44 protein-coding genes, 1 pseudogene and 1 riboswitch (1 of these 46 cut by a window edge) are annotated in these 57,671 nt (G+C 70.7%); of the genes and pseudogenes, 20 read left to right on the top strand and 25 right to left on the bottom strand.

From position 1 onward, the window contains the following. Window positions 1-17 carry the 3' end of a TIGR03618 family F420-dependent PPOX class oxidoreductase gene (locus I4J89_RS02555; RefSeq protein WP_196412137.1) on the top strand. It extends 421 nt beyond the left edge of the window, so only the last 17 of its 438 coding nucleotides appear in the window; its start codon lies beyond the left edge, outside the window; its stop codon occupies window positions 15-17. 328 nt (window positions 18-345) lie between these two features. Here the strand turns inward: I4J89_RS02555 and I4J89_RS02550 are convergent, their stop codons facing one another. The 6 genes from I4J89_RS02550 to I4J89_RS02525 form a co-directional block, all read right to left on the bottom strand. After that, a complete protein-coding gene (locus I4J89_RS02550) occupies window positions 346-3,069 on the bottom strand; it encodes a putative bifunctional diguanylate cyclase/phosphodiesterase (RefSeq protein ID WP_196412136.1) in 2,724 nt (907 codons plus the stop codon). Between the two features lie 64 nt (window positions 3,070-3,133). After that, window positions 3,134-3,787: a response regulator gene (locus I4J89_RS02545; protein WP_196412135.1), complete on the bottom strand. Its 654-nt coding sequence runs from the start codon at window positions 3,785-3,787 to the stop codon at window positions 3,134-3,136. Between the two features lie 2 nt (window positions 3,788-3,789). Further along, complete coding sequence (locus tag I4J89_RS02540) at window positions 3,790-4,887, bottom strand: sensor histidine kinase (protein ID WP_230858182.1); 1,098 nt, start codon at window positions 4,885-4,887, stop codon at window positions 3,790-3,792. A 99-nt stretch (window positions 4,888-4,986) separates the two neighbouring features. Beyond that, window positions 4,987-5,937 (bottom strand): DNA polymerase domain-containing protein, encoded by a 951-nt coding sequence (locus I4J89_RS02535; protein ID WP_196412133.1) that lies wholly within the window; start codon window positions 5,935-5,937, stop codon window positions 4,987-4,989. Window positions 5,938-5,956: 19 nt separating this feature from the next. Continuing rightward, a complete protein-coding gene (locus I4J89_RS02530; RefSeq protein ID WP_196412132.1) occupies window positions 5,957-7,222 on the bottom strand; it encodes an ABC transporter substrate-binding protein in 1,266 nt (421 codons plus the stop codon). 111 nt (window positions 7,223-7,333) lie between these two features. Then, window positions 7,334-7,582 (bottom strand): SCO4226 family nickel-binding protein, encoded by a 249-nt coding sequence (locus I4J89_RS02525; RefSeq protein WP_196412131.1) that lies wholly within the window; start codon window positions 7,580-7,582, stop codon window positions 7,334-7,336. Between the two features lie 103 nt (window positions 7,583-7,685). On the opposite strand from I4J89_RS02525, the gene I4J89_RS02520 reads away from it, so the two are divergent. The 3 genes from I4J89_RS02520 to I4J89_RS02510 all read left to right on the top strand — a co-directional run bounded on the left by I4J89_RS02520 (window position 7,686) and on the right by I4J89_RS02510 (window position 11,570). Next, complete coding sequence (locus tag I4J89_RS02520; protein ID WP_196412130.1) at window positions 7,686-10,445, top strand: ATP-binding protein; 2,760 nt, start codon at window positions 7,686-7,688, stop codon at window positions 10,443-10,445. 95 nt (window positions 10,446-10,540) lie between these two features. After that, window positions 10,541-11,185: a hypothetical protein gene (locus I4J89_RS02515; protein ID WP_196412129.1), complete on the top strand. Its 645-nt coding sequence runs from the start codon at window positions 10,541-10,543 to the stop codon at window positions 11,183-11,185. Between the two features lie 31 nt (window positions 11,186-11,216). Further along, complete coding sequence (locus tag I4J89_RS02510; RefSeq protein WP_196412128.1) at window positions 11,217-11,570, top strand: MmcQ/YjbR family DNA-binding protein; 354 nt, start codon at window positions 11,217-11,219, stop codon at window positions 11,568-11,570. On the opposite strand, the gene rnhA is transcribed toward I4J89_RS02510, so the two are convergent. Then, complete coding sequence (gene rnhA, locus I4J89_RS02505) at window positions 11,557-12,015, bottom strand: ribonuclease HI (RefSeq protein ID WP_196412127.1); 459 nt, start codon at window positions 12,013-12,015, stop codon at window positions 11,557-11,559. The two genes, I4J89_RS02510 and rnhA, sit on opposite strands and share 14 nt — an antisense overlap. A 194-nt stretch (window positions 12,016-12,209) precedes the next feature. Between rnhA and I4J89_RS02500 the strand changes: the two genes are divergently transcribed. The 7 genes and pseudogenes from I4J89_RS02500 to I4J89_RS49205 form a co-directional block, all read left to right on the top strand. Further along, on the top strand, window positions 12,210-13,124 hold the full coding sequence (locus tag I4J89_RS02500; RefSeq protein ID WP_309238157.1) for an ABC transporter ATP-binding protein: 915 nt from the start codon (window positions 12,210-12,212) through the stop codon (window positions 13,122-13,124). Then, entirely contained in the window at window positions 13,121-13,882 is a 762-nt protein-coding gene (locus I4J89_RS02495) for an ABC transporter permease (RefSeq protein WP_309238156.1), read from the top strand. The genes I4J89_RS02500 and I4J89_RS02495 overlap by 4 nt, the downstream gene beginning before the upstream one ends. Before the next feature lie 82 nt (window positions 13,883-13,964). Then, window positions 13,965-14,801: an ABC transporter ATP-binding protein gene (locus tag I4J89_RS02490; RefSeq protein WP_196412126.1), complete on the top strand. Its 837-nt coding sequence runs from the start codon at window positions 13,965-13,967 to the stop codon at window positions 14,799-14,801. After that, a complete protein-coding gene (locus tag I4J89_RS02485; protein ID WP_196412125.1) occupies window positions 14,798-15,583 on the top strand; it encodes an ABC transporter permease in 786 nt (261 codons plus the stop codon). Before I4J89_RS02490 ends, I4J89_RS02485 begins: the two co-directional genes overlap by 4 nt. Further along, window positions 15,580-16,710 carry a sensor histidine kinase gene (locus tag I4J89_RS02480; protein WP_196412124.1) on the top strand — a complete coding sequence of 377 codons (1,131 nt, stop codon included), beginning with the start codon at window positions 15,580-15,582 and terminating at the stop codon, window positions 16,708-16,710. Before I4J89_RS02485 ends, I4J89_RS02480 begins: the two co-directional genes overlap by 4 nt. After that, window positions 16,707-17,324, top strand: coding sequence for a response regulator (locus I4J89_RS02475; protein WP_196412123.1), 618 nt, complete (start codon window positions 16,707-16,709; stop codon window positions 17,322-17,324). Before I4J89_RS02480 ends, I4J89_RS02475 begins: the two co-directional genes overlap by 4 nt. Window positions 17,325-17,547: 223 nt before the next feature. After that, a riboswitch (cyclic di-GMP riboswitch) is annotated at window positions 17,548-17,627 on the top strand. A 14-nt stretch (window positions 17,628-17,641) separates the two neighbouring features. Further along, window positions 17,642-19,198, top strand: a pseudogene (locus I4J89_RS49205) (Calx-beta domain-containing protein); the annotation flags it as partial. A 1,408-nt stretch (window positions 19,199-20,606) separates the two neighbouring features. Here the strand turns inward: I4J89_RS49205 and I4J89_RS49200 are convergent. Genes I4J89_RS49200 through I4J89_RS02460 form a run of 3 tightly spaced genes read right to left on the bottom strand, consistent with a single transcriptional unit; the run spans window position 20,607 to window position 24,918 of the window. Next, complete coding sequence (locus I4J89_RS49200; protein ID WP_304519220.1) at window positions 20,607-22,562, bottom strand: ABC transporter ATP-binding protein; 1,956 nt, start codon at window positions 22,560-22,562, stop codon at window positions 20,607-20,609. Beyond that, window positions 22,559-24,313 (bottom strand): ABC transporter ATP-binding protein, encoded by a 1,755-nt coding sequence (locus I4J89_RS02465; RefSeq protein WP_196412121.1) that lies wholly within the window; start codon window positions 24,311-24,313, stop codon window positions 22,559-22,561. The genes I4J89_RS49200 and I4J89_RS02465 overlap by 4 nt, the downstream gene beginning before the upstream one ends. Next, on the bottom strand, window positions 24,307-24,918 hold the full coding sequence (locus I4J89_RS02460; protein ID WP_196412120.1) for a TetR/AcrR family transcriptional regulator: 612 nt from the start codon (window positions 24,916-24,918) through the stop codon (window positions 24,307-24,309). The genes I4J89_RS02465 and I4J89_RS02460 overlap by 7 nt, the downstream gene beginning before the upstream one ends. 88 nt (window positions 24,919-25,006) lie before the next feature. Between I4J89_RS02460 and I4J89_RS02455 the strand changes: the two genes are divergently transcribed. After that, window positions 25,007-26,662 (top strand): sulfatase-like hydrolase/transferase, encoded by a 1,656-nt coding sequence (locus I4J89_RS02455; protein WP_196412119.1) that lies wholly within the window; start codon window positions 25,007-25,009, stop codon window positions 26,660-26,662. A gap of 16 nt (window positions 26,663-26,678) precedes the next feature. Here I4J89_RS02455 and I4J89_RS02450 read toward each other — a convergent pair whose 3' ends face one another. Further along, a complete protein-coding gene (locus tag I4J89_RS02450) occupies window positions 26,679-27,710 on the bottom strand; it encodes an Acg family FMN-binding oxidoreductase (protein ID WP_196412118.1) in 1,032 nt (343 codons plus the stop codon). A 70-nt stretch (window positions 27,711-27,780) separates the two neighbouring features. Here I4J89_RS02450 and I4J89_RS02445 point away from each other — a divergent pair, with 70 nt between their 5' ends. Continuing rightward, window positions 27,781-28,320, top strand: a complete 540-nt coding sequence (locus tag I4J89_RS02445) for a GNAT family N-acetyltransferase (RefSeq protein WP_196412117.1) — start codon at window positions 27,781-27,783, stop codon at window positions 28,318-28,320. 5 nt (window positions 28,321-28,325) lie between these two features. Next, complete coding sequence (locus tag I4J89_RS02440; RefSeq protein ID WP_196412116.1) at window positions 28,326-29,000, top strand: adenosylcobinamide amidohydrolase; 675 nt, start codon at window positions 28,326-28,328, stop codon at window positions 28,998-29,000. Window positions 29,001-29,008: 8 nt separating this feature from the next. Here I4J89_RS02440 and I4J89_RS02435 read toward each other — a convergent pair whose 3' ends face one another. Continuing rightward, entirely contained in the window at window positions 29,009-29,548 is a 540-nt protein-coding gene (locus I4J89_RS02435; protein WP_196412240.1) for a DUF1684 domain-containing protein, read from the bottom strand. Window positions 29,549-29,592: 44 nt separating this feature from the next. Continuing rightward, complete coding sequence (locus I4J89_RS02430; RefSeq protein WP_196412115.1) at window positions 29,593-30,051, bottom strand: molybdate ABC transporter substrate-binding protein; 459 nt, start codon at window positions 30,049-30,051, stop codon at window positions 29,593-29,595. A gap of 104 nt (window positions 30,052-30,155) precedes the next feature. On the opposite strand from I4J89_RS02430, the gene I4J89_RS02425 reads away from it, so the two are divergent. Next, window positions 30,156-31,148 carry a class I SAM-dependent methyltransferase gene (locus I4J89_RS02425; RefSeq protein ID WP_230858180.1) on the top strand — a complete coding sequence of 331 codons (993 nt, stop codon included), beginning with the start codon at window positions 30,156-30,158 and terminating at the stop codon, window positions 31,146-31,148. Window position 31,149: 1 nt separating this feature from the next. On the opposite strand, the gene I4J89_RS02420 is transcribed toward I4J89_RS02425, so the two are convergent. Both I4J89_RS02420 and I4J89_RS02415 read right to left on the bottom strand, forming a co-directional pair. Next, the gene (locus I4J89_RS02420) at window positions 31,150-32,238 is read right to left on the bottom strand and encodes a hypothetical protein (protein WP_196412114.1); all 1,089 of its coding nucleotides are present in this window, start codon (window positions 32,236-32,238) and stop codon (window positions 31,150-31,152) included. Window positions 32,239-32,249: 11 nt separating this feature from the next. Further along, a complete protein-coding gene (locus tag I4J89_RS02415) occupies window positions 32,250-33,182 on the bottom strand; it encodes a phosphotransferase (protein WP_373688085.1) in 933 nt (310 codons plus the stop codon). A gap of 59 nt (window positions 33,183-33,241) precedes the next feature. On the opposite strand from I4J89_RS02415, the gene I4J89_RS02410 reads away from it, so the two are divergent. From I4J89_RS02410 to I4J89_RS02400, 3 genes are read left to right on the top strand one after another with little or no spacing between them, the layout of a single operon-like run. Beyond that, the gene (locus I4J89_RS02410; RefSeq protein WP_196412112.1) at window positions 33,242-34,384 is read left to right on the top strand and encodes an NAD(+)/NADH kinase; all 1,143 of its coding nucleotides are present in this window, start codon (window positions 33,242-33,244) and stop codon (window positions 34,382-34,384) included. Between the two features lie 13 nt (window positions 34,385-34,397). Continuing rightward, window positions 34,398-36,056 (top strand): NAD(P)/FAD-dependent oxidoreductase, encoded by a 1,659-nt coding sequence (locus I4J89_RS02405; RefSeq protein WP_196412111.1) that lies wholly within the window; start codon window positions 34,398-34,400, stop codon window positions 36,054-36,056. Then, complete coding sequence (locus I4J89_RS02400; protein ID WP_196412110.1) at window positions 36,056-37,519, top strand: ATP-binding protein; 1,464 nt, start codon at window positions 36,056-36,058, stop codon at window positions 37,517-37,519. Before I4J89_RS02405 ends, I4J89_RS02400 begins: the two co-directional genes overlap by 1 nt. Before the next feature lie 48 nt (window positions 37,520-37,567). On the opposite strand, the gene I4J89_RS02395 is transcribed toward I4J89_RS02400, so the two are convergent. From I4J89_RS02395 to I4J89_RS02370, 6 genes are all read right to left on the bottom strand, one after another. Then, the gene (locus I4J89_RS02395; RefSeq protein WP_196412109.1) at window positions 37,568-38,068 is read right to left on the bottom strand and encodes a mycothiol transferase; all 501 of its coding nucleotides are present in this window, start codon (window positions 38,066-38,068) and stop codon (window positions 37,568-37,570) included. Between the two features lie 2 nt (window positions 38,069-38,070). After that, entirely contained in the window at window positions 38,071-38,775 is a 705-nt protein-coding gene (locus I4J89_RS02390; protein WP_196412108.1) for a hypothetical protein, read from the bottom strand. Window positions 38,776-38,785: 10 nt separating this feature from the next. Continuing rightward, complete coding sequence (locus I4J89_RS02385; protein ID WP_196412107.1) at window positions 38,786-40,132, bottom strand: MFS transporter; 1,347 nt, start codon at window positions 40,130-40,132, stop codon at window positions 38,786-38,788. 74 nt (window positions 40,133-40,206) lie between these two features. After that, window positions 40,207-42,048: a S9 family peptidase gene (locus tag I4J89_RS02380; protein WP_196412106.1), complete on the bottom strand. Its 1,842-nt coding sequence runs from the start codon at window positions 42,046-42,048 to the stop codon at window positions 40,207-40,209. 11 nt (window positions 42,049-42,059) lie between these two features. Further along, window positions 42,060-43,826 carry an N-acetylglutaminylglutamine amidotransferase gene (locus I4J89_RS02375; protein WP_196412105.1) on the bottom strand — a complete coding sequence of 589 codons (1,767 nt, stop codon included), beginning with the start codon at window positions 43,824-43,826 and terminating at the stop codon, window positions 42,060-42,062. Between the two features lie 15 nt (window positions 43,827-43,841). Further along, the gene (locus tag I4J89_RS02370) at window positions 43,842-46,421 is read right to left on the bottom strand and encodes a carboxylate--amine ligase/circularly permuted type 2 ATP-grasp protein (protein WP_196412104.1); all 2,580 of its coding nucleotides are present in this window, start codon (window positions 46,419-46,421) and stop codon (window positions 43,842-43,844) included. A gap of 199 nt (window positions 46,422-46,620) precedes the next feature. Between I4J89_RS02370 and I4J89_RS02365 the strand changes: the two genes are divergently transcribed. Further along, window positions 46,621-47,691 (top strand): NAD-dependent epimerase/dehydratase family protein, encoded by a 1,071-nt coding sequence (locus I4J89_RS02365; protein ID WP_196412103.1) that lies wholly within the window; start codon window positions 46,621-46,623, stop codon window positions 47,689-47,691. Window positions 47,692-47,822: 131 nt separating this feature from the next. After that, on the top strand, window positions 47,823-49,949 hold the full coding sequence (locus tag I4J89_RS02360; protein ID WP_196412102.1) for a SulP family inorganic anion transporter: 2,127 nt from the start codon (window positions 47,823-47,825) through the stop codon (window positions 49,947-49,949). A 258-nt stretch (window positions 49,950-50,207) separates the two neighbouring features. Here the strand turns inward: I4J89_RS02360 and I4J89_RS02355 are convergent, their stop codons facing one another. The 4 genes from I4J89_RS02355 to I4J89_RS02340 form a co-directional block, all read right to left on the bottom strand. Beyond that, on the bottom strand, window positions 50,208-54,023 hold the full coding sequence (locus I4J89_RS02355; protein ID WP_230858179.1) for a discoidin domain-containing protein: 3,816 nt from the start codon (window positions 54,021-54,023) through the stop codon (window positions 50,208-50,210). A 73-nt stretch (window positions 54,024-54,096) separates the two neighbouring features. Further along, window positions 54,097-55,662, bottom strand: a complete 1,566-nt coding sequence (locus I4J89_RS02350; protein WP_196412101.1) for a glycoside hydrolase family 13 protein — start codon at window positions 55,660-55,662, stop codon at window positions 54,097-54,099. 71 nt (window positions 55,663-55,733) lie between these two features. Beyond that, window positions 55,734-56,621, bottom strand: a complete 888-nt coding sequence (locus I4J89_RS02345; protein ID WP_196412100.1) for a carbohydrate ABC transporter permease — start codon at window positions 56,619-56,621, stop codon at window positions 55,734-55,736. A 7-nt stretch (window positions 56,622-56,628) separates the two neighbouring features. Next, window positions 56,629-57,567 carry a carbohydrate ABC transporter permease gene (locus I4J89_RS02340; protein ID WP_196412099.1) on the bottom strand — a complete coding sequence of 313 codons (939 nt, stop codon included), beginning with the start codon at window positions 57,565-57,567 and terminating at the stop codon, window positions 56,629-56,631. Between the last annotated feature and the right edge of the window lie 104 nt (window positions 57,568-57,671).

Genomic DNA, 57,671 nt, shown 5'->3' with positions numbered 1-57,671 from the left:
GCATCTACCGAGCCTGACCGAGCCCGCCCGTCCGGCGCCGCCTGCGGCTGCCGATCTGGTGCTGGACACCGCTCCCCGGGCCGGGTCGCCGGCGACCATCTGCGCCGGCCCGGCGGTCGGTGGTGACGGTTTGTGCGGGCCTGGCGGTCGAGGGCGACCATCTGCGCGGGCCCGGCGGTCGGTGGTGACGGTTTGTGCGGGCCTGGCGGTCGGCGGTGACCATCTGCCCGGCCCGGCGGTCGCCGGGCGGCGTTGACCACCGCCTGGATCGCGCGGCTCGGCGGGGCTGTTCGTGGACGCGTACCGGAAAGGGAAGTAGAGAGTGCGCACCGCAAAGCCGGCGGTTCAGGCTGGGATGTCGGCGCCTTCCAGGAAGAGGCGGCCGGCCTCGGCGGCCGGCACCGGGCGGGAGAAGTAGTAGCCCTGCGCGTAACCGCAGCCCATCTCGCGGAGGGCGGCCAGCTGGCCGAACTCCTCGATGCCTTCGGCGACCGTCGCCATTCCGAGGCTGCGGCCGAGGCGGACGATGGTGTCGGTGAGAGCGGTGTCGTCGTCGAGGACGCCGAGGCGCTCGACGAACGAGCGGTCGATCTTGAGAGTGTCGACCGGGAAGCGGCGCAGGTAGGCGAGCGACGAATAGCCCGTGCCGAAGTCGTCGATGGCCAGGGTGAGGCCGAGGGCCTTGAGGCGGACGAGTTGTTCCAGGTTCGCCTCGGTGTCGGTCATCAGGACGCTCTCGGTCATCTCCAGGCAGAGGCGGTCGGCGGGCATGCCGGTCTCGGCGAGCACCGCGGCGACGGTTTCGGCGAACTCCGGCTGGTCGAACTGGCGGACCGAAACGTTCACCGACATTTTGAGCGGGCGGCCGCCGGCGGCCTCGCTCCAGGCGACGGCCTGGCGGCAGGCCTCGTGCAGCACCCACCGGCCGAGCGGCACGATCAGCCCGGTCGCCTCCGCGATCGGGATGAACTCGATCGGGTTGATCATGCCGCGGGTCGGGTGTGACCAACGGGCCAGCGCCTCGAAACCGACCACCTCGTGGGTCGCCAGGTCGACGGTGGGCTGGTAGTGCAGGCGCAGGTCGCCGCGTTCCAGGGCGGCGCGCAGGTCGGACTCCAGTTCCAGGCGTTCGATCAGGCCGTCGCGCATCCGCGCCCGGTACCCGGCGAAGACGCCGCCGCCGGCGCTCTTGGCGTGGTGCATGGCCAGGTCGGCGTTGCGCATCAGCTGCTCGGCGCGCTCGCCGGGGTGGTCGCTCTCCACCTCGCCGATCAGATCCGCGCCGGCCAGACCGATGCTGGCCCGCACGTGGATCTCCCGGGCGCCGATCATGACCGGTGCCTCCAGGCGGTCCAGGATGCGCCGGGCGACCTCGTCGGCGGCGTCCTCGGTCAGCAGTACGCCGAACTCGTCGGCGCCGAAGCGGGCCACCAGGTCGTCGGCGCGGACACAGGCGGTGATCCGGTCCGCGACCTGGACGAGAAGCTGGTCACCGGCGAGGTGGCCGAGGCTGTCGTTGACCCGCTTGAAGCCGTCCAGGTCGAGGTGCAGCACCGTGACGGCGGCACCCTGCTCGAGGGCCGTGGCGGTCCGGTCCCGGAACAGCGCGCGGTTGGCCAGCTGGGTGAGCGAGTCGTGGTACGCCTCGTGAATCAGCTGCTCCTGGAGCTGCATCCGCTCGCTGATGTCCCGGGTGTTCAGCACCAGGCCGTTGACGTGCGGGTCCTCCATCAGGTTCGTGATGGTCATCTCGGCCTGCCGGGAGCGGCCGTCCCGGTGCGGGACGGTCAGCTCGAGCACCGTGGTGGCGTACGGGCGCCCGGCGACCTGCCGCAGTGCCTGGGCCAGCCGGTGCCCGGACTCCGGGTCGAGCAGCTGGGTGAGGCGGCGCCCGGTGAGGAACCGCGGCGAGTAGCCGAAGACCCGGTGCACCGAGTCGCTCTGGTAGATCACGTCGGCGTCCGGGCTGACCACGGTCACGACGTCCGAGCTGTGCTGCACCAGGGCGTGGAACTGCTGCTCCCGGGCGTACAGCTCGGCGGTGCGGTCGGCCACGCGGGCCTCCAGCGTGCGGGTGAGTCCGCTGTTCTCCAGCTGGGTGAGCAGTTGCCGGCCGACGATGAGCAGGATCAGGAAGGAGCGGGTGAACGCCACGAACGGGTGGCTGCCGCCGCTCTGCACGTGGAACAGCACGCTGGAGCCGAGGGCGGCCAGGACGGCCAGGTAGGGCAGCATCACCGCGGCGGTACCGACCCGCTGGGACAGCGGCACCAGGGGGACCGGCCGCACCCGGGGGCGGCCCGCACCCATGATGATCAGCGCGTATCCGGCGAGCCAGCCCAGGTCCAGGGCCTGTCCGGCGCCGGTGTCGCGGACCAGGCCGAGGTAGGCGTACCCGGCGTCGGAGATCGTGAAGGCGGCCAGGCCGGCGGCAATGAAGATCATGTGGGCACCGCAGCCGTGGCGGATCCGCTGCTGCGGCAGCATGTAGACGGCCATGGTGGCGAGCACGATCCCGCCGAGCGGGAAGACCAGCGAGAAGTAGAAGTCCGGCCCGACGGCGCCGCGGGCGGCCGTCGGACCGACGGCGAACACCCAGCCGACCAGCACCAGCGACGCGGCGATCAGCAGGCCGTCCAGAACGCTGCGGATCCGGTTCACCAGCGGCTGGGCCGCGCTCGGCAGGATCAGCAGACCGGCCGCGACCAGCAGGATGCCGAGCACACCCAGGTTGGGCCCGGCGGGCAGGGCACTGGGCCGGATGTCAGCACCGGCGTGCTGAAGGAAGGAGAACTGGCCGAGCCCCCAGCTGAGCACACCGGCGCCGAGCGTCGTCCAGCCCCAGCGGGACCGGCCGGTGAACCCGCGCGAGCGCCACAGGCAGGCGAACGCGGCGGCGACGGATCCGGCGAGCAGTGCGGCCAGGCAGATCGCCCGGGTCGTACCCGGCCCGCCGGCCCCGGTGCCGATCAGTCCGGCCAGGACCGCGAACACCGAGATCACGGCGACGCAGAGACGGACCCAGCGGCGTTCCGCGTGCGCGTCAGGAGCGACCTTGCTGACTGCCATCCGACGAGCCTCCGGTCCTTGGTTATCCGGGTCATCGGGCCGGGCGGAGCTCTCCTGAGGCTTTTCAGCCGACCAGGCCGTCCTCGTACGCGACGATGACCAGCTGCACCCGGTCCCGGACGCCGAGCTTGGCGATCGCCCTCGTCACATGCGTCTTGGCGGTGAGCGGGCTGATCACCAGCTGCCGGGCGATCTCGTCGTTGGAGAGGCCGGTGGCGATCAGCCGGACCACCTCGCGCTCCCGTTCGGTGAGCACGGCCAGCCGGTCACCGCCTCCGGTGGCGGCGGCCGGCACCGGACGGTGGGCGAACTCGCCGACCACCCGGCGGGTGACGCTGGGGGAGAGCAGGGCGTCGCCGGCCGCGACCACGCGTACCGCGGTGCGCAGGCCGTCCGGGTCGACCTCCTTGGTGAGGAAGCCGCTGGCGCCGGCGGCGAGCGCGGCGAAGACGTACTCGTCGGTCTCGAACGTGGTCAGGATAATGATCTTCGTCTCCTGCGCGGCGAGGATCTGCCGGGTCGCCGTGATCCCGTCCATACCCGGCATCCGGATGTCCATCAGGATCACGTCCGGTTTCAGCTGCCGGGCGGCCCGGACCGCCTCGTCACCGGTGGACGCCTCGCCGACCACCTCGATGTCGCGCCCGCGCCGCAGCAGGCTGCGGAAACCGGCGCGGACCAGGTGCTGGTCGTCGGCGAGGAGTACCGAGATGGGCATGTTCACTCCGCAACGATCGGGATGCTGGCGCGTACCGTGAAGCCGATCCTGCCGGGTCCGGCGGTGAGCGCGCCGCCCAGCGCGGCCACCCGCTCGCGCATGCCGGCGATGCCGTGCCCGTCGGTGACCTCGGCCGGAGTGTTCCCGTTGTCCTGGACGTCGACCAGCACCCGGTCCGGGGAGTAGCGCAGGGTGACGGTGGCGCGGGTGGCCCCGGCGTGCCGGACGGTGTTGGTGAGCGACTCCTGCACGACCCGGTAGACGGCGGAGGCGACCGGGGCGGGCACCTCGACCGGGTCGCCGAACTCGTTGAGCGACACCTCCAGGCCGGCTTCGCGTACCTGGGTCAGGAGCTGGTCCAGGCTCTCCAGCGCGGGCAGCTCACCCTCGCGCAGCACTCCTACCAGCGCACGCAGGTCGGTCATGGCCTTGCTGCGTACCTCCTGGGCCAGCTTCAGCGAGGCCTTCGCCTCCTCCGGCTCGGCGTCGAAGGAGTCCAGCGCCACGTTCAGGTGCACACCCACCACGGCCAGCGTGTGCGAGACCACGTCGTGCAGGTCGCGGGCGATCTCGACGCGCTCCTCGGCCCGCCGGCGGCCGGCCTCGATCTCGCGCTGCTGCTCGGTCTGGGTGATCCGGTTCGCCACTTCGGCACGCCAGCGCAGCGAGTTGCGGTACGCCGTGGCACCGGCCAGCACCGCGGCCAGCCAGAGCGTCTCCCCGCCGAGGTACGAGAACACGTAGTCGGTGGAGTTCATCTCGACGACCCAGTCCCAGGTCATCCCGTAGAACAGGGCGAGCACCCCGGCCACCACCGCGGTACGCGGCCGCCCGCTGAACACGACGGCGACGAGCGCGGCGGTCGCCGGCCACACCCAGCCGGATTCGATCAGGTACGACGAGCGCCAGGCGGCCACGATGAGCAGCGTCATGATCAGTGAGGCGACCGGCCAGCGGCGGGTGGTGAGCACCAGCCCGGCGAGGGTGACCGCCAGGCTCGTCGTCATGACCGGGTAGGTGTTGCCGTCGGTGAGCGCGATGCCGGCCGGGACGCCCACCAAGGTCAGGGCGGCGGCCACATAGGTGAAGTTCTTCGTCATGCCGGGGACGTTAGGTTCGCCGCCCGGCCGGGCGCGTCGTACCGGCGCGGTCAACCGCATCGACTCCTCCCGTGTACGTGGCTACACCGTTCGGTGTACTCAGCCCTCCGCGGCCCGTTTCGCCCGGGCCCGCCGCTTGCCTTCGTGCATGGCCTGCACCCGGGCCACCGGGATGGTGTGCCCCTCCTCGATCAGGCCCTTCGCCAGGGGCACCGGCTCGGGCAGCGCCTCCGCCCACGGATCGCGGCCGTCCAGCAGCCCCGGTGCGTTGCGCACGGTGAAGTCGCCGGGCGCCACCGAGTCCAGGTCGGACCAGTCGAGCGGGAACGACACCGGAACGCCGGGCCGGATCCGCGGACTGTACGCGGCCACCACGGTCGCCCCGCCGGCCCGGGTCGCGTCGAGGAAGACCTTGCCGTGCCGGTCCTCCTTGATGAACGCGGTGGTCGCCAGCGCCGGATCGAGCCTCTCGGCCCGGGCCGCGACGGCGCGCTGGGCGGCCGCCACGTCCTCCGGCGCCGCGTCCGGGGCCAGCGGCACGAACACGTGCACACCCTTCGACCCGCTGGTCTTCACCGCGCCCGGCATCCCGGCGTCGGTGAGCACCTGCTGGACCAGCCGGGCGGCTGCCACCGCGAGCTGGAACCCGCCGTTCTCCGGTGGGTCCAGGTCCATGATCAGGTGGGTGGGGTGGTGCGATCCGGCGAGCATGAGGGCCGGGTGGTACTCGACGGCTCGCTGGTTGCCGAACCAGAGCAGGGTGCGCCGGTCGTTGCCGAGCGCGTACGTCACCTCGCGGTGCGACGCGTCGGCCCAGATCTTGGTCCGCGGCACCCACTCCGGGGTGTATTTCGGCAGGTTCTTCTGCATGAACTGGTCCTGGCCGCGGAGCACCCGGATCACCGAGAGCGGCCGGTCCCGCAGCACCGGCAGCAGCCGGTCGGCCATCGCGTCCAGGTAGTCGATCAGGTCGCGCTTGGTGGCCCCGGCACCGGGAAAGAGCTCCTGGTCCAGGTTGGTCAGGGGTACGCCGTCGCGCTCATCGGCCATGACCCCTATCGTGCCGTACTCAGCCCTTCGCGTACTGGTCCGCCGTGGCGGCCAGAGCGTTCTGCAACTGCGTGATGTTCTTCTCGGCGGACGTGGAGAAGCCGCCGAGCACGGCGTTCATCGCGTTCTGCCAGTCCTGCGGGCAGGCCGAGCCGTGCGCGCAGGACGGGACCGGCGTGTCCGACTTCCAGTCCTTCATGGCCTCCACCTGGTACGCGGAGAAGCCGGCACCGGTCACGTCGGTCCGCGCCGGGATCGAGCCTTTCCGCAGGTTGAACTCGCGCTGGCCGTCGGCCGAGGCCACGGTCTTCAGCCAGCACCGGGTTCCTTCGGCGTTGCCGGCGCCGGTGGGAAGCACGAACGAGTCGGCGAGCCACTGGAAGACGCCGTCGTTGCCGGGGAACGGGAACGCCTCATAGGCCCGGAAGTTGTTCGCCTCCAGGTCCGCGGCCTCCCAGTCGCCCATCACCTGGTAACCGGCCTGGCCGTCGATGAGCAGCCGTTCCGCTTCCGGCCAGTCGAGCGAGTCCCGGTCCGGGTTGCTGTAGGAGAGCAACTGGGCGTAGTGGTTCAGCGCGGTCGTGACCGCCTTGCCCCGCCAGTTGGTCGTGCCGGCGAACAGGCCGGCGAACCGCTTCGGGCCGAGATCGCTGATCAGCACCGACTCCAGGACCATGAGCTGGGTCCAGTCGCGGCCGAGGGCGAGCGGGGACTCGATACCAGCCTTGCGCAGCTTCGCCAGATCCTTCAGGAACGCGTCCAGGGTCCGGGGCGTACGGAGGATGCCGGCACCGGCCAGCACCTGACTGTTGGCCCAGACCACGTTGGCCCGGTGGATGTTGGCCGGCACCGAGTAGATCTTGCCGTCGACGGTGAGGTCGTCGATCAGTCCCTGTGGGAGCGCCTGGCGCAGACCCCACGAGTCGTACTCGGCGGAGAGGTCCTGCACCCGGCCGGCGGCGATGTAGTCGGCGAGTTCCGCCCCGGCGTGCACCTGGTACGTGTCCGGTGGATCGTTCTGCTCGATCCGCGCGTTGAGCACCTCTTTGGCGTTGATGCCCGCCCCTCCGGCCACCACGCCGTCCTCGAACCGCTGGCCGGCGCAGTCCGTGGTGAACCGGCTGACCAGGGCGTCCAGACCGGCCTTCTCGCCGCCCTCGGCCCACCAGGTGAACACCTCGACCTTGGTGGCACCGGGGTCCTCGTCGGCGGAACCGCAGGCGGACGCCGCCAGCAGCGTGGCGACGCTGACGACGGCCGCCAGGGCTCGTCGCGTGGAGAGCATGCCTACCCCATTCACGTGGACAACTGGGGTTACCGTGCTACTCCACTCCTAAAGGTGTCAACTCGTGACCTATCACCGTTTCCTTACGCAGAGCGACGAAGATGATCTTGGTCATACCTCGGCTGTGACCTCGTACACCTCGCTGATGGGGTGACCGGCCCGCTCGTGGATCCGCATCACCGCTTCCTTGCTCGGCGCCGTGCTCAGGCAGAAGACCTTGCCGGACTCCCGGTCCAGCCAAGCCTTCTCGAAGTGCACGCCCTCCTCGCCCTCGATCTTCAGATCGGCGTCGTGCGCGGCGTCGAGCTGTTCCTGGGTGACCCCGAAGAATCCGTCGTGCACGTCCATGAACTTCGCCATCGAACCGTCTCCTTTCTCCTTTCCGACAGCATGTGCCGGGGCCGACGGTCGGACATCGGTCATAACACCTATGAAGGCGGAGACGGCTCCCTAAAGTCGCGTTGTGGCGCTCAGTAGTGCCGTACTGATCGGCCGGGACGACCTGCTCGCGCTGGCCACCCGGCGCCTCGCCTCGGCCGCGGCCGGCCGCGGTGAGCTACTGCTGCTCGCCGGCGAGGCGGGCATCGGCAAGACCCGCCTGCTCAGCGAGATCACCCGGCTCGCCACCGAGGCCGGCTTCGCGGTGATCGGCGCGGCGGCCGCACCCGGCGACACCGAGGTGGCCGCGGGACTCCTCACCGACCTCGGCGCCGAGCTGCGCGAGCGGATCGTGCGGCGGCTGCGTGCCGACGACGAACCGGACCGGCAGCGGCGGCTGCTGGTCGCCGACCTGACCGACCTGATCGAACGCGCCGCCGGCGCCGGGCCGACGCTGATCACCTGCGAGGATCTGCACTGGACCGACGAGCTGACCCTGGACGTGCTCGGCCGGCTCGCCCGCCGGGCCCGGGAACTGCCGGTCCTGCTCGTGGGTACCTACCGCAGCGACGAGCTCTACCCGCGGGTGCCGCTGCGGGCCTGGCGGACCCGGCTGCTCACCCAGCGGCACGCCGAAGAGCTCCGGCTGCCCCGCCTCGGCCGCGCCGAGACCGCCGAGCTGGCCGCCGCGATCGCCGGAACCGCCCTGCCCACCGCACTGACCGGCCGGGTCTTCGACCGCAGCGACGGGGTTCCGCTGCACGTCGAGGAGTTCCTGGCGGCCGCCGACAGCCTGCCGGACACGCTCGCCGACGCGGTGCTCGCCCGCGCCGCCCAGCTCGGCACCGAGGCGCGCGAGCTCGCCGCGGCCGCCTCGGTGCTCGGCCGCTCGTTCGACCTCGACCTGCTCCTGGCGATCACCGGGCGGCGGCCGGCCGAGATCGATGCGGGGATGCGCGAGCTCGGCGACCGCTTCTTCGTGCAGCCGCGCGGCGACGGCGCGGGCTACGACTTCCGGCACGCGCTGATCCGCGACGCGCTCTACGCCGACCTCACCCCACTGCATCGCCGGCGTCTGCACGCGCGGGCGGCCGAAGCGGCCCGGCAGGCCGGCCTTCCCGCCGCCTTCCTGAGCGATCAGTACGAGCGCGCGCGGTCTCCCGCCGAGGCACACCGGTACGCGCTGACCGCCGCCACTGAGGCAGCCGCCCTCTCCGCGCACCGGGAGGCCGCCGACCTGTTCGGGCGGGCCGTCCGCACGCTCGGCCCGGACGCCACCGGCGACGAACGGGCGGCTCTCTGCACCGCCCTCGCCGGCGAACTGGCCGCGATCGACGACAACGCCGCGGCCGACGCGCGGTACGCCGAGGCGTACCGGCTGCACCTGGAAGCGGGCGACCGGCTCGCGGCGGCCGCGCTGCTCCCCGACCGGGTAGCGGTACGCCACCTGCTCGGTGACCGGCTGGACCAGCGCACCGCGGCCCTGCGGACCGGACTCGACCTGGTCGGGGACGCCGCGGGGGAGCGGGCCCGGTCGGTCCGCGCCCGGCTGCACGCGGCGCTGGCGGCGGCGTACATGCTGGACCGGCGGCTGCACGAGGCGCTCGCGGACGGCGAGCTCGCCCGCTCGATGCTCGCCGGTGACCGGGATCCGGCGATGCGCTGCGACCTGGACACCACGGTCGGCTCGGTGCTGCTCTTCGCCGGGCGCCTCGACGAAGGCCGCGAGCTGCTGGAGGACGCCGTCGCCCGGGCCGCCGCCCGGCACCTGGAGAGCCAGGCGGCCCGCGGCTACCGGATGCTCAGCTCCTCGGCCTCCGTGCTGGTCGAGTACGACCTCGCGGAACGCACGCTGCGGGAGGGCATCGAGTACGCCGATCGCGTCGAACGGTTCAACGACCGGCACTACATGGCCGCGCACCTGGCCCACGTCCTCTGGGCCACCGGCGACTGGACGGGCGCCGAGGCGCAGGTCCGGCTCGCCCTCGCCGACGGCCGGGACGGCATCACCACCCGGATCACCGCCCTGCACACCCTCGGTTATCTACGTCTTGGCCGCGGCGCCACGCCGGAAGCGCGGGACGCTCTGACGGAGGCGGCCGAACTCGGTGCCGGGATGCGTGAACTCCAGCGGGTCTCGCCCGCCTGGTGGGGCCTCGCCGAGCTGGCGCTCTTCACCGGTTATCCGGCCGCGGCGGTGCAGCGGTGCGAGCAGGGCTACGCGGCGTCCGCCCAGGTGCGCGACGCGGCCTACCTCTTTCCGTACGTGGTGACCGGCACCCGGGCACACCTGGCGTCGTCCGGCCCGACCGCGGCGCGGGACTGGCTGGTCCGGACCGGGGAAGTCCTGTCGGAACGGCGGATCCCGGGCACCCTCGGCGCGCTCGACCACGCCCGGGGCCTGATCCACCTGCACGAAGGACAGACCGGGAAGGCGCGGGACGAACTACGGCGGGCGGCCGCGTTCTGGACCGGCCGCCGGCGGTTCTGGGAGGGCGTGGCGGTGCGGCTGGACCGGGCCCGGTGCGCGTACCGGTCGCGGCGCCCCGGCGAAGCGGCCGACCTGGTCGCCGCCGCCCGGCAGGCCTGGCCCGCCGAGCTCCCTCCGGTGTGGACCGCCGGCACCCCGGTCGCGGCGCCGGCCGAGCGATCCGGACTGTCCGCCCGGGAGATGGAGGTGGCGCGCCTGGTCGCGGCCGGGAACACCGACCGTGAGATCGCCGGGACGCTCAGCATCTCGCCGCGTACCGCGGCCGCGCACGTCGAGCACATCCGCGTCAAGCTGGGCATCTCCCGGCGCACACAGATCGCGGGCTGGCTCGCCAAGGTTGAGCCTTCGAGTTAATACATTCGTGGTACGTCAAACGGGCCATAGCTCGCGGTCTATCAAATTGGCCACAATGCAGGCATGAGCCACTGCACCGAGCGGCGGGTCCGCCGATGACCGCGCCCGGGGACATCGTGATCCTCCTCGTCCTGCTCGCCTCCGTGCTGGCCTGCGCCGGATATGCCGCCGGCCGGCTTCACCAGCGGCGGCAGAGCGGCGCGGACCGGGAGGAGGCGTACCGGCACGGGTTCGACAGCGGCACCCGCAGCGTGTTCGGCATGGCCGCGCGGGCGGCGGGCCGGCGTCGCGATCGCGGGGCCGTGCACGGGGCGGCCGGCGTACCCCCGGCCGGGCCGCCGGACGAGCCCACTGTTCCGGTACCCCCACAGGCCACCGCCCCGTCCGCGTCGCCGGTTATGCCGGCTTCCGCGGAGTCCGAGGAGCCGACGAGACCGGTGCCGCAGGGAGCGCCGGGATTTCCGGCGCCACCGCCGCAGGCCGTGCCCGAAGTGCCGCCACCGGCCGCGACCGGCGGCGTCACCTACACCTCGGTGCCCGACCCGCGCTGGCCGGGCGACGCCGAACCAGTGCCTGAGCAGCGCGAACCCGAGCCGCGGCGGGGCCGGCACACGGTGCCGGAGGAACTGGTCCAGGCCGCCACCTATGTGCTTCCGCCGGACCGGGTGGCGCGTGCCAAGGTGGTCCGTCGGCCGGAGGACCCGCCGGGGCCGCACGTGCCGCGCCCGCGCGGCACCTGAAAGTGTCGGACCCTGCGGTTAGCGTGCCGGCATGGTCACCGTCGATGACGTACGGCGGGTCGCGCGCGACCTGCCACGCAGCCAGGAGCACCTGATCCGGGACCGGGTCAAGTTCCGGGTCGGGCAGATCGTCTACGTCGCGTTCTCCCGCGACGAGAAAGAGATGGGATTCGGCTATCCGAGAGAGGAGCGCGACGCGCTGATCGCCTCCGATCCGGAGACCTTCCACCTGCCCCGGCCATCCGACCTGCGATATCAGTGGGTGGAGGCGTGGCTGGAGCGGCTCGACCAGGAGCGGATGACCGAGCTGGTCATCGACGCCTGGTCGATGACCGTGCCGAAGAAGGTGTGGACCGCATACCGGGAGGGCCTCAGCCGCGGCTGACGGCTTCGCGGAGTCCCTGGGCGGCGAGCCGGTCGGCACGCTCGTTCTCCGGGTGTCCGGCGTGGCCCTTCACCCAGTGCCAGCGCACCTCATGCTTGCCGACGGCCTCGTCCAGGCGCTGCCACAGGTCGACGTTCTTCACCGGCTGCCGGGCCGCGGTCAGCCAGCCGTTCGCCTTCCACCGGGGCAGCCACTTCGTGATGCCGTCCCGGACGTAGATGCTGTCCGTGTAGATGTGCACGACCAGCGGCGCGCGGTTCAGCGTTTCGATGGCCCGGATCGGCGCCATCAGTTCCATCCGGTTGTTCGTGGTCGGAGTCGCCTCGCCGCCGCAGAGATCCTTCTCCGCGCGGCCGTAACGCAGGACGGCACCCCACCCGCCCGGGCCGGGGTTCGGCACGCACGCCCCGTCGGTGTAGATCTCCACCACCGTCCCGTCGCTCATGCCGCGCACCCTACCGAACGCCGCCTTCTCATCCCGGCCGGTGGAGGCGTCCCGGGTCCGGCTGGCGCACAGTGGGGTGAGGCATTACATCCGGCGGACCGTCGGCCCGGGGCTCGCCGGGCGCCGCCGTAAGGTGACCGTGGCGGACGGAATCGGTGCGGACCGGTGGAGCGGGACTCGTGGAGGGTGGCGACGTGGCCGCGGTTGAGGTACGGGACGCCGTCGTGCGCTGGGGCGACACGACGGCGGTGGACGGCGTGTCGCTGTGCGTGCCACGTGGACGGGTGCTCGCCCTGCTCGGCCACAACGGCGCCGGAAAAACGAGTCTGCTCCAGGTCTGCGAGGGTTTCCGGCGGCCGGACTCGGGCGAGGCCCGGGTGCTGGGGCTCGACCCGGTCGGTGACCACGACGAGCTGATGCCGCGGCTCGGCATCATGTTGCAGTCCGGCGGCGTCTATCCGTGGGCGGCCGCCGGGGAGATCCTGCGGCTCTTCGCCTCGTTCGCCGCCCACCCGCTCGATACCGACATGCTGCTGGACCGGCTGGGACTGCGCCGGGTGGAGCGGACCAGGTTCCGCCGCCTGTCCGGTGGCGAACAGCAGCGGCTCAGCCTGGCGGTGGCCCTGGTCGGCCGCCCCGAGCTGGTCTTCCTGGACGAGCCGACCGCCGGCATGGACACTGAGGCCCGGCACACCACCTGGCAGCTGATCGAGGAGCTGCGGGCCGACGGCGTTTCGGTGCTGCTCACCACGCACCTGCTGGACGAGGCGGAGCGCCTCGCCGACGACGTCGTGATCATGCGGTCCGGCAAGGTCGCCGCGACCGGCACTCCGGCCGAGCTCACCGCGGCGGCCGGCATCGATCTGCTCGAGGTGCGCGCCGATCCGGGACTGGACCTGACCGGCCTGCGCACCCACCGCAAGGTCACCGAGACGTCCCCGGGCGAGTACGCGATAGCCGGCGAGCTCGACACCAAGGGCCTGGCCGAGGTGCTCGGCTGGTTCGCCGCCGTGGACGCGCACGTCACCGCGGTGAGCAGCCGCCGCCGTACGCTCGAGGACGTCTACCTCTCCCTGACCACCCAAGCCACCGTAGGAGCGACCGAGTGAGCGCCGGAACCTTCACGCCCGCTCCCGGCCGGGCCCCGATGCGCACGATCATCGGCAAGCAGCTCCGGATGGAATTGCTGCTGACCGCTCGCCGCGGCGAGGCCGTGGTGCTGGCGATGGGCGTACCTCTGCTGGTCCTGCTCGGTGCGGGCCTGTTCGAGGTGACCAACCTGCCCACCGACGACCGGCTGGGTTTCGTGGTTCCCGGTGTGCTCGCGCTGACCGTGATGTCGACGGCCTTCACCGGGCAGGCGATCACCACCGGTTACGAGCGCAGTTACGGCGTACTGAAGCGGCTCGGCGCCTCGCCGCTGACCCGGCCCGGGCTGTTGCTGGCCAAGACCGGCTCGGTGCTGGTGCAGATCGTGGTGCAGGTCGCGATCCTGGCACTGGTCGGGTTCGCGGTCGGCTGGCGCCCGCACGCGGACGCGTTGCTGCCCGCCGCCGGTGTCACCGTGCTGGCCGTGGCCGGCTACAGCGGCCTGGCGTTGCTGCTGGCCAGCGTGCTGAAGCCGGAGACCACCACGGGTGCCGCCACGCTGATCTACGTGCTGATGCTCTCGGTCGGCGGGATCATGTTCGCCGCGCCCGACCTCGGCACGGCCGGCTGGTTCCTGTTGCCGCTCGCCGCGCACGCCCACGCGCTGCGGGAGACCCTGATGTTCGGCGGTTCGGTGCCGTTCTCGATCTGGCTGAGCCTGCTCCTGTGGGCGGTGGTCTGGCTGACCGCGGCGGCCCGCAACTTCCGCTGGGAGTAGCACTGTCAGTCGATCGGTGGACAACCGGTGACAGCCGCGCGGTCGTCCCGCCGGCGTACCGGGCGGCGGCACGATCGACGTCATGGAAGCCATCGAGGTAAGCGGACTTCGTAAGACGTACCGAGATCGGGACGCGGTCGCCGGTATCGATCTCGTCGTCGCCCGCGGCGAGATCTTCGCGCTGCTCGGCCCGAACGGAGCCGGCAAGACCACCACGGTCGAGATCCTGGAGGGCCACCGGCGGCGTACCGCCGGCGACGTACGCGTGCTCGGCGAGGACCCGGGCAAGGCGGGTTCGGCCTGGCGGTCCCGGATCGGCATCGTGCTGCAGGACGCCGACGACGCGGCCGACCTGACCGTGTACGAGATGGTCCGGCACATCGCCGGCTTCTATCCCGGGCCGCGCGGTGCGGACGAGGCGATCGAGCTGGTCGGCCTCACCGCGAAGCGGAACAGCAAGATCCGTACGCTCTCCGGCGGTCAGCGGCGCCGCGTCGACGTGGCCCTCGGCATCGTCGGCCGTCCCGAGCTGCTTTTCCTCGACGAGCCGACCACCGGCTTCGACCCGGAGGCGCGCCGGCACTTCTGGGACCTGATCCGCACCCTGGCCGGCGACGGCACCACCATCCTGCTCACCACCCACTACCTCGACGAGGCCGAGGCGCTCGCCGACCGGCTCGCGGTGATCGCCGACGGCCGGATCGTCGCCGAGGGCACCCCGGCGACGCTGGGCGGGCGCGGTGCGGCCCAGGCGAAGGTGACCTGGCGGGAGGGCGGCACGGTGCACACCGAGCAGCACACCGACCCGGGCGAGCTGCTCCGCCGGCTGCTGGACGACGGTGTGGATCTGACCACGCTGACGATCACCCGCCCGACGCTGGAAGACACCTACCTGAGCCTGATCGGAGCAACCCGATGACGACGATGAGCCTGAGCCGTGGTCACGTGGAGCTGCTCCAGTTCCTGCGGGACCGGACCGCGGTGGTCTTCACCTTCTTCTTCCCGGCGATGCTGTTGCTGCTCTTCGGCACGATCTTCGGGGACGAGTACACCGATTCGGGAATCAGCGCGAGTCAGGTCTTCACCGCCAGCATGGTGGCGTACGGCATTCTGAACACCGCGTTCGTGACCATGGGGTCCGGTCTGGCGATGGACCGTGAGGACGGGACGCTCAAGCGCCTCCGCGGTACGCCGATGCCCGCGTCGGCGTACCTGATCGGTAAAGCCTTGCTGGTGCTCGTGCTGAGCGTGGCCGAAGCCGCCGTGCTGATCCTGGTCGGGGTCTTGATCTTCGACATGCCGTTGCCGGACGCGAGCCACTGGGTGACCTTCTCCTGGATCTTCCTGCTCTCGGTGATCTGCTGCTCGCTGCTCGGCGTCGCGGTGAGCGCGCTGGTCAAGAACGCCCGCAACGCCGGCGCCATCCTGAACGTGCCGGTGGTGGCGCTGCAGTTCGTCTCCGGCGTCTTCATCCAGCCGATGAGTCAGCTGCCGGACTGGCTGGAGAAGTTCGCCTCGCTCTTCCCGGTCCGGTGGATGGCGCAGGGTTTCCGGTACGTCTTCCTGCCGGACGAGGCCAAGTCCCAGGAGATCGGCGGCAGCTGGGATCTCGGCAGGGTGGCCATGGTGCTCGGCGTCTGGTGTGTGATCGGATTGGTGCTGTGCCTGGTGACGTTCCGGTGGAGCTCCCGAGACCGATGAGCTCCCCTCCGTCCCTGCGCCTGTGGGACATGTACTTCGTGGTGGTCGCGGTCGCGGTGGCGGCCGCGGCCATCTCGGCGGACTGGTATCCGCCCGGACGCCGGGCGGTCGCCGTCGGCGCGATCATCGGCATGGCCGTGCTGTACGGCGTCGTCGCCCGCCCGCTGATCACCCGAGACGAGCAAGGCACGCCGTCGCTGCTGGTGAGCCTCGCCCACCTGCTGCTCTTCGGTACGGCAGTCGCCTGCGTGCCGCTGACCACCTGGCTGCTGTTCATGGTCATCCCGGTGTTCTTCATGCTGGTCCCGCTGCGCACGGCCATCGGCCTGGTGCTGGTCGCCAACCTGGTCCCGGTCCTGCTGGAGCTCCGGGCGGACCCGGGCGGCCTCGCGATCGACCTGGTGATCGCGGCCATCTCCACCGCCGCCGGCATCTGCATCGGCGTCTGGATCACCAAGATGGCGGAGCAGAGCGAGCAGCGGGCTCAGCTCATCGCCGAACTGGAGGCGAGCCGCGCCGAACTGGCCCGGCTCTCCCACGAGGCCGGCGTCGCACAGGAGCGGACCCGCCTGGCCGGCGAGATCCACGACACCCTCGCGCAGGGCTTCACCAGCATCATCACGCTGATCCAGGCCGCCGACCCGGCGCTTCGCGACGAGCGGCTGGCGCTCGCGGTGCGCACCGCAAAAGAGAACCTGGCCGAATCCCGCGCCATCGTCGCGGCTCTGTCACCGTCGGCATTGGCTTCCTCTTCACTGCCCGAGGCGGTACGCCGCCAGAGCGCCCGCTTCTCGGAGGAAACCGGGGTGCCAACTGCCGTGCGTATCACCGGCGACCCGCGTGACCTGCCGACGCGGGTCGAGGTGGTGCTGTTGCGGGCGGCGCAGGAGGCGCTGACGAACGTGCGGCGGCATGCGGACGCCTCCGAGGTCGCGGTGCTGCTCGCCTACGCGCCGTCGTCGGTGCGGCTGGTGATCCGCGACGACGGGCGGGGATTCGACCCGGCGATCAACGGTGGCTTCGGCCTGCCGGGCATGCGCTCCCGCGCCTCGCAGGTCGGCGGGACGCTGACCGTGCACAGCTCCACGGAGTCCGGTACGACCATCGAACTGGAGATCCCCGCGTGATCCGCATCCTGCTCGTCGACGATCACCCGGTGGTGCGGATGGGGCTGCGCGGCATGCTCGACGCCGAGCCGGATCTGACGGTGATCGGCGAGGCGTCCTCCGGGGTCGAGGGCGTCGAACTCGCCCTGGCCGAGCGGCCCGACATCGTGCTGATGGACCTGCGGATGCCCGGTGGCGACGGGGTGGACGCCACGGCCCGGATCCTGTCGAGTTCCTCCGGGATCAGAGTGATGGTGCTGACCACGTACGAGTCGGATCGGGACATCCTGCGCGCCATCGAGGCCGGAGCGTCCGGCTATCTGTTGAAGGACGCGTCACCGGCGGAGCTGGCGGACGCGGTGCGCGCCGCCGCGCGGGGCGAGACGGTGCTGGCGCCGAGCGTCGCATCGACACTGGTGCGGCAGGTACGCAGTCCGGCGCCACCGGCGCTGTCGGCGCGCGAGACCGAGGTGCTGCGGCTGGTGGCCGCCGGTCTGACCAACGCGGACATCGGCAAGCGGCTGTTCATCAGCGAGGCGACGGTCAAGACGCACCTGCTCCGGGCGTTCAACAAGCTCGACGTGGCCGACCGTACGGCGGCCGTCACCACCGCGATGCGGCACGGCCTTCTCTAGGCCTGATCGACGGGGATACATGGTGCGGGCGGCCGGAACGGGCCACCCTGCGCCGTTTCGACGTAGCTACAAGGGATTTACCCCGAAAAAAGCGTTCCGCCGTTAAGGGGATAGAACGCGAGTTAGATTACGGATGGCGCGGCGTCAGGCCGGACTTTGAGGTCCAGTGTTTGCGCTGCTCAACCCGGTTCTTACCCGGTGCAAGAGCGCCCTGTAGGCGCGGTACCCGAACAGGCAAACCCGCTGCGAGGCGGGGACGCAAAGCTAGGGGCCTCCCCGAACGGAGGTAGCCCAGCCGCCGAAGGAGAAAGAAACACATGCGCTATCAAGAAGCCCATGCGGCCAAGAGCGGCTCGGTTCCGTTCGCGCTGCGTGGCAGGAAGTCCATCCGGAGGATTCTGTCCACCGTCGCCGCCGGCATCGTCGGCCTGGTGCCCGTCGTGCTCGTCTCGTCTCCGGCCATGGCCGCTGACGGCGACGTCACCATCGCGGCTGCGACCGCCACTGAGGGCCAGGCCGTCATCTTCACGATCACTCGGGTGAACACCGGTGGGACGGCGCTGGGTGAGGTGACGCTCAGCTGGTCGACCGGCGGGGGGTCGGCGACCGGCACCACCGACTACACGTCCGTAACCGCCGGGACCGTGACGTTCCCGGCCACCAGTGCGACCACCGCACAGACCCGGACGATCTCGGTATCGACCGTCGGTGACTCCGTCGACGAGGCCAACGAGACCTTCAACGTGACTCTCACCGGTTCCGGTGTGGTCACCACTGCCGCCGCGAATGTGGTCGCCGGCACGATTGTCGACGACGACAACCCGACCGTCATCCTGAGCGCGTCGTCCTCGACGATCAATGAGGCGGCGGGCACCGCGACCATCACCGCGACCCTCTCCGCGACGCCGGCCGAAACCGTCAACATCCCGATCTACACCGAGGACGACACGGCCAAGGCGGGTCAGGACTACACCGCCACCAGCACCGCCATCTCCATCACCGGCACGACCACCGGCACGGCGACCATCCCGATCAGCGCCGACACGCTGGACGAGGATGAGATCCAGAGCTTCTGGGTCAAGTCCTTGACCGGCACCAACGTCACGGGAACCGCATCGGTCAAGGTCAACATCCTGGACGACGACACGGTTCCGGTCATGAGCATCGCCACTCCCTCGTCGGCGGCCACCGAGGGCGGAAGCCTGGTCTTCCCGGTGACTCTCGACCACGGTTCGGAGAAGGCGGTCACCGCCACCTGGAACACCGCGACGGCGACGCCGTCCGGCAGCAACGGTGCCGCGACCGCCGGCTCGGACTACACGGCGGTCACCAACGGCACGGTCACCTTCGCCGCCGGGCAGACCACCCCGTCGGCCCCGGTCTCCGTCACCACCCTCACCGACAGCGCGGACGAGGCGACGGAAGAGCTTTCCGTCCTGCTCTCCAACCCGCTGAACGCCACGCTGCACGCGACGGTGCGGCGGAACGGTTCCATCTCGGACAGCGGCACCGTGGCCGGCCCGCAGGTGGAGCTCGTGCCCACCGCGGTCACCGAGGGCGGTCCCACCGCGACCAAGTCGCGCACCTTCACCGTCCGGTTGACCAAGGCCTCCGGGCAGGAGCAGACGATCCGCTACGCCGTCGCCGAGGGCGCCGGAACGGCTACCGCGGCCGAGGACTTCACCGCCGTCGCCGCGCACGCGTCGCGCGACCTCGTCTTCAAGCCGGGCGAGCTGGAGAAGACCTTCACCGTCGACGTGCTGGGTGACAACGTGGACGAGGGTGCCTCGGAGACGTTCACCATCTCCCTCACCGACGTCAACGTGAACCGGTTGCAGGCCGGTAAGTCGCTCGGCGACAACCTCATCACCATCACCGACGACGACGACAAGCCGACCTTCAGCGTCACCCGCAGCGCCATCTCGGCGCCGGAGGGCGACGGCCCCTCGGCCGCGCTGTTCGAGGTGAAGCTCTCCAACCCCAGCTCGGAGGACGTCGACTGGACTGCTGTCCCGACGCCGTCACCGGCGGCCGGGACCGCCACAGCGGCCGGGGTTGGGGCGGGCTCGGACGACTTCGACGAGATCGGCAGTGTGGGCGGCACCATCCTCGCCGGCGAGACGTCTTCCTACATCCTGCTGCTGGTCAACGGCGACGAGGTCTACGAAGCCGATGAGACGGTGAAGTACAACGTCGCCCTCGGAACCACCGAGACGCACGCCACCGGCGCGGCGACGACCGCCGTCCTCACCATCACCAACGACGACGACGCGCCGGTCCTCTCGGTCAACTCGGTGCAGGCCAAGGAGGGTGACGTCGTCGCGCTGACCGGCACGGTCAAGAACGTGGCGGAGGACCAGACTCTGCTCAACGTGACCCTCGGCGGCTTCGCGGCGAACGGCAACCGGGCGGCGGACAACAACGACTTCGCGCCGTCGTCGTTCGCGGTGCAGATCGACGGGGACACCGCCGACGGCACCGAGGTCCCGATCGGCAGCGTGCGGATCACCGACGACACCGAGGCCGAGCCGGCCGAGTCGATCGGCGTCGGCGGCACCGGCTTCGGTGGCACCGGCACGGTCAGCGGTGGCTCGATCACCATCGCGCTCAGCGACGGTGGCACCACGCCCACACCCGGTGGGCCCGGCGAAGAGCCTGGCGAGGAGCCCGGTGAGGAGCCCGGCGAGGAGCCGGTCGCGCCGACCATCAGGGCCTCGGCCACCACGCTGACCGGCGGCAACGTGGTCACCATCACCGGCAAGGCAGCCCCGAGCAGCAACGTCGAGCTGTGGGGTCAGGCGCTCGGCTCGACGGCCAAGGGCGTCAAGCTCAAGACCGCCAAGAGCGACGCGTCCGGCAACTACTCGGTCGCGCACTGGATCGGGCAGGGCTACACGTTCACGACGATGGCCGGCGACGCCTGGTCGGAAGAGATCACCGTCCGGGTCAAGCAGAACCCGAGCCTGGTCGTCACCTCGCCGAGCAAGGGCCGGATGGCCGTCACGGTCACCGGTAACCCGAAGGCGGCCGGCGCGGCGGTCACGGTGCAGAGCTTCGTCAGCGGCGCCTGGAAGACCGTCTACACCGGCAAGACCGGCACCACCGGCTCCTGGGCCAAGTCGGTGACCATCGCCAGCAAGAAGGCTCTGACGCTGCGGGCCATGGTGGGTGGCAACACCACCACGGGCATCGTGGCCAGTGGCTGGCCCGCCGGGCAGCGGGTCACCATAAACTCGGTACCACCACGACGCAGACGGGGGCGGCCCGCCGGCCGCCCCCTTCTCAGTCCACTTCGGCGACAGCCTGCGCGAACTGCGCCGAATAGAGGCGGGCGTACGCCCCGTCCGCCGCGATCAGCGAGTCGTGGGTGCCCTGTTCGACGATCGAGCCGTTCTCCATCACCAGGATCACGTCGGCGTCGCGGATGGTGGAGAGCCGGTGCGCGATGACGAAGCTGGTCCGCCCGGTGCGCAGGTTGCCCATCGCCCGCTGGATCAGCACCTCGGTACGCGTGTCCACCGAGCTGGTCGCCTCGTCCAGGATCAGGATGCTCGGCTCGGCGAGGAACGCCCGCGCGATCGTGATCAGCTGCTTCTGTCCCGCGCTGACGTTCGATCCCTCTTCATCGATCTTCGTGTCGTAGCCCTCCGGGAGGGTTCGCACGAATCCGTCCACGTGAGCGGCCTCGGCGGCGCGAAGGACCGCGGCACGATCGAAATCGTCAGCTCCATAGGCGAGGTTCTCCGCGATGGTCCCGCCGAACAGCCAGGTGTCCTGCAACACCATGCCGATCTCCTCGCGCAGTTGCTCCCGCGGCATGGTGGCGATGTCCACCCCGTCCAGGGTGATCCGCCCACCGGTCACGTCGTAGAACCGCATCAGCAGGTTGACCAGCGTCGTCTTACCCGCACCGGTCGGGCCGACGATCGCGACCGTCTGCCCGGGCTGGACGCTGAGCGACAGGTCCTCGATCAGCGGCTTGTCCGGCGTGTAGCGGAACGACACGTTCTCGAACTCGATGCGGCCACGCACCGGCGGCATCGAGACCGGAGCCGGGTCCGGTGACTGCTCCGGCGCGTCCAGCAGGGCGAACACCCGCTCGGCCGAGGCCACACCGGACTGCACCAGGTTGGCCATGCTGGCCACCTGGGTGAGCGGTTGGCTGAACTGCCGCGAGTACTGGATGAACGCCTGCACCTCGCCGAGCGTCAGCGTCCCGGAGGCCACCCGCAGTCCGCCGACCACCGCCACCAGCACGTAGTTGACGTTCGAGATGAACATCATGGCCGGCTGGATCAGGCCGGAGATGAACTGGGCCCGGAAGCTGGACGCGTACAGCTTGTCGTTGTGCTCGCGGAAGGTGTCCGCTGCCTCCCGCTGCCGCCCGAAGACCTTGACCAGCGCGTGGCCGGTGAACATCTCCTCGATGTGGCCGTTCAGCTGGCCGGTGGTCTTCCACTGGGCGACGAACTGCGGCTGGGACCGCTTGCCGATCACTGTGGTCAGCCAGATCGACACCGGCACGGTGACCAGCGCGATCAGCGCGAGCAGCGGGGAGATCCAGAACATCACACCGAGTACGCCGACGATCATCAGCAGGGCCGTGACCAGCTGCGCGAACGTCTGCTGGAGGGTCTGCGCGATGTTGTCGGTGTCGTTGGTGGCCCGGCTCAGCACCTCGCCGCGCGGCTGCTGGTCGAAGTAGGAGAGCGGCAGCCGGGCCAGCTTCGACTCGACCTGGTTGCGCAGGTCGAGGACGGCGGTCTGCACGACCCGGGCGGTGATCCGGCCCTGGAGCACGCCGAACACCCAGGCGAACAGGTAGATCAACGCCACCCAGGCGAGGACGTGCGCCAGCCGGGTGAAGTCGATGCCCTGGCCGGGAATGGCGTCCGACCCGGCGAGCACGTCGGCGAGGCCGTCGTCGCCGCGGGCGCGCAGCCCGGCGATCGCCTCGTCCTTGGTGACGTCTCCGCTCAGCATCCTGCCGATCACGCCGTTGAAGATCACGTCGGTGGCCTTGCCGAGCAGGTACGGCCCGGTCACCGACAGGGTCACGCTGGCGATACCGAAGAGCAGTACCGCGCCGACCAGGGCGCGCTGCGGTTTCAGCAGGCCGAGGAGGCGTTTCGTGGAACCCTTGAAATCCTTGAGTTTCTCCGGCGGTCCGCCCGCCATCATCATCCGGGCGGCCGGCGGGCCACCCATGGGCCGGGGCGGCCGGTTCGGAGCAGTCATCGGGTAACCGCCTCTTCTGCTGTGAGCTGCGAGAGAACGATCTCGCGGTACGTCGGGTCGGTCTCCATGAGCTCGTCGTGCGTGCCGGTGCCGACCACCTTGCCGTCGTCCAGCACGATGATCCGGTCGGCGTCGCGGATCGTGCTGACCCGCTGTGCCACGATCACGACGGTCGCCTCCTGGCCGCCGTCCGCGGTGAGGTGCTCGGTGAGAGCGGCACGCAGCGCGGCGTCGGTGGCGTAGTCGAGCGCCGAGAACGAGTCGTCGAAGAGGTAGATCTCCGGCCGGTGGACAAGCGTCCGGGCGATGGCGAGTCGCTGTCGCTGGCCGCCGGAGACGTTCGTGCCGCCCTGCGCGATCGGTGCGTCCAGCTGTCCCTCCATCCGCTCGACGAAGTCCCTCGCCTGCGCGATCTCCAGGGCCTGCCAGAGCTCCTCGTCGGTGGCGTCCGGGTTGCCGTAGCGCAGGTTGGAGGCGATCGTTCCGGTGAACAGGTACGGCCGCTGCGGCACCAGGCCGACCGTGCGGGCGAGCAGATCCGGATCCAGCTCGCGGACGTCGACGCCGTCGACCAGGACCGTGCCGCTGGTCGCGTCGAAGAGCCGGGGTATCAGGTTGAGCAGGGTGGTCTTCCCGCTACCGGTGGAGCCGATGATCGCTGTGACCTCACCGGGGCGCGCTCTCACCCGTACCCCCGAAAGCACTGCGGCCTCGGCACCTGGATAGCGGAAGTCGACGTCGCGCAGCTCCAGCTCGCCGTGGCGCGCCAGCGTGGTGATCGGCGCCGCAGGCGGCGTCACGCTGGTCTCGGTGTCCACCACCTCTTTGATCCGCTCGGCACAGACCTCGGCGCGGGGAATCATCATGAACATGAACGTCGCCATCATGATCGACATGAGGATCTGCATGAGGTAGCTGATGAACGCGGTCAGCTCGCCGACCTGCATGCCGCCGGAGTCGATCCGGTGGCCGCCGAACCAGACCACCGCGACGCTGGAGATGTTCACGATCAGCATCACGGTCGGGAACATCAGCGCCATGATCCGGCCGACTCGCAGCGACACGTCGGTCAGGTCGTCGTTGGCCACGCCGTACCGATCGCGCTCGTGATCGTCGCGCACGAAGGCGCGGATCACGCGGATGCCGGTGATCTGCTCGCGCATCACCTGGTTGACCCGGTCGAGACGGTCCTGCATGAGCCGGAACAGCGGCCGCATCCGCGCGATGATCAGGCCCACCACACCGATCAGCACCGGCACGATGACCAGCAGCAGCGAGGAGAGCGGCACGTCCTCGCGCAGGGCCAGCACGACGCCGCCGACGCACATGATCGGCGCCGACACCATGAGCGTGAAGGTGAGCAGCACCAGCATCTGGATCTGCTGCACATCGTTCGTCGTCCGGGTGATCAGGGACGGCGCCCCGAACTGCCCGACCTCACGCGCCGAGAAGGTCTGCACCCGCTCGAAGATCGAGGCACGCAGGTCGCGGCCGACCGCCATGGCGGTCCGGGCGCCGAAATACACCGCCACGGCCTGCGCGGCGATCTGGAGCACGGTGACGCCGAGCATGCCGGCGCCGACCCGCATCACATAGCCGGTGTCGCCCTTGACCACGCCGTTGTCGATGATGTCGGCGTTGAGCGCCGGCAGGTAGAGCGTCGCGAGCGTCTGCAGGAACTGGAACAGCACCACCAGGACGATCGCCGTCCGGTACGGCCGCAGGTGCACGCGAAGCAGTTTGATCAGCACGTCGGCTCCGTCTCCCTGATGTAGATGCCGTCGAGCAGCAGGGACGCCAGGTCCTCGCCGCTGAAGGTGCCGGGCTCGGCGAACGGCCCGAAGGCGTTGGCGCCGCAGTGCAGCAGCAGCAACCGGGCCGCCTTCTCGGGGGAGACCCGCAGCCGGGCCGCGTCCGGCGCGAACACCTCGACGATCGCCGCCTGCAACTGCTCCCGGGAGGCCGCCATCCGGGCCTGTGCCTCCGGATCCGGCCGGTTGTCGAAGATCAGCTTGCGGGCCTCGCTCATCAGATGCGCGTTCTCGATGAACCGGGCGTGCACCAGCTCGGCCGCCGCCGCCACCCGGACCCGCAGATGGGCCCCGCGGTCGATGGCGGCGAGGGCGTCGAGTGTCGGTCGCGGGTCGAGTGCTTGCACCACCGAGCAGACCACCAACTGGCTCTTGCTCTCGAAGACGCCGAAGATCGTGCCCTCGGCCACGCCGGCCGCGTGGGCGATCTGGCGGGTGCTCACGTCCAGGCCGTGCTCGTGCAGCAGCGGGATGGTCGCCGCGATGAGGGCGGCCCGCCGTTCCTCCGGCGCCAGGGCCGGGACGCGTCTGCGTCTCTCTTCCATGGGAAGCCACTCTAATGAGCGAGCGCTCACTCATCCACTGAATTACCCCCGTCGAACCGGATGGCCCAACGAGGCGTATGAACAGAGCGTGAGTGAGAAGAAGTCGTATCGCCGGGTCCTCCGGCACCTGGCCACGGGATTCGCCGCGGTCCTGGTGTTTCTGGCACTGATCGTGCCGGACCAGATCTTCCGGCTGCCGCCCGGAAATTCAGTGCACACCGCACTCCTGCGCGTCCCGGTGGAGGCGTTCGTGCTGGGGATCCTGCTGCTTCTACTGCCGCGGCGGGCCCGGCGACCGTTCGCCGCCGGCCTCGGTGTGCTGCTCGGTGCGCTCACCGTGGTGAAGCTCGTGGACATCGGCTTCTTCGCCGTCCTGGCCCGCCGGTTCGACCCGGTGCTGGACTGGGGACTCTTCGACGACGGCTTCAACTTCATGGTCGACTCGATGGGCCGGGCCGCCGCGATCGGCATCGCGACTGGTGCGGTCCTCCTCGCCGCCGCCCTGATCGCCGGAATGACCTGGGCGGTCCTGCGGCTGAGCGGCGTCCTGACCGCCCACCGCGCCGGGGCCTGGCGGGGCCTCGGCGCGGTGGGTGTCGCGTGGGCGGCCCTGTTCGCGATGGGCACCCAGCTGATCGGTGGCATCCCGGTCGCCTCGCACACCGCGGCGGACCTGGCCGCGCACACCGCCCTCGCGCTGCCGAACGATCTACGTGACCGCAAGCGGTTCGCCGAGGAGGTCACCGTCGACGCGTACCGGGACCGGCCCGGCGACCAGACCCTCACCGCCCTCAAGAACCACGACGTGATCATCTCGTTCGTGGAGAGCTACGGCCGGGACGCGCTGGAGAACCCGCGGTTCAACGGCGAAGTCCTTCGTGTGCTGGCGAACAGTGGCGACCGGCTGACGAAAGCCGGCTTCGGATCCCGCAGCGGATGGCTCACCTCGTCCACCGCGGGCGGCGGCAGCTGGCTCGCGCACGCCACGTTCCTCTCCGGGCTGTGGATCGACAACGAGCAGCGATACCGCAGCCTGGTCTCGACCGACCGGCTCACCCTCACCAAGGCCTTCAAGAACGCCGGGCATCGTACGGTGGGCGTCGAGCCGGGGATCACCTTCGCCTGGCCGGAGGGCGAGTTCTACGGGTACGACCAGATCTACGACTCGCACACCCTGGGCTACAACGGTCCCGCCTTCAGCTGGTCCACCATGCCCGACCAGTACGTGATGTCCGCCTTCCAGAAACTCGAGTACGCCAAGGCCAAGCGCGGCCCGCTGCTCGCCGAGATCACGCTGACCTCCAGCCACACCCCGTGGGCGCCGGTGCCGACCATGCTCGACTGGGACAAGATCGGTGACGGCAGCGTCTACGGCCCGATGGTGGCGGCGGCCGAGCCGACCCAGAGCGTGTGGAAGGACAACGCCCGGATCAAGACCGAGTACGCCCGGTCGGTCGCCTACTCGATCGACTCGCTCCTCTCCTACCTGGAGAAGTACGCCGACGACGACACCGTCCTGGTCTTCCTCGGCGACCATCAGCCGGCCCCGGTCGTGGTCGGGCCGAACGCCACCCGCGACGTGCCGATCACCATCGTCGCGAAGGACCCGAAGGTCCTCGACCGGATCGCGCCCTGGGGCTGGACCGACGGCCTCAAGCCGGACCCGGCCGCGCCGAACTGGCGGATGGACACTTTCCGCGACCGCTTCCTCGCCGCCTACGGCCCGGAGGGCGATCGGCATTGAGCTGCCGGCCTCGCGCCTACGGCTTCGCCTCGCCTGTTTCGGCGTCCTCGGCGCCGCCGTGCGCGATGCGGCCCGCTTCCGAGTGCACCTCGATGACCTGGCCGGCGGGGAGGCGGGGCGTCTTCGGCGGGGCGGAGTGGGCCGGGTCGAGCGTGCCGAGCCGGACCGCCAGGAACGGGTAGCCGGTGCCGGCCAGCATGCCGCGCAGCGTCTGCCGGGTGGACGGGATCTCGACCGGGCCGCTCAGGGGCAGCAGGCTCACCGCCTGCTCGGTCGCGGCCAGCCACAACCGGCTCAGCGCCTCGCCGCCGCGCAGCCAGTCGACCGCGTCGTCGCCCGTACCGTAAAGAACCGCGTACGTCGCCGCCTGGTCGTGGCCGGCGCCCGCCGGCAGCGTCCCCCGGCTCTGGAAGTCACGCTCCGCGACCGTGGTGAGCGGCACCTCCTCGGGCAGCGCCGAAGCCGGGATGCCGGTGCCCTCGGGCCGATCCCCGCCCACCCACTCGGCCCGCTCCTGGCTGATCCGCTCGTCGGTGTCCTGCGCCTGCTGCGACTGGTCCACCGCCGCCGCCAGCTCGATGACCTGGTCCCGGCGGAGCACGTGCAGCCACGCGCCGCCCTCCTCGGTTGCCTTGATCAGGTGCCGCAGGGTCTCCTCGGGAATCTGGTCGTCGGTGACCGTACGCCGGTCGGTGCGCCGCACCTGGAGCATCTGGAAGTGCCGGGTCGCCTCGGGATGAACGGCCTCCCGCTCGATCGGCCGGACCGTCGCGAGCGGTTCGCCGGCGGGCCGCCGCACCTCGTGGCGCCAGCCCTCGGCGCTGAGCGCGACCTGGGCGTGATGCAGGGCGGTGCCACAGCTCAGCAGCAGCATCCGCCCGGACGGGTCCTGTTCCCGCAGCTGCCGCTCGACGACCCCGAACAGCTCCAGCCGGCCGGCCCGGACCACCCAGCGCCACGGCTGGGTGTTGTGGATCGACGGCGCGTACCGGGCGGCGTCGGCCGCCTGCACCAGCGCTCGCGTGATCTCGTCGGTGTGCTCGCTCATGCTCCCATCGTGCCCGATTCGTCCGGTGCCAGGTACGGTCTTAATACCCTGGCGTCGCTAGGCTGCCCTGATGTTCTCTATCGATCTTGGCGACGGCGCCGAGCTGCGGCCCCTCGAGCCGTGGCAGGCCGAGGAGTTCCTGGCACACATGGACCGGGCCCGCGCGACCGTCGATCCGTGGATTCCGTGGGCCGGCCTGAGCACCGACCTGGCGAGCGCCAGGGCAACCCTTCAGAGGTACGCCGACCGGACCGCCGCCGACACCGGGCGCCTCTACGGCATCTGGCTCGACGGCACGCTGGTCGGGGGCACGATGTTCGTCGCGTTCGACACCGCCGCCGGCAACTGCGAGGTCGGCTGCTGGCTGGAGCCGGCCGGGACCGGGCGGGGTCTGATCACCAAGGCGGTCCGGGTGCTCATCGACTGGGCGTTCCACACCCGCGGCATGCACCGGGTCGAATGGCTCTGCGACCCGAACAACGTGGCCAGCTCGAACGTCGCCCGCCGGCTCGGTATGACACGTGAAGGGCAGAAACGGGAGTCGTACCCCTGGCAGGGAGTGCGCCGTGACACTGAGATCTGGGGCATTCTGGCGCCGGAATGGAAGTGACCGACATGTTCGCTGAACCGTCACTGACCCACCGCAGGGAGGGCGGCCACGACGTACCGTTGCTGCTCTGGCGCTTCCCCGAGCCGCTGCTCGCGGTCTCCAGCGCGGTGCTCGGCGGCGGTATCGGCCCTCGCGAGTGGCTGATCAACGCGAGCGTCGCCATGTCGTACGCCCGCCCCGACCCGGACACCCACCTGGCCGAACTCGCCGCCGGCCTGGGCCTCACCGGCCCCGGTATCGGCCTGCTGACCGGCGTCGACGTGGCCGACGTGGTGACCGCGACCGATGACGGCGTCAAGGTCTACACCACGGTCGGCCTGGGCGCGCCGATCCTCGCCGCCGATCCCGACGCGGTCGGCTTCGGGCACCGGCCGGGCACGATCAACATCGTGATCGGTGTGCCGCAGCGGCTGAGCGAGGCCGCTCTGATCAACGCGGTGGCGACGGCTACCGAGGCCAAGGCGCAGGCGCTCGCCGAACTCGGTTTGACCGCGACGGGCACGGCTACCGATGCGGTCTGCGTCCTTTGCCCGGTCGGCGGGCCGGTGGCCGCTTACGGCGGTCCCCGGTCGCGGTGGGGCGCGCCATTGGCGCGGGCGGTGCATCGCACCGTTTTGGATGGTGGCGCCACGAATTTGGCTACCCGGCAGTCGTGGTCTGATCGGGCCGCTGCCCGCTGACGCGCGGTCTACCGGTAGGACTGCTCGCCGGCGCGGATCGGCGCCGCCACCCGGTTCGACGGGGGTGCGAGCGGGCAAGCCCACTCCGGGTCATAGGCGCAGCTCGGGTTGTACAGGTAGTTGAAGTCGAGCCGGAAGCGGTCGCCGCCGAGCCAGATGACGCCGCGTCCGTGCGTACCCTTCACGGTGTCGGTGAGGTAGCGGCCGCCGCCATAGGTGGTGTCGCCGCAGGTGGCGTCGCGGACCGGCAGGAACAGGCCGCCGCCGTAGGCGGCGATCCACCAGAGCGAGAGCTCGCCGTAGGGCGTCTCCAGCACACCGGCGCTCGTGTAGTGGATCACCCCGTCCGGGCCGCCGGTGTCGACGTCGAGCGAGCCGGGTGACGGGCGCAGCCGTGCCTCGACCACCGTCGAGTCGTCGGCCGGGAAGTACCGCAGGCCGGTGAAAGCGGACCGCTCCGCGGCCGGGATCGGAGACTGCGGGTGGGTGGCGAACAGGTCGTCGCGGCGCTTGCGGAAGTCGCCCAGGTCGGTGGCCTCGAGATACATCCGGGCGACGGCCGCGCGGAAGTCGGCGAGCTCGGGGATGCCGGTCACGGCCGGAGAATACCGGTGTCGGTGAGCACGCGCTGGGCGTCGCCCTCGTTGACGAAGGTGACGAACGGCGCGCCGGCCGGATCGAGTGCGGCCACGCCGAGCCGGCCACCGGCGAAGACCTCCGCGGCGCCCACCGTGGCCAGCGCGGAGGGATCATCGGAGGCGAAGACGTGGGCAGGTTCGCCGCCGGCGATCTGCCGGGCCAGGTCGATGCCTTCACCGTACGCGAGGACGACATCGACGCTCGGGTTCTGCTGCTCGAACAGCACCTCGATCTGGTCGAAGGCGGGGCGCAGCGACTCGTCGGCCAGCACCCGGACCTGCTGGACGCCCTCCGGGACGCCGGCCGGCGCACCGCTCCCCGGGTCGCTCCCGGTGCCGTCGCCGCTGGCGGAGGGGCCCGCGCATCCGGCGAGCACCAGTGCGGCGGCGACCACGGCTCCGGCCAGTCTCATCGTCCCACTGTGCCCGCCCGGCCCGATCCACTCCACCCGGCCCTGACAAAGTGGCACAAAGTGCTCCGCGCTCGGGGCGTTGCGCAGGTCACACGTACACAGTCATGCTGGTGGGCGTGCCGGAACGCATCGCCGAAGTCACCGCACTGCTCGCCGAGGTGCTGGCGCCGCGTGCCCCGCTCACCGTGATCGTCGACGGCGGCGATCCCGGTGCCGCGGCGGCGTTCGCCGCCCGCCTCGCCGCGGCCTTCCCGTCCACGGCCCGGGCCTGGAACGTGGACGCCGTTCTCGGCCTGACCGGCCCGGGCGGCACCGTTTCGGACTCGGCGCTCAACGTGCTGGAGCCGGCCACCGATCGGATCCTGGTCTTTCTTCGCGGTGGCCCGCGCCACCGGTTCGCCGAGGGCGACGGCGAGCGCCGTGCCCAGGTGGTGATCGACCACCGGGACCCGGAGTGGCCGGTGATCCGGCAGATCCATCCTGACCTGGCCGATCCCGACCGGTGGTATCTGTCGGAGAGCCGGGCCTTCTTCGCCGCGCGCGCCGGCGACTGGGACGCGAAGTTCGGCGACGACATGCCTCGTTACCGGGAGGCCGTGCGTCTCGCCGGCGTCGGCCCCGGGCAGGTCGCGCTCGACATCGGCTGCGGCACCGGCCGGGCCCTGCCCGCCCTCGCCGACGCGGCCGGGCCCACCGGGCGGGTGCTCGGCCTGGACTTCACCCCGGACATGCTGCTCGCGGCCCGCAAGGCCGGGCGGGACGACGACGCGTCGCTGATCCTCGCCGACGCGCGCCGGCTCCCGGTCGCCGACGCGGCCGCCGACGTGATCTTCGCGGCCGGTCTGGTGCACCACCTGCCCGATCCGGTCGCCGGCCTGGCCGAGCTGGCCCGGGTGACCCGTCCCGGCGGCACGCTGGCGATCTTCCACCCGACCGGCCGGGCGGAGCTCGCGGCCCGGCACGGGCGCACGCTGCGTCCGGGAGAGCCGCTCAGTGAGGAACGGCTGGGTCCGCTGCTCGCCGGGTCGGGCTGGGAGCTGCGCAGCTACGAGGACGTCCCGGACCGTTTCCTGGCGCTCGCCACGCGGACCGGCTGAGTCATCCGCGGCGCTGCCACCAGCGGCGCTTCTCGGCCTTCGACGGCGGCGGGGCCTGCTCGTCCTCGTCCTCTTCGCCGGCCTCGGCCGCGCGGGCCAGGACAGCGGTCGCGAGGGCCCGGTCGTCGGCGGTGCAGCCCGGAGTGATCAGCATCAGATGGGCCAGGGACTCCTCGATGGTGACCAGCCGCGGTGCGGACGCGGCGGCGTTCAGCCGGGCCCGGACCACCTGGTGCACCTCGGCCCGCAGTTCGCTCTCCCGGTAGGCGGCGGTGACCAGCGCGAACAGTGCGGCGTCCGCGGTCCAGTCCTCGATGCCGAGGGCGAGGTCGAGCAGTACCTCGCGCCGGGTCGAGGTGGCCCACGGCTCGTCCGCGGCGTGGCGCAGGATGCCGAGACAGACCCACGGTTGCAGGAGCCGGTACCAGTAGGTCGGCGTCGACTTGGCCAGGTACTCCCAGCGCGGTGTGTCCGGCGGGCCGGGCAGGTGGGCCAGCAGGCCGAGCAGGTCGGCGAGGGGCAGCGCGCCGAGGGGTTCAGCCTGTACGTAGCCGGAGAGCGGGGACGACCACGGTTCCCCGCCGACCTCGTGCAGCACCCGGATCGCGGCGCCGGACGGCGCGGGGACGGCCGGGACCGGGTCGGTGCCGTCGTAGCGCCAGATCGCGTACCGGCCGCGGCGCAGCGGCATCCGGATGTCCGGTGCCGGGAAGTCGCCGATGCCCAGCTCGACCCGGCCCATCACCCGCTCGCTCGCGGTGATCGCGCTGGCCGGCTCGGCGGCGGAGAGGGCGAGACTGACCAGCCCGAGGTCCTCGCCCTCGGCCCGGCGGCTGCCCACCTCGTTGGCGACGTTGCAGATCGCCTCGGCCGGCATCGGCACCCAGTTGAGCCAGGTCCGCTTCGACCCGGCCATGGCGAACACCACGTCGGTCATCGCGCAGGGGTGCGGATCGTCCTCGATGGCGACCAGGTCCGACACGTCGCCCTCGGCCCGGAACCGGATCGCGTGCCGGGCCGCGTCGCGGTGCGGGAAGGACGGGTCGTCGGCCAGGCGCCGCAGTTCGGCGTCGACGTCACCGGAGATCATGGCGGGGAAGCCTAGCGCCTCCCGCCCAGTTCATCGAGGGCTTCCAGTTCCGCGGTGAGCAGGCCGGTCAGGAAGTCGTGGCGGCCGTCCGTGACCGGGATGCCGCGGCTCGGGCCCTCGGCGAGCATCAGCACATACAGGTGTACCCGGTACAGGGAGAGCCGGACCTGGTCGAGGGGCGCGGCGGTCCGGTACCCCGCCAGGAAGGGGTGCGACGGTTCGTCCTCGATGCGGCGGAACAGGGCCGGCGAGACCAGGTCCAGCAGCGGGTCGCCGTACAGGTAGCGCTCGCCGTCGACCAGGCCGCTCAGCGAACCGTCCGCCGCGACCAGCACATTGCCGTCCCAGAGGTCGAAGTGCAGCAGCGCCGGCGTGGTGACCGTGGCTAGCGCGCCGTGGTGCCGGTCCACCACCCCGTCCAGCGGCGGCAGCGGCACCTGCCAGTGCGCCGCGTCCGCACGCAGCGAGTCGATCATCGCGGCGAAGGCGGTGGGCCAGTCAGAGCCCGCGGGACGGTCGCCGGTGTAGCCGAAGTGCGGTCCAGTGATCTTGTGGATCCGGGCGATCGCGGCACCGAGCTGCCGGCGCGCGGCGGGCGAGTCACCCTCGGTCAGTGCCCGGCCGGGCAGCCGGCTGGTGATCACCCAGTGCGGTCCGGCGGCCAGCACCTCGGGCACCGGTACGCCCGGAGCATGCGAACGAACCATCCGGAAATACTCCGCCTCGGCCGGCAGCACGCCTTTCTCGTACTCGAGAAGTCGCGCCGAAGCCGGCGGCCCCACCTTGACCACCACGTCCCGGCCGTCGTCGAGGATGGCCTGCCAGACCGTCGCGAAACCGCCACCGGTCAGCTCCGCCGCGTCCGTCACCCGGGCGCCGAGCCCGTCGCGTACGACGCCGACGATGTCGGCGAGTTCAAGTGTTCGTTGAGTGGGGCTACGCACACCGGACATTGAACATGAGATGTTCGCTGTTCGCGGTCCGGCGTGCAAGGCTGCAAGTCATGGGCATGGTGAAGGTCGTCGGTCTCGTGCTGCACCCGCGGCGGGACTGTGGTTCAGCGGTCGACGCCATCGTGAACTGGGCCACCGAGCGGGGCGTCACCGTGCTCGGCCTGCCCGACGAGATCACCCGGATCTCCTGCAACGCGGTCGCGGTGCCGGCCGAGGAGATGGTCGAGCGGGCCGGTCTGCTGGTCAGCCTGGGCGGCGACGGCACCATGCTGCGGACCATGCGCCTGGTCGAGGGCCGTAAGACGCCGGTCCTCGGTGTGAACGTGGGCCGGCTGGGGTTCCTCGCCGAGGTGGACCTGCCCGATCTCAAGGACGCGCTCTCCGCGATCGACGAGCACCGGTACACGGTGGAGCCGCGGACCGCCGTGCGGACCGTCCTGCCGGACGGGCGTGAGGTGACGGCGTTCAACGACATCGCGCTGGTCCGGGTGCCCGGGCAGGGTCTCGCCGCGGTCGGCATCCGGGTGGAGCAGCGCAGCTTCGTCAACTACGCCGCGGACGCGGTGCTCGTCTCCACGCCCACCGGCTCGACCGCCTACAGCTTCTCGGCCGGCGGCCCGATCGTCTCGCCCACCGTGCAGGGCCTGATCGTCAGCGCCGCCGCCGCGCACTCGTCGTTCAACCGGTCGCTGGTGCTGGACACCTCCGAGCACCTCGCCCTGGAGGTGCTGCCGACCAGCGGCCGCCTCGCGATCGAGGTGGACGGCATCATCGAGGGCTACGCCGAGCCGGGCGCCTGCCTGGACATCCAGCCCCTGCCCGGCGCGGCCCAGGTGATCCGGTTCGGGCGTACCTCGTTCTACGAGCGGGCCCGCCGCAAGCTGCGGGTCGAGGGCAGCGCCCAGGTCGGTACGGCGAACGCCGCCGACGCCGCCGTGGTCGACAACTTCGAGCAGCATCGCTACGAGGTGCTGCTCGGCGGCGAGGTCGCCGGGATGCTGCACTACCGCCGCCAGAGCGACCGGATCGAGCTGCTGCACACCGAGGTCGATCAGGCGTTCTCCGGTCGCGGACTGGCCGGCCGGCTGGCCGCCGCCGCGCTGGCCGACGCCCGGTCGAGGTCCACCCCGGTCGTCGCCACCTGCCCCTTCGTCGCGGGATACCTCGAACGCCACCCTGAACCCGAGAGCTGAGGACAAACGACCCATGGGCCAAGCCGCGATCCTCACGGTCGACGACGACCCGTCCGTCTCCCGCGCCATCGCGCGTGACCTGCGCCGCCGCTACGGCGACCGGTACCGGATCGTTCGTGCGTCCTCGGCCGCCGAGGCGCTCGAGGCGCTTCGCGAACTGAAGCTGCGGGGCGGGCGGGTCGCGGTGATCCTCGCCGACTACCGGATGCCGCAGATGAACGGCATCGAGTTCCTGGAGCAGGCGATGGACCTGTTCCCGCACGCGCGGCGGGCACTGCTCACCGCGTACGCGGACACCGACGCCGCGATCCAGGCGATCAACGTGGTCGACGTCGACCACTACCTGCTCAAGCCGTGGGACCCGCCGGAGGAGAAGCTCTACCCGGTGCTGGACGCGCTGCTCGACGCGTGGCAGGTGACCGGCGACAAGGAGCTGCCGGACATCCGGGTGGTCGGCCACCGGTGGAGCGAGCCGTCCTTCCAGATCCGTGACTTCCTGGCCCGCAATCTGGTGCCGTACAAGTATTTCGGCGCGGACGAGGAGGAGGGCCGCCGCCTGCTGGAGGCGGCCGGCGCCGGGCCGGAGGCGGTCCCGCTGGTGGTCACCGCGGACGGGCGGGCACTGCCGCAGCCGAGTGTGCAGGAGGTCGCCGAGGCGGCCGGGCTCTCCACCAATCCGGGCCGCGACTTCTACGACCTGATCATCGTGGGCGGTGGCCCGGCCGGCCTGGGCGCCGCCGTCTACGGCGGTTCCGAGGGCCTCAAGACGCTGCTGATCGAGCGGCAGGCGGTCGGCGGGCAGGCCGGGCAGAGCTCCCGGATCGAGAACTACCTCGGCTTCCCGGACGGGATCTCCGGCGCGCAGCTCACCGACCGGGCCCGGCGGCAGGCGGACAAGTTCGCCGCCGAGACGCTCAACACGCGCGAGGTGGTCGGACTCCGGACGGACGGCTCGGCCCGGACGCTCACCTTCGCCGACGGCGGAGAGATCTCCGCGCACGCCATCCTGCTCGCCACCGGCGTCTCCTACCGCCCGCTCCTCGCCGACGGCGTCGCCGACCTGACCGGCTCCGGCGTCTTCTACGGCTCGGCCGCGACCGAGGGCCCGGCCTGTGCCGGCAGCGACGTCTACATCGTCGGCGGCGCGAACTCGGCCGGGCAGGCCGCGCTGTTCTTCGCCAAGTACGCCCGGAAGGTCACGCTGCTGGTGCGCGGCGGCTCACTCGAGTCGTCGATGTCGTACTACCTGATCCAGCAGCTCGCCCAGGTGCCGAACATCGAGGTGCGTACCAGGTGCGAGGTGATCGGGGCGCAGGGCGACGGTCGCCTGCAGGCGATCACCATCTGCGACAGCAAGGACGGGACGAAGGCCACCGTCGAGTGCGGGTACCTCTTCGTGTTCATCGGGGCCGAGCCGCGAACCGACTGGCTGGGCGATGCCGTGCAGCGGGACGGGAAGGGCTTCGTCCGTACCGGAGCGGACCTTCTGGCCAATGGCGAGCGGCCGCGGGGATGGGATCGGGACCGCGATCCGTTCTATCTGGAGAGCAGTGTTCCCGGCATCTTCGCCGCCGGCGACGTCCGGGCCAACTCCATCAAACGGGTGGCCTCGGCGGTCGGTGAGGGCGCGATGGCCGTCGCGCTGGTCCATCGCTACCTGGAGGCCCAGTAATGACCGACACAGAGGAGATCCGGCTCGAGCCGTGTGAGCCCGGCGTCCTGACCCCGGCGGAGCTCAAGACACTGTTCCTGTTCGAGAAGCTCACCGACGAGCAGCTGACCTGGATCGCCGAGCACGGCTGCACCGTACGGGTGGCGGCCGGCAACCTGGTGATCCGCGAGGGCGACCCGGCCGAGGCGATGTTCGTGCTGCTCAGCGGCACCATCTCGCTCACCCGGCGGGTCGGGCAGGACGACGTCGTCACGACCCGGACCGAGCAGCGCGGCGTCTACATGGGCGCGACGAACGCGTACCTGCGCGACGACGGTGTGCCCCGCAACTACATGGCGTCGATGCGGGCGCTCTCCGACAGCGAGTTCTTCATGCTCTCCGCCACCGACTTCGGGTGGCTGATGCGCGAGTGGTTCCCGATGGCCATCCACCTGCTGGAGGGCCTGACGCTCGGTTTGCGCAACACGCAGGCGGCGATCGGCGAGCGGCAGCGGCTGGCCGCTCTCGGAGCACTGTCCGCCGGACTGATGCACGAGCTGAACAATCCGGCCGCCGCCGCGTCCCGGGCCACCGGCGCGCTGCGGCAGCGGGTCGCCGCGATGCGGATGAAACTCGGCAAACTCGCCGCCGGCAAGGTCGCCCCGGACCGGCTGACCGCCCTGCTGGAGTTGCAGGAGGAGGTCATCGAGCGGGCCGCCAAGGCACCCGCGCTGACCGCCATGCAGACCGCCGACCTGGAGGACGAGCTCGGCGACTGGATGGAGGAGCGGGGTGTCACCGCACCCTGGGACGTCGCCCCGGTCTTCGCCCAGGGCAACATCGACACCGAGTGCCTGTCCCAGATCGAGGCCCGGCTGGCCTCACCGGAGTTGCTCGACCAGGCGATCCACTGGATCGGGTACGCGCTGGAGACCGAGCAGCTGATGAGCGACATCGAGGACGCCACCGGCCGGGTGTCGTCGCTGGTGCTCGCCGCCAAGCGGTACTCGCACCTGGACCGGGCCGCGCACCAGTGGATCGACGTGCATCCCGGCCTGGACAGCACGCTTGTCATGCTCGCCCACAAGATCGGCGACGTCCGGGTGGTGAAGGACTACGACCGGAGCCTGCCGCAGATCCCGGCCCATCCGGCCGAACTGAACCAGGTGTGGACCAACCTGATCGACAACGCGTTCCAGGCCATGGGCGGCGAGGGGACGCTTACCGTCCGCACCTACCGGGAGGACGAGCGGCTGGTGGTGTCGATCGGGGACACCGGACCGGGCATGCCGCCGGAGATCCGCAAGCGGGTCTTCGAGCCGTTCTTCACCACCAAGCCGGTGGGCGAGGGGACCGGGCTGGGGCTGGACATCTCGTACCGCATCGTGGTCAACGGCCACGGCGGCGACCTCACCGTGGAGTCCCAGCCGGGCGACACGAAGTTCCTGGTCCGGCTGCCGATCAGCGAGTCACCCGCGGCCTGAGGCCCGGCCGTCCCGCCCTGGTCGGGGCGGGACGGCTCACGGCGTACCTCAGAGAAGGCTGCGCACGTAGGCGGCCTGAGCGGCGTGCTGGGCGTCGTCGTCGTAGACGCTGACCAGGCGGACGCCGAGGGTGACCGGCGGATCCCAGCGTTCGTCGATCACCCGGTCGAAGTCGGCGGCCGTCAGGCCGCGCAGGTATTTCACCGTGCGGTCGTGCACCGCGCGGTAGTAGTCGAGCAGGACCTGGGCGCTCTCCGGAGCGACCGCCGCGACCTGGTCCGCGGAGTGGCCGTAGCCGGTGTCCGACGGGTCCGGTTTACGGCCGAAGCGGGAAGCCCACTCACCGGTCAGGTAGACCTGCTCGGTGTCCAGCAGCTCGGCGATGTGGCTGTCCTGCACGCGGGTGAGGTGCCAGACGAGCCAGCCGATCGAGTTGGCGCCGCGCTTCGGTGCCCACCGGAGCTGCTCCGGGGTGAGACCGTCGACCGCTGTCTCGACGAGTTCCGGCAGTCGGCCGAACGCGTCCTCGAGAACGCCCTTCGCATCCATGATCAAGACCCTTCCTGCTGCTCGGGAAGATCCTGGGCGGGCTGGTCCGCGGCGCCCGTCTCAGTCTGCTCCGGCTGCGTCGTGGTCTCCGGCTGAGGGGTCTGCTGCTCCTCGGCCGGGGTGGTGGGCTCGGGCTGGGTGGTCTCCGGCGTGCCACCGGTCGGCTCGGTCGCCGGCTCCTCCGACTCGTCCTCGGACGGCGAGGAGGAGGCGGGTGTCGGGGCGACCTCGTCGTCAGAACCGGAGTTCCGGTTCGTGTTGACCAGGCTCGGCGGGCTGGTGCCGTCCCGCCCGGTCAGGGCGTCCGCCGCGGACCGGCCGGCCAGCAGCTCCACCGTGGTCAGCGTGCCGAGCCCCAGAACGAACAGCGCGGCCGCGACCAGGCCGACCCGCTTCCACCGGATCCGCCGGGGCGGCTTGTTGTCGCCGGAGGGCGGCTCGTGCGCCGCCGTCACCTCGGGTGTGCCCGCCGCGGCCGGTGCGGCGATCAGGGCGGCCTGCAGCTTCTTGGTGCCCCGGTCGATGGACCGGTGATAGAGCTCGGTGCCGATCGAACTGATCAGGCTCACCACGGCGGCGCCGATCAGCGTTCCGGCGATCCCGAGGAACGAGCCGCACACGGCTGCGGAGACAGCCGCCAGCGTGCCGGCGAGGGTCTTGGGAATGTCGATGCCGGACCAGAACCGGGGTTGCGCGTGGTCAGTCATGTGCCCCCTCTCATTCGCGCCAGCTTTTCGCCTTTACCGCACGCTCCAGGGCTAAACCACGCCGTTCCGCCAAGGCGACCCGAAGCGGGCGGATGACCACGCCCTCTTCCTCTTCGAGCCGTCGCCGGGCGAGTTTGCGGGTCCGGAGAATGCCCAGCACACCGACGGCGGCGACGAGGAACTGCACCGACATCGCGACCCGGAAGTCGGAGATGTGATAGTCCGCACTACCTCCGGTTCGGGCGTCCAGGATCAGACCGATCAACTCGATGGTCAGCAACGAGGCCACGAAACCGCCGACGTTGACCACCCCGGTCGCGGTGCCCAGCCGGCTCGGCGGGTTGAAGGTACGGGCGTAGTCGAACCCGATCATGGAGCCTGGCCCGCCCAGTCCGAGCGCGACCACCAGCACCACGAGCAGGGGCATCGGGGCGTGTCCGGGCCAGGCGATGACCAGCGCCCAGGCGGCCATGTTGGCGCTGATGATGCCGAGCACCAGCAGGGAGCGGCGCAGCGGATAGCGCTGGGTCAGCATGCCGAGCACCGGGCCGGACGCCATGCCGGTCAGCACGAACAGGATCAGCAGCGCGCTGGCGGCACCGCGGCTCAGTCCCTCGCCGGCGATCAGGAACGGGATGCCCCACATCAGCGCGAAGACCGTACCGGTGAACTGGGTGGTGAAGTGCGTCCACAGCCCGAGCCGGGTTCCCGGATGCCGCCAGGCGCCGCCCAGGTCGACGCCGAGCTGCCGCCAGCTGACCGCCCGGCCGCTGCTGATCCGTCGCCCCGGCGTGTCGTGCAGCGCGGCGAACGCCACCAGCGCGACGAACACCCCGGCGCCGGCGGCGCTGAGGAACGCGGTGGTCCAGCCCGGCCCGGCCAGCAGGGCGGCCAGCGGTACGGCGGACAGCACCTGCCCGATCTGCCCCACGATCCCGGTCAGCTGGGTCACGACCGGCACCCGCTTGACCGGGAACCAGTGCGGCACCAGGCGCAACACGCTGATGAAGGTCATCGCGTCGCCGGCACCGACCAGCACCCGGGCGACGATGGCGCCGCCCATGTCGTCGGCGAACGCCATCACCGTCTGCCCGGCGGCCATCACCAGGGCGCCGGAGAGCACCAGCCGCAGTGATCCGAATCGGTCCAGCAGCAACCCGACCGGGATCTGCAGGCCGGCGTAGACGATCAGCTGGAGCACGGCGAAACTGGCCAGCGCGCTCGCGCCGACGTCGAACCGCTCCTGGGCGTCCAGCCCGGCCACCCCGAGCGAGGTGCGGTGCAGAACGGCGACGATGTATGCGGCGAGCCCGGCGGACCACACCGCCCAGGCCCGGGCTCCGGGACGCAGGGGCATGGGTCGCCTTCCGCTCGAGTGCGCGTGCGCTCCCAGCCTTTCTCGCAGCTAGACGCCCTGCAACGTGCGTCTGCTCACTGCGCCGGCGTCAGATACCGCTCCAGCCACTCGATCGTGGCCTGCAGGTAGGTGGCGCGCGACGAGCGGTGCAGCAGCTCGTGACCCTCACCGGGGAAGAGCAGGTAGCGGTGCGGTACCTCGCGGGCGGCGAGCGCGGCCACCACCTGCTCGGCCTCGATCACCGGTACGTTGCTGTCGTTCTCGCCGTGGACCACCATCAGCGGCGTTCGCAACCGGTCGATCCGGGTCATCGGGGAGAGGTCGTGCAGCAGGTCGGCGTCGTCGACCGGGTCGCCGTACTTGCTGACCGCGGCGGCCGCGATCCACGGCTCCGTGTACTGATAAAACGTAAAAAAGTTGGACATGCCGCAGACGTCGATGCCGACGGCGAACAGATCCGGAAACGTCGTCAGCGCGGCCAGCGTGAGGTAGCCACCGTACGACCGCCCCATGATCCCCACCGGCCCGGCGACACCGGACGACCGCAGGCGGGTGACGCACGAGCGCACGTCCTCGATCGCGCCGTACCGCAGGGCCAGGTTGTCCGCGTCGACGAAGGACCGCCCGAACCCCGACGACCCGCGCACGTTCGGCGCGAAGACGGCGATGCCGCGGTGCGCCAGAGACTGAAAGAGCGGCCCGTGACCAGGCCGTTCCTGCGCTTCCGGGCCACCGTGCAGCCACAGCACGGTGGGATGCGGGCCGGGCACGGGCGGGCGGAACAGCCAGCCGGTCAGCGTCAGCCCGTCGTGCGCGGCGAACGTCTCCAGCGTCGGCCGGATCGCGTCCGGCGCGGCGGGCAGCGCGGCGACGGCCCGGACGTCACCGCCGTCGCGATCGCACACCCAGACGCCGTGCGGCTGCCCCGGCCCCTCAGCCGTGAAGGCCAGCGCCGATCCGTCGAAACTCCACGCGAGCCCGCTGACCACCAGGCCGGGCAGCGGCGCGAGCACGCTCGGCACGCGATCACCGTCGTGGTCCAGGTCGAGCAGCGCGACTTCCGACTCGCCACCGCGCACATTCCACAAGATCGCAGCGGTACGCCCATCGGCCGTCACCGCGAAAGTCTCCACCTCTCCGCCGAGCGTGCCGACCGGCTGGGCAGCGGTCGAGGCGGCACTGATCGTGCCGGCCGGGTCGGTGGGCGCGCTCGCGGTCAGCGCCTCCACGGCGTCCCCGGCGACCCGGAGCAGGACCGGGAACTCGCCGTCCTGGCTGAGTGCGTACACACAGCCGCCGCCCGGGCTGAAGATCGCCTGCTCACCACTGGTCACCGGCTTCTCGGTCCCGGTGACCAGGTCGCGGAGCACGATGTGGCGGGCGCCGCGTGGCCCGTACCTCAGAAGCGCGAAGCGCCCGGCCGGGTCCACGTCGAGGAGCGAGACCAGGTCGCCGTCCGCGATCACCCGCCGTTCGGCGGTCACCGCGTCGACCACCACGGCCCGCGTCAGGTTCTCGGTGAGGGCCAGCAGAGAGCGCCCGGGCAGCCAGCGCATGTTGTCCGCGGTGTCCGCACCGAAGCCGGCGACCTGGTGCAGCTCGGTGCCGTCCGGCCGGATCAGCCACACCTCGTGCCGGGGTGCCCCGCCGGGGGCGATCTGGCAGGCCAGCCAGCCGCCGCCGGAGGACCATTGCACGGCCGACACCGGTTCACCGCCGGTGTCGACCCGGAAGGTCAGCTCGCTGCCGACCGGCTGCACCCAGACCGCGGGTGCGCCGCCCCGGTCGGAGACGTACGCCATGTGCCGGCCGTCCGGCGAGAGCGTCGGTGACCAGTTGCCGGCCACCTCCGACTCGATCGAATGCCAGCCGGTCGGCAGCATGGTGACGTCAACCCGATGGAGCTGACCATCCATCTGTCCCCCCTCTAGATGCCTTTGTCCTGCAACCACATCTCCAGCAGCGCGAGCTGCCACAACTGGTTCGCCCCGAGCGTGGTGCGCGAGGTGTTCGGGTCGGCGAGCAGCGCGTCGACGTACTCCGGCCGGAACAGTGCCCGGTCCCGGGCGGCCGGGGCGTGCAGCGCGTCGCGCACCTTCTCGAGCATCGGTCCTTCCAGGTGCCGGATGCCGGGCACCGGGAAGTAGCCCTTCGGGCGGTCGATGACCTCGTCCGGCACGAGGCCACGGGCCGCGTCCTTGAGAACCCCCTTGCCGTCCTGCGCGAGTTTCAGCTCCGGCGGGCAGGCCGCCGCGAGCTCGACCAGTTCGTGATCCAGGAACGGTACGCGGGCTTCCAGCCCCCACGCCATCGTCATGTTGTCCACTCGCTTGACCGGGTCGTCGACGAGCATCACCTGGGAGTCGAGCCGCAGGGCGGCATCGACCGCGGTGACGGCGCCGGCGCGGCCGAAGCTCGCCGCGACGAACTCGCGACTGACATCGCGATCTAGCAGCCAGGACGGGTTGAGCTGCCGGGCCAGGTCGGCGTATGGACGGTCGAAGAACTCCTTCGCGTACGCGTCGACGGCGTGTTCCCGGGGGACGCCGGCGAGGGGTGGGTACCAGCTGTAACCGGCGAAGATTTCGTCCGCACCTTGCCCAGATTGCACCACCTTGACATGCTTCGCAACATCTTCGCTGAGGAGGTTGAACGCGATGCAGTCGTGGCTGACCATCGGCTCGCTCATCGCCGCCACGGTCCGCTCCACCGCCGGCAGGAACCGGTCCCGTCCGATCCGGATCTGGTGGTGCTCGGTGTCGAACTTACGCGCGATCAGGTCGGAGAACTCGAACTCGTCACCGCTCTCGCCGCCGCCCGACTCGAACCCGATGCTGAACGTGGTCAGTCCCCGCTGCCCCTGCTCGGCCAGCAGTGCCACGATGAGGCTGGAGTCGAGGCCGCCGGAGAGCAGCACGCCGACCGGCACGTCCGCGACCATCCGCCGGTCCACCGCGGTGCGCAGCTTCTCGCGTACGGCGTCGGCCCAGTCACCGATCTCCAGCTCGCGCGTGAACGACGCCTCCCAGTACACGCGCTCGCTCGACGTCCCGTCCGCCCGGATCACCCGTACCGTCGCCGGGGGCAGCTTCCGGACGCCGGAGATGATCGTGCGCGGTGCCGGGACCACCGAGTGGAACGTCATGTAGTGCTGCAACGCCACCTTGTCGATCGTGGTGTCCACGCCACCGGCCGCCAGCAGCGCCGGAAGCGTCGACGCGAACCGCAGCCGCCCCGGCGACTCGGCCAGGTAGAGCGGCTTGATCCCGAGCCGGTCCCGGGCCAGCGTGACGGTCCCGGTGTCGTGCTCGGCGATCGCGAAGGCGAACATCCCGAAGAACCGGTTGACACAGTCCGCGCCCCACCGGTGGTACGCCTTGAGGATCACCTCGGTGTCCGACGTGGAGGCGAACCGGTAGCCGCTGGCCGTCAGCTCCTCGCGAAGCTGCTGGTAGTTGTAGATGCAGCCGTTGAAGACCACGGTCAGTCCGAGCTGGTCGTCGGTCATCGGCTGACCGCCCTTCTCGGACAGGTCGATGATCTTCAACCGCCGGTGCCCGAAGGCGATCCGGCCGTGTTCCCACAGCCCTTCGCCGTCCGGGCCCCGGGACTGAAGGCAGGGCAACATCCGCCGGACGGCGTCGGTGTCCGCGGGCCGGTCGCCGAAGCGCAGTTCGCCGGCGATTCCGCACATGGGTGGTGCCTCCTTCTATCCGAGCAACCAGGTGTCCTTCGAACCGCCGCCCCGGGACGAGTTGACGATCATGCTCCCGGCCGGTGCCACCCGGGTCAGCGCCGCCGGAGCGACGACCGACGAGTGCGCGCCGGTGAACACGAACGCCCGCAGATCCACGTGACGCGGGGCGAGCCGGTGGCCGTCGAAGACCGGATGGGTGGAGAGCTCGACCAGCTCCTGAGCCACCCAGCGGTGCGGCGCGGTCTGGATCTGCCGCCGCAGCGCGTTGAGATCCTCGGCGGTGGCGTGCGGGCCGATCACGATCCGGTCGCCGCCGTAGCCGTCCACCGGCTTGCAGACCAGCTCGTCGAGGCGGGAGAGCACCTCGGCCCGCTGGTCGGGGATGCCGCACAGGTAGGTGCGGACGTCGGAGAGCAACGGCTTCTCGCCGAGGTAGTACTCGATCATGCGGGGCACGTAGGCGTACACCGCCTTGTCGTCGCCGATGCCGTTGCCGAGCGCGTTGGCCAGCACGATGGTGTCCGCGTGCAGCGCGGCTACCAGGCTGGGGCCCAGCGGCATGCCGTCCGCGCCGGGTGAGTGCACCAGGCTGTCCTCGCCCATCCGCAGGTAGATCACGTCCACCGGATGCCGGTGCCCGTCGCGCAGCCGCCACACCCGGCCCTCGTCGACGTAGAGCTCGGTGCTGCGGACCACCGGGACCTCCATGGCCTCGGCGAGCATCTTGTGCTCGAACCAGGCCGAGTCGTCCGGGCCCTGACTGAGCACCACCAGCGCCGGGTCGTCCCCGGCCGCCGGACCGGCCGCCTCCAGCAGGGCCTGCTTGAGCAGCTTCGGCGTCTCCTCGACCGACAGCAGCGCGCCCGGTCGGGGCAGCTCCGGCAGGACGCTCCAGGTCAGGCGGCGGTTCTGCATGGCGTACGCGATCCCGGACGGCACCCGCAGGTTGTCCTCCAGCACGCACCACTTGCCGTCACCGTCCCGGACCAGGTCCACACCCGCCACCTGGGTCCGGACCGCCCGGCGGTGGATGAGCGCGCCGCTGGCCCGCAGCTCCGGCGAGCCGTTGATCACCCACTCCGGTACGGCACCGTCGGCCACGATCTGCCGCTCGCCGTACACGTCGTTGAGGAACTCGTTCAGGGCGCGGACCCGCTGGACCAGGCCCTCCCGCAGCGTGCGCCAGTCGTCGGCCGGCACGATCCGGGGCACCAGGTCGAACGGGAACAGCCGGGTGGCCGCCTCCCCGGCCACGCTGAACGTGATGCCTCGGGCACGCTGCTCGTCGTCCCGGACGTCCTCGCGGTGCCGCAGCCCGGTCGCGCCGAGCGAGGTCAGCACCGGCAGGATCCCGGCGTACGCCGGAGACACCCGGCCGCTCGGGAAGGCCTCGTCGCCGTCCGCCACGTACGCCTCGATCCGCGACGGCGCCGGAGTGCCGGCCGGTCCGGCGCCGGTCACGCCGCCCCGGGTGTCGGCCACCAGCATGTCCACCACGTCGGAGAGCCGGCCGCGCCGGGCCAGGGCGCGGCGCTGGCGGGCCGCCGAGCTGCCCCGGCTCAGCGCGCGCACGGACAGGTCGTAGACCTGGTCCCAGTCGCCCAGTTCCTCGAGCTGCGGGCGCACGTCGGCGATCAGCCGCTCGACGGCGAGGGCCGCAGGCACTGGCACCGGTGAGCGCGGCAGGTCGAGCAGGTCGCCCTCCAGCCCGGATCGGGCGGCCCGCCACATCGCCGCCCGGTGCAACGGCGGGCGGGCGACCGGGAGGGGGTCACCGGCCCGGTGCTCCTGCAGCGCGCGCAGGACCAGGCCGCGGAAGACCCCGGCCAGCAGGACGACCGTCTCGGTGTCCGGGCTGGCGTCGGTGACCCGCAACTCCACGGTCGGCACGTGCGCGGACGGCCGGACGTCGAAGTAGACCATCTTCGGGTCGCTAATCGTCCCGGAGGCGATCAGGTCGCTGACCAGGGCCTCGTGCTCGGCGGCCGAGGTGAGCGGCCCGCTGTCGCCGGCCGTCGGCCAGCGCATCCAGACCAGCGAGCGGACGCTGGCGTACCCGGAGTCCTCGCCCATCCAGTAGGGCGAGCTGGTGGAGAGGGCCAGCAGCACCGGCAGCGCCGGCGCGACCCGCTGGGCGACCGCCACCGCCTCGTCCCGGTCGGGGACGCCGACGTGCACCTGAGCGCCGCAGATCAGCTGCTCACGGACGAGCATCTGGTACTCGTGCAGCATCCGGTGATAGCGCGAGGTAGGGGTGATCCGCAGCGAGTCCAGGTCGACGAGCGGCACGGTCCCGGCGGCCACCAGGCCGAGGCCGAGCGATTCGGCGACGCCGATCGCGTCCCGCCGCCGCTGCGCGACGCCGTCCCGCAGATCGTCCAGGGTGGCGCTGACCGGCGTGTTGGTCTCCACCACCGAGCGGTGCAGCTCGGCGGAGAAGTGCGCGCCGTCCAGGCGGTCCAGGATCTCCGGGGCGCGGGGTACGAGTTCGCGCGTCGCCAGGTCGACGACGTGCAGTTCCTCCTCCACGCCGAGGGTCAGAGCGGCCTGTTCTGGCACGTGTGGGTTCGGGGCCTGGAGTGACTCCGTCATCGCGACCGCCTTCAGTTCAAGTTCCGGCACAGCCCGTGTATCCGCCGGAGCCTTCCGATCGGATGTGGCGAATCTGTGTCCTGCCCGTTTCACGCTCTCGTCAAGCATCACGATCGCGACACCCAGGACCGGGCCACGGACGAGGTGCGGGCCACCGGTAGTCTCGCTCCGTGGCGACCGACACCCCGCGGAGGTCCTGATGAGCAGCGTCGTCGTAATCACCGGCTCGGCCGGCCTGATCGGTTCCGAGGCGGTCCGGCACTTCGCCGGTCTCGGCATGGACGTGGTCGGGGTCGACAACGACATGCGGGGCTACTTCTTCGGCGCCGACGGTTCGACCAAGTGGAACCTGCAGCGGCTGACCAAGGAGGTCGGCGAGCGCTACACCCACCACTCGCTGGACATCCGCGACCGGGAGGGGCTGGACGAGCTCTTCGCCAGGCTGGGGAAGAACGTCGGGCTGGTGATCCACGCCGCCGCGCAGCCGAGCCACGACTGGGCCGCCCGCGAGCCGTTCACCGACTTCGACGTGAACGCGGTCGGCACCATCAACATGCTCGAGGCGACCCGCCGGCACGCGATCGACGCGCCGTTCATCTTCACCTCGACCAACAAGGTCTACGGCGACACGCCCAACTCGCTGCCGCTGATCGAGCTTCCGACCAGGTGGGAGCTGCCCGAGGACCACAAGTGGTACGGCGGCATCGACGAGACCATGTCGATCGACAGCAGCATGCACTCGGTCTTCGGCGCGTCGAAGGTCGCGGCCGATGTCATGGTCCAGGAGTACGGCCGCTACTTCGACATGCCCACCGCGGTGTTCCGTGGCGGCACGCTGACCGGTCCGGGCCACTCCGCCGCCGAGTTGCACGGCTTCCTGGCGTACGTCATGCGCTGCGTGATGGAGCAGCGGCTTTACCGCATCTTCGGCTACAAGGGGAAGATGGTCCGCGACGCCATCCACTCGCACGACCTGGTCTCGGCGTTCGAGGCGTTCCACCGCGCGCCGCGGGTCGCCGAGATCTACAACATCGGCGGCGGCCGGTTCTCCAACTGCAGCCACATCGAGGCGTTCAAGATCGCTTCGGAGATCACCGGTCTCGAGGCGCGCACCGAGTACGTGGAGGAGAACCGGGCCGGCGACCACCAGTGGTGGATCAGCAGCACCGCCCGGTTCGAGGAGCACTACCCGGAGTGGAAGCTGACCTACGACGTGCCGGCGATCCTGCGCGAGATCTACGAGTCGAACAAGGATCTCTGGAAAGCCTGATCACCGGCATTTTCGTCGCGCACCAGGCAAATCTGAATGCTGGCTGTGCGCCAGGCGGCAATTTGATGTGTTTTGCCGGTTAGGGATCGGCGCGTAATGGCCCGTTAACCCTTCTTCGGTATTTTGCCGATATGTCCGACTTGACGCAGTTGCTGCGCCGGGACTTGCCGGCGTCCATCGTCGTGTTCCTGATCGCCATCCCACTATCGCTCGGCATCGCCGCGGCGTCCGGGGCCCCACTGCTCGCGGGGCTGGTCGCCGCGGTAGTCGGCGGCATCGTCGCAGGCGCCCTCGGCGGCGCCCCGTTGCAGGTCAGCGGCCCGGCCGCCGGTCTCACCGTGATCGTGGCCGGAGCGGTGGCCGACTTCGGTTTCGCCGGTACCGCCGCGATCGTCGCCGTCGCCGGCCTCCTTCAGATGGTGCTCGGCGCGTCCCGGCTGGGCCGCGCCGCCCTCGCCCTCTCACCCGCCGTCGTGCACGGCATGCTCGCCGGCATCGGCCTGGTCATCGCGTTGAGCCAGGTGCACGTGATGCTCGGCGGCGCGCCGCAGAGCTCGGCCTGGCACAACCTGCGCGATCTGCCCGAACAGATCGCCACCCACCACGGTGTGGCCGCGCTGCTCGGCGCGCTCACGGTCGCGATCCTGCTGCTCTGGCCCCGCCTGGTACGCGTCTCCCTACTCCCCGCCGCCCTGGTCGCGGTGGTGTCGGTGACCGTCCTGGCCGCCCTGCTCGGCGCCGACGTGGACCGGGTCCGCCTCCCGGACGAGCCGCTCGCCGGGCTGATCCGTCCCGCCTGGCCGGATGCCCCGGTCCGGGAGATCGTCCTGGCCGTGGTGACCATCGCCCTGGTGGCGAGCGTCGAGTCGCTGCTCTCCGCGGTCGCCGTGGACCGGCTGCACGACGGTCCGCGGGCCGACCTGAACCGGGAACTGGTCGCCCAGGGCGCGGCGAACACCGCCTCCGGCCTGCTCGGCGGCCTCCCGGTGACCGGTGTGATCGTCCGCAGCTCCACGAATGTGGCGGCCGGTGCTCGTACCCGGGCCTCGGCCGTCATGCACGGCGTGTGGATCGCGGCGTTCGTGTTGCTCTGGACCGACCTGCTGGAGACCATCCCGATGGCGGTGCTGGCCGCCGTGCTGATCGTGGTCGGCCTGCGGCTGGTCAGCCTGGCGCAGATGCGGACCTATGCGCGGCACCGGGAGCTGCCCACCTACCTGGTCACCGCGCTCGGTGTGGTCTTCACCGACCTGCTCACCGGAGTGGCGCTCGGCATGGTCACGGCCGCGCTGCTGATCCTCTGGCGGCTCGCCCGGTGCGAGATCCGCCGGGCCGAGCGGGCGCCGGGGGAGTGGCTGGTCACCATCAACGGCACTCTCGCCTTCGTGGAGTCGGCGCGGCTCACCCGGGAGCTCAGCGCTCTGCCGCCGGCCGCGGACGTCGACGTCGAGCTGCACCTGGACTACCTGGACCACGGGGCGTTCGAGACGATCCGGAACTGGCGGGAGGGCTATGAGCGGGCCGGCGGGCGGGTGCGGATCCGGGAGGTGCACGACTCCTGGTTCTCCCAGGCCACCTCGGGGCGGCTGGGCGGCGGGAAGCGTACGCCCCGGCTGATCGGCTCCTGGTCCCGCTGGCAGGACATGGACCAGCAGCGGCGCGGTGCCATGGAGGCGGGGATCGCGGAGTTCGAGCGTACGGTCGCGCCGCTGGTCCGCCCGCAGCTGGCCGACCTGGCCCGGGACGGGCAGCGCCCGCAGCAGCTCTTCATCACCTGCGCCGACTCGCGGCTGGTGCCGAACCTGATCACCGCGAGCGGCCCCGGCGACCTGTTCTGTGTCCGCAACGTCGGCAACATCGTCCCGCCGTACGGTTCCGGCGACGCGTCGGTCGGCGCCGCGGTGGAGTACGCCGTGGACGTCCTCGCCGTCACCACGATCACCGTTTGCGGTCACTCCGGCTGCGGGGCGGTGCGCGCTCTGATGACCGGCGCGGCCGGGCCCGGTTCGGACCTCGGTGACTGGCTGGCGCACTCCGGCGTCCGCTTCTCCGATCCGGCCGACGAGGAGCGCTGTGTCACCGACAACGTGCTCAATCAACTCGCCAACCTGCGCACCTACCCGACCGTGCGTGCCGCCGAGGCGTCCGGCCGGCTCCGCCTCGCCGGCATGTACTTCGACCTGGCCGAGGCCCGCATGTACGAGGTCGACCCGATCCTGGGCGACCCCCGCCCAGTCTCCTCACTGCCAGCCGCCTGACCCACCAGGCAAATCCAGCCCTCACCCAGTGCTGTCTCGCACCCCGCAAGACGCCCACGTTGGGCCACCCGGGCGTTGGGCCAGCCGGGGTCTGGCCCTCGCTCAGTGCTGTCTCGCGCGCTGCGACGCGGCGCTGGCGTTGGGCCGGCTGGGGTGTGGGCCGGTCGGGTATGGCCCTTGGTCAGTGCTGTGTCGTGCGCCGCGAGGCGGCGCTGGGGTTGGGCCGGGGCCTGCGTTGCGCGGGCCCCGGCGGATCGGTCAGTTGCGGATGATGGTGAACGTGCTGGTCGGGTTCTCGATGTCCTTGAAGTTGTTGCTCAACTGGAGGTTGTTGAAGGTCGCCGAGCCGACCGCGGGACCCTGCCCGGCCTCCGGCATCGGGTTGGCCCAGATGCCGTAACCGGACTTGGCGTCGTACGCGTCACCGCTCTTGCGCGCCCCGCTGATGGACACGTTCGTGAAGACGATGTCCTTGATCGGGTTCTGCGGCTGACCGCCCACGTAGTTGGTCTGGAACATGATCCCGGAGTAGGTCGGGTCGACGATGTCGACGTTCGACACCCGGATGCCCTGGAACACCTTCGACGCGCTGAACACCCAGATCGCCGGGAAGACCTGGTTGCCCCAGAAGTGGCCACCGGCCCGGACGATCGAGATGTTGTCGAAGACGGTCGGCGGGTTGGCGCCGAATCCGTTCATCGGGTAACCGAAGTCCAGCGAGCTGATCGTGATGCCCGAGTAGACCAGGGTGTCCGCGATGTAGATGTTCTTGAACGTGTTGGCGTACCCGCCGTAGACCGCGATGCCCGCGGCGCGCCAGGTCAGCGTGCTGGACAGGTTCGAGTAGACGTTGTTGATCTCGTCCGCGCCGCCGGCGTCGATGGCCGAGAACAACGCGAAGCTGTCGTCACCGGTGGCCCGGGCGTCGTTGTTGTCGACCAGGTTGTCGGTGCTGCCGTTGGTCATGTTGACGCCGTCGGCGAACATGTTCCGGATCCGCGAGTTGGTGATCTTCATCCGGTCGGTGTTGGCACCCCAGTAGAGGCACACCGTGTGCTCGGCCCAGATGTTGTCGATCGTGATGTCGGCGACGTTGGCCAGGTCGAACACCTTGCCGGGACCGTCGATGCGGATCGTGTAGTTGCCGAAGAACGCGAAGTTGGCGAACGTCGACCCGTTGGCGGTGGCGTCGGCCCGGAAGCCGGCGTCCGTCTCGGACTGCGTGGACGGGGTGTGGAAGCGGGTGTACCAGGGGCCGGCGCCGATGACCCGCAGCGACTTGCCGTAGACCTGGAACTTGTTCGACGTCTGGTAGTCACCGGCCGGCAGGTAGACACCGATCTTGGTGCTGTCCTGGCGGGCGGTGTCCAGCGCGTTCTGCACCGACTGGTGGTCGAACCCGGCCGGCACGACGTAGCGGGCCGGATCCGGGTTGGCGACCGGTGCGACCTGCTCGGTGTTGATGAAGTCGATCGCGATGCTGCCGCTGTTCGCCGCGTCCTTCTGGAGGCGAAGAGTGGTGCCGGCCGGGAACGATCCGGTCAGCATGATGTTCGCCTCGTCGTAGATGTGGCGCGGACCGGTGCCCGAGTTCTGCGGGTTGGTCTCGTTGCCGTAGAGCCAGGCGTACTTCGAGGTCAGCGGCAGGGTCTTGTTCAGCGACCCGTTGACGTACACGTTAATCGAGCTGTTCGTGCCGTCCGGGATGGAGAACCGGGCCACCACGGTGTTGGTCGCCGCCCGGGTGGTCCACTGCACGTACGCCCCGGTCTGGTTGAGCGTGACCGCCCGGCGCCCGGACGCCTCGCCGGCCAGGTCGCCGACCGTCCGGTTGGGACCGACCACCGCCGCGCCGCCACCGGTCTGCCCGTCCTCGGCCTCGTACATGTCGTACGGCATGTTCGCGCCGCGGCCCACGAAGAACGGCTTCTCGCTGGTGTTGTTGGCCTGCTTGACCGCCAGCTCGTTGCCGTCCACCGCGACCACGGTCCGGACCGTGTACCGGCCGTTCGCCGCGGTCCAGGTGCCCAGGTTGATCGCCGGCGAGGAGGCACCGGCGGCCAGGGTTCCGGTGTACGACCCGGTCAGGGTACGGACTACCGAGGTGCCGTTCAGCACGGTCACGGTGACGCCGTGCGCGCCGCCCGTGGTCGCCGCGGTGCCCTGGTTCTTCAGAACAACCGAGAAGGTGACCGTGTTGCCGGCCGCCGGGTTGCCCGGGGACCAGTTGACCACCGAGGCGACCAGGTCGGAGCTGCTGACCTGCGCCACCACGAGGGAGGACGGGTTGGTGTACGAGTTGTTCGCGTCGTTGGTCTCGATGACCGTGTTCGCCTCGTCCACCTTTGCCGAGAGCGCGTAGCTGCCGGCGTCGCGGGCCCCGATCGAACCGGAGACCGTTGTCGAGGCGCCGGCCGCGAGGGCCGGGACAGCGAAAGTGCCGGCTCTGGTCGTACCCAGATAGATGTTGACGTTGGAGGCCGGGGATGCGGCCGTGCCCGCGTTGCGCACAGTGGCCGACACCGTGATCGCGTCGGTCTCGACCGGCGAAGCCGGAGTGAACGACATCGCGCTGACCGTGAGGTCCGGGTTCGGCGCCGCCGTGCCGATCACCTGGAGTTCCGCGACCTGGCCGCTCGGCGCGCCGGTGTTGGCGGTGAAGGAGAGGCGCAGGTCCGCGGCGGTCGCGCTGACCGGGACGGTCACCGTGTTGCCGCTCGCCGGGTTGAAGGTGTACGTCGCCGAGCCGGTGATCGTCGAGAACCCGGACGCCGACTGCTCGCGACCCTGGATCGAGAAAGTCTGCTGGCGGGTGCCCCACTCGGTGGCCGGGTTGAGCTTGACCACCACCGACTGCACGGTGGCGTTGGCGCCCAGCTTCACGGTCAGGTTCGCCGGGTACGCGCTGCCCTCCCAGTAGGTGGCCGTGTCGTTGTCGTTCGCGTTGGTGGCCACGAAGGTGTGGATGGTCGACGACGCCTCGATCGGCTTGCCCACCGCGAGGTTCGTCCCGGTGCCCGGGTTGCTGCCGGTCCGGGTCACCGTGTTCGACGCCGCCGACTCGTTGCCCGCCGCGTCCCGCGCCTTGACGTAGTACGCCACGGTCGCCGTGTCCGGCTGGCTGTCGGTGTAGGTCAGCCCGGTCACCGTGGTCTTCAGCGCCCCGTTGGCGTAGACGTTGTAGCCGGTCACGCCCACGTTGTCGGTGGACGCGCCCCAGGCCAGGCGGATCTGCCCGCTGGCCGGCTGGGTGTAGGAGAGCGTGCCCGGCGTGGTCGGCGCCTGGCTGTCACCGGTCGCGCCGTTGCGGGTCACCGTGTTGCTGTTCGACGACACGTTGCCGGCCGCGTCCTTGGCCCGCACGTAGTACGACACGGTCGCGCTGTCCGGCTGGTTGTCGGTGTAGGTCAGTACGTTCCCGGCGACGCTGGTCCGCAACGCGCCGTTGGCGTAGACGTCGTAGCCGGTCACGCCGACGTTGTCGGTCGACGCGTTCCAGGTGAGCCGGATCTGCCCACTCGCGGGCTGCGTGTAGGCCAGATTCCCGGGCGCGCTCGGCGCCTGGCTGTCCCCGCTCACCGGGCCGTAGATCTCCAGCTCGGAGAGCTGACCCGCGCCCCAGCCGGTGTTGCCGGTGAAGTTCAGCCGGACGAACCGGGCGCTGGCCGCGGTGAAGTCCACGGTCACGGTGTTGCCGGAGGCCGGGTTGAAGGTGTAGCCGGCGCTCGCCTTGAGCGTGCTGAACGAGGTGCCGTTGGTGCTGCCCTGGATGGTCAGCGTCTGCGTCCGGGTGGCCCAGGCGGCGGCCGGCGGCAGCTTGAGGATCGCCTGGTTGACCTGGGTGGCGGTGCCCAGGTCGACCTGCAGCCACTGTGGGAAGGCGTTGTTGCTGGATTCCCAGTAGGTGTTGGCGTTGCCGTCGCCGGCGTTGCCGGCCGGGTAGACGTCGGTGAAGCTGCTGGCGCTGAAGGTCTTGCCGGCCGCCAGATTGGGACCGGCGGCCTGCGCCGCAGGCGCATACAGGAGAGCTGCCGTGATGCCCGCGACGACCGCGAGCACCTTTAGTCGAGACATGGGAGCGCCTCTCTAGGGATGGGGTGGGGACGCCGGTCGCCGGCGGCGGTGGAACCGCTGGCGACCGGACGACTCAGTGCGCTCGCAGCCAGACGGCGGTGTCCGGGGGGAGGAGACCGCCGTTGAGGGGGCCGCTGGCGAGCAGCAGCGAAGCATGGTCCGGCAGGGCGACATCGGCACCGGACAGATTGAGTACGCAGGTGAAGCGCTCGCCGCGGGAGTAGGCGAGCACGCCGGGATCGGCGTCCAGCCAGGCGAAGTCGTCGGAGTGCAGGGCCGGCTCGGCGCGGCGCAGCGCGATCGCCGACCGGTACAGCTCGAGCATCGAGCTGGGGTCGCCGGTCTGTGCCTGAACCGTCCGGTCCTTCCACTCCTGGGGCTGGGGGAGCCAGGGAGTGGCAGAGCTGAAGCCGAACGGCGGTTCGTCGCCGGACCAGGGCAGCGGGACCCGGCAACCGTCGCGGGTGTGGCCGCGGCGGCCGTACATCGGGTCCTGGATCTGCTCCACCGGGATGTTCTCGTTCTCCCAGAGACCCAGCTCCTCGCCCTGGTAGACGTAGGCGGCGCCGGGCAGCGACAGGGAGAGCAGCGCGGCGGCCCGGGCCCGGCGGGTGCCCAGCTCCAGGTCGACCGGGGTGCCGTCGAGGTTGTTGTCGAAGCTGAACGTGGTGTCCTCGCGGCCGTACCGGGTGACGTGGCGGGTGACGTCGTGGTTGGAGAGCACCCAGGTGGGCGGTGCGCCGACCCCGGCATGTGCCTCCAGCGTGCGATCGATGCAGGCCTTCATGAGGTACGGGTCCCACGCGCACCCGAGGAAGTCGAAGTTGAACGCCGCGTGCAGCTCGTCGGCGCGCAGGTAGTTGGTGAACCGCTCGACCTCGGGCATCCACACCTCGCCGATCAGCGCCCGGTCCGGGTACTCGTCGGCGATCCGCCGCCACGACCGGTACACGTCGTGCACCCGGTCCAGGTCGTGGAACGGGTGCGGCGCGTCCTCGACGACCTCGGGCAGCGCCGCGTCCTTGTGCAGCAGCGCCGCGGAGTCGATCCGGATGCCGTCGACGCCGCGGTCGAACCAGAACCGCAGGATGTCCTCGAACTCGGCCTGCACCACGGGGTGCTCCCAGTTCAGGTCCGGCTGCTGCGGGGTGAACAGGTGCAGGTACCAGTGGTCACCCACCTGGGTCCACGTGGTGCCACCGAACTCACCCTGCCAGTTCGTCGGCATCTCCTCGCTCTTCCGGAACCAGAAGTACTCGCGCTCCGGTGCGTCCGGTGAGGCCAGGGCGGCCTGAAACCACGGGTGCTCGCTGGAGATGTGGTTCGGGACGATGTCGACGATCATCCGGATGCCGGCGGCGTGTGCCTCGGCGATCAGCGCCTCGGCGCCCGCGAGGGTGCCGAAGACCGGGTCGATGTCGCGGAAGTCCGCCACGTCGTAGCCGGCGTCGGCCATCGGCGACGGGTACCAGGGGCTCATCCAGATCGCGTCGACCCCGAGGTCGCGGAGGTGGTTCAGGCGTGCACGGATGCCGTCGATGTCCCCGACCCCGTCGCCGTCGCCGTCGGCGAAACTCCGCGGGTACACCTGGTAGATCACCGCGCTACGCCACCACGGACCGGCGTCTGTTGTGGACACGAGCACCTGCTTTCTGTCGCTACGTAGGTACGTTGTTGCAGCCGGAACCCTCCGGCGCCGGGCGGGCCGCCTCAGCCCTTGAGGCTGCCCGCGGTGAGGCCGGACATGATGTTCCGTTGGAAGATCAGGAAGATGATCACGGTGGGAATCGCGGCGATGACCGAGGCGGCGATCACCACGTTCATCGGGGTGCCGCCGGCGAAGGCGTAGATGCCGACGCTGACCGTGCGGGTCTCGGGCGACGGCATGACCAGCTTCGGCCAGAGGAAGTCCTTCCAGACCGCCGTCACCGAGAAGATCGCCACCACGCCGAGGATGGGACGCGACATCGGCAGGATGATCGACCAGAGCGTGCGCAGCGGTGTCGCGCCGTCCACGAACGCCGCCGCCATCAGGTCCTCCGGGATCGAGTCGAAGAACCGCTTCAGCAGAAAGATGTTGAACGCGTTCGCGACGAGCGGCAGCCAGATCGAGAACGGCGAGTCCAGCAGGTTGATGTGCAGGATCGGCAGGTCGATCACGGTCACGTACTGGGGGACGATCAGGACCATCGCCGGGATCATCAGCGTCGCCAGCATCAGGCCGAGAATCACGTTGCCGAGGACCGGCCGCAGCTTGGACAGCGAGTACGCCGCCGCGGTGTCGAAGACCAGCTGGAACAGCACCGCGCCGGCCGCGTAGTAGAACGTGTTGAACAGCAGCTTGGCGAGCTTCAGGTTGTTCCACGCGTCGACGTAGTTCTGGACCTGCGGATCCTTTGGGAACAGCGACGGTGGGGTCTGCGCGATCTCCTGGCCCGACTTCAGCGCGCCGGTGACCATCCAGTAGAGCGGCCCGAGGAAGACCAGGGTGAAGCCGACCACGACGACCGCGAGCAGCGTCCAGTAGATCGCCCTGCCGCGCCCGCGGCGGAGCTGCGACTGCGAGACGAGGGTCCGGGTTCCGGAGTCCTGTGCCATGGTCGTCCTAGTCCTCTTTCGTGCTCAGCCGCACGTAGACGGCGGAGAAGGCGGCCAGCACCACGAGCATGATCATGCCGAGCGCGGCGGCGCCGTTGAGGTCGTTCTGGAAGAAGCCGTGCTGGTAGATCAGATAGGCGACGGACGTCGCCGAGTCCTGGGTGCCCGCGCCGTTGGCGAGGATCAGCGGCTCGATGAACAGCTGCATGGTGGCGACGATCTGCAGCATCGCCAGCAGCGCGAGGATCAGCCGGGTCTGCGGGATGGTCACGTTCCAGATCCGCTTCCAGATCCCGGCGCCGTCCAGTTCGGCCGCCTCGTACAGCTCGCCGGGGATGTTCTGCAGCGCCGCCAGATAGATCAGCACCGCGCTGCCCATGTTCATCCACGTCGAGGCGAGCACCATCGCCGGCATCGTCATCGTGGGTGACTGCATCCACTCCGACGTCGGCAGGTTCAGCGCCGTGAGGATCGCGTTGAACAGGCCCGCCTCGCTGGGGTCGTACGCGTAGAACTTGAAGAGGAAGAGCGCCGAGGCCGGCGGCAGCATCACCGGCAGGTAGACCAGGATCCGCAGATACCCCTTGGCGTGCCGGAACTCGTTGAGCAGGATCGCCACGAAGAACGGCACCGCGAACCCGAGGACCAGCGCGAGGGCGGTGAAGTAGAAGGTGTTCTTCCAGGCGATCCAGAAGCTGGGATCGTCGATGATCCGGATGTAGTTGTCCCAGCCGACCCAGGTGGTCTCGCCGCGACGGGTCCGCTGGAAGCTCATGACGAGGCCGCGGATCATCGGGTACCACATGAAGAGGGCGAAGCAGAGGACCGCCCCGATCAGGAACGTGTGCCCGGTCAGATTGTCCCGGAGCTTGCGGCTTCGCCGGCCCCCGGCCGGGGATGCGGGTGCCTTGTGCCCGGCTGGAGCCGGGGCCGTGATGACTGCCAAGGGAGACTCCTACTACGAAGGTCGCCAGTCGTGGGGGGGGGGGGGGGGGGGGGGCCCCGGCGGGGGGGGGGGCACCCCCCGGGCGCCCCGCGCTGGGCGTCACC

Origin of the sequence: Actinoplanes aureus (assembly GCF_015704865.1) — a bacterium.
GTDB classification, from domain to species: domain Bacteria; phylum Actinomycetota; class Actinomycetes; order Mycobacteriales; family Micromonosporaceae; genus Actinoplanes; species Actinoplanes aureus.
Note: the sequence above shows the minus strand (reverse complement) of the source record. Positions and strands in the feature narration are given on the sequence as shown.

Bases quoted from the DNA above. Each gene is read 5' to 3' on its own strand.
- I4J89_RS02400 (WP_196412110.1), top strand. From the start codon at position 36,056: ATGACCGACACAGAGGAGATCCGGCTCGAGCCGTGTGAGCCCGGCGTC.
- I4J89_RS02425 (WP_230858180.1), top strand. From the start codon at position 30,156: ATGCTGGTGGGCGTGCCGGAACGCATCGCCGAAGTCACCGCACTGCTC.
- I4J89_RS02460 (WP_196412120.1), bottom strand. From the start codon at position 24,918: ATGGAAGAGAGACGCAGACGCGTCCCGGCCCTGGCGCCGGAGGAACGG.
- I4J89_RS02395 (WP_196412109.1), bottom strand. From the start codon at position 38,068: ATGGATGCGAAGGGCGTTCTCGAGGACGCGTTCGGCCGACTGCCGGAA.
- I4J89_RS02430 (WP_196412115.1), bottom strand. From the start codon at position 30,051: ATGAGACTGGCCGGAGCCGTGGTCGCCGCCGCACTGGTGCTCGCCGGA.
- I4J89_RS02385 (WP_196412107.1), bottom strand. From the start codon at position 40,132: ATGCCCCTGCGTCCCGGAGCCCGGGCCTGGGCGGTGTGGTCCGCCGGG.
- I4J89_RS02420 (WP_196412114.1), bottom strand. From the start codon at position 32,238: ATGATCTCCGGTGACGTCGACGCCGAACTGCGGCGCCTGGCCGACGAC.
- I4J89_RS02440 (WP_196412116.1), top strand. From the start codon at position 28,326: ATGTTCGCTGAACCGTCACTGACCCACCGCAGGGAGGGCGGCCACGAC.
- I4J89_RS49200 (WP_304519220.1), bottom strand. From the start codon at position 22,562: ATGACTGCTCCGAACCGGCCGCCCCGGCCCATGGGTGGCCCGCCGGCC.
- I4J89_RS02375 (WP_196412105.1), bottom strand. From the start codon at position 43,826: ATGTGCGGAATCGCCGGCGAACTGCGCTTCGGCGACCGGCCCGCGGAC.
- I4J89_RS02545 (WP_196412135.1), bottom strand. From the start codon at position 3,787: ATGCCCATCTCGGTACTCCTCGCCGACGACCAGCACCTGGTCCGCGCC.
- rnhA (WP_196412127.1), bottom strand. From the start codon at position 12,015: ATGAGCGACGGGACGGTGGTGGAGATCTACACCGACGGGGCGTGCGTG.
- I4J89_RS02485 (WP_196412125.1), top strand. From the start codon at position 14,798: ATGACGACGATGAGCCTGAGCCGTGGTCACGTGGAGCTGCTCCAGTTC.
- I4J89_RS02530 (WP_196412132.1), bottom strand. From the start codon at position 7,222: ATGCTCTCCACGCGACGAGCCCTGGCGGCCGTCGTCAGCGTCGCCACG.
- I4J89_RS02365 (WP_196412103.1), top strand. From the start codon at position 46,621: ATGAGCAGCGTCGTCGTAATCACCGGCTCGGCCGGCCTGATCGGTTCC.
- I4J89_RS02390 (WP_196412108.1), bottom strand. From the start codon at position 38,775: ATGACTGACCACGCGCAACCCCGGTTCTGGTCCGGCATCGACATTCCC.
- I4J89_RS02405 (WP_196412111.1), top strand. From the start codon at position 34,398: ATGGGCCAAGCCGCGATCCTCACGGTCGACGACGACCCGTCCGTCTCC.
- I4J89_RS02525 (WP_196412131.1), bottom strand. From the start codon at position 7,582: ATGGCGAAGTTCATGGACGTGCACGACGGATTCTTCGGGGTCACCCAG.
- I4J89_RS02380 (WP_196412106.1), bottom strand. From the start codon at position 42,048: ATGGATGGTCAGCTCCATCGGGTTGACGTCACCATGCTGCCGACCGGC.
- I4J89_RS02515 (WP_196412129.1), top strand. From the start codon at position 10,541: ATGACCGCGCCCGGGGACATCGTGATCCTCCTCGTCCTGCTCGCCTCC.
- I4J89_RS02535 (WP_196412133.1), bottom strand. From the start codon at position 5,937: ATGGCCGATGAGCGCGACGGCGTACCCCTGACCAACCTGGACCAGGAG.
- I4J89_RS02490 (WP_196412126.1), top strand. From the start codon at position 13,965: ATGGAAGCCATCGAGGTAAGCGGACTTCGTAAGACGTACCGAGATCGG.
- I4J89_RS02510 (WP_196412128.1), top strand. From the start codon at position 11,217: ATGGTCACCGTCGATGACGTACGGCGGGTCGCGCGCGACCTGCCACGC.
- I4J89_RS02540 (WP_230858182.1), bottom strand. From the start codon at position 4,887: ATGACGAAGAACTTCACCTATGTGGCCGCCGCCCTGACCTTGGTGGGC.
- I4J89_RS02370 (WP_196412104.1), bottom strand. From the start codon at position 46,421: ATGACGGAGTCACTCCAGGCCCCGAACCCACACGTGCCAGAACAGGCC.
- I4J89_RS02410 (WP_196412112.1), top strand. From the start codon at position 33,242: ATGGGCATGGTGAAGGTCGTCGGTCTCGTGCTGCACCCGCGGCGGGAC.
- I4J89_RS02480 (WP_196412124.1), top strand. From the start codon at position 15,580: ATGAGCTCCCCTCCGTCCCTGCGCCTGTGGGACATGTACTTCGTGGTG.
- I4J89_RS02450 (WP_196412118.1), bottom strand. From the start codon at position 27,710: ATGAGCGAGCACACCGACGAGATCACGCGAGCGCTGGTGCAGGCGGCC.
- I4J89_RS02435 (WP_196412240.1), bottom strand. From the start codon at position 29,548: ATGTATCTCGAGGCCACCGACCTGGGCGACTTCCGCAAGCGCCGCGAC.
- I4J89_RS02550 (WP_196412136.1), bottom strand. From the start codon at position 3,069: ATGGCAGTCAGCAAGGTCGCTCCTGACGCGCACGCGGAACGCCGCTGG.
- I4J89_RS02445 (WP_196412117.1), top strand. From the start codon at position 27,781: ATGTTCTCTATCGATCTTGGCGACGGCGCCGAGCTGCGGCCCCTCGAG.
- I4J89_RS02360 (WP_196412102.1), top strand. From the start codon at position 47,823: ATGTCCGACTTGACGCAGTTGCTGCGCCGGGACTTGCCGGCGTCCATC.
- I4J89_RS02345 (WP_196412100.1), bottom strand. From the start codon at position 56,621: ATGGCACAGGACTCCGGAACCCGGACCCTCGTCTCGCAGTCGCAGCTC.
- I4J89_RS02355 (WP_230858179.1), bottom strand. From the start codon at position 54,023: ATGTCTCGACTAAAGGTGCTCGCGGTCGTCGCGGGCATCACGGCAGCT.